Source organism: Streptomyces cinerochromogenes (genome assembly GCF_014648635.1).
Classification (GTDB): domain Bacteria; phylum Actinomycetota; class Actinomycetes; order Streptomycetales; family Streptomycetaceae; genus Streptomyces; species Streptomyces cinerochromogenes.
In genome coordinates this window covers 56,146-111,739 of sequence record NZ_BMRM01000010.1, presented here as the reverse complement: position 1 = coordinate 111,739, position 55,594 = coordinate 56,146, and the positions used below count along the sequence as shown (strand labels likewise).

Below are 55,594 nucleotides of genomic sequence, written 5' to 3'. Positions count from 1 at the left end.
CCGCCTACGCCGCGGCCGTCCGCCACCTGCTCACCGACCCCGTCCTGCCCCCCGAACTGCTGCCCGCCGACTGGCCGGGGGAGGCGCTGCGGGCGGCGTACGCCGGTTATCGGCGGGAACTGGGCGCGGCTCTGGACACGCGGGGAACGGAGTGATCCCGCCACGGACTGCCCACGGACTGCCGCCTTCGCAGGGTGCCGCCGGCGGGCGCGGTGGCCGTGCCGCGACTCCCCTTGACGGCACGTGAGTCGACAGGAGCGTGCTTGCCATGGACGTCGTGTCACGCCAGAACGGATTCATCGCGCCGAGCGACTGGCCGGCACCTCCCCACCCAGCCGAACAGGCCACCGGCTCACGGGACTTCGTGACCGCAACGCTCGGCTCCTGGGACGCCTGGTCGCCCGCCTCCGCACCAGGCCCCCGCCGGTGAGAAGTCTCATCGGACACCGCTGTACCTTCGAGGGGCCGGACAGCACGGCACCGAAGGACATGGTCCGGCTGTCCATCGGCCCGGAGAGCCGGGCCGATCTCGTCGCCGACCTGGAACAGGCCCTGGAACGGGCTGCGAAGGAAGACCGTTGAGCCCCGAGCCCTCCGAGACGGACACCACCCCAGGCGCGGCGCACACCGCCGCGCCGCCCCCCTCCGCCGGTCCCTCGGCACCCGAGCGGTCCGGGGGAGCGGAACCGGCCGCCGGGCCGGCCTCGGCGGACCGGCCCCGGCTGCTGCGCGACGCGTCGCCGTCCGCCGTGCTGGCGGGCCTGGTGGCCGTCGTGGTGTCCTACTCGGGGACGCTGGTCATCGTGCTCGCGGCGGCCTCCGCCGGACACCTCGACGCCGCGCAGACCAGCTCCTGGGTGGGGGCCATCTCCATCGGCAGCGGCCTGACCTGCATCGGGCTGAGCCTGCGCACCCGGATGCCGGTCATCACCGCCTGGTCGACACCGGGAGCGGCGCTCCTGGTCACCAGCCTCGGCGCGTACCCGTACGCGGAGGCCGTCGGCGCGTTCCTCGTCACCGGTGCCGTCCTCACCCTGGTCGGACTGACCGGGGTGTTCGGCCGGCTGATGCGGCAGGTGCCGGCGGCGGTGGTCTCGGCCATGCTCGCGGGCATCCTGTTCAGCTTCGGCGCCCACGTCTTCACCTCGCTGAAGACGGCACCGGTCATCGCCGGATCCGTACTGCTGGCCTACCTCCTGGGCAAGCGTCTGCTGCCCCGGTACGCGGTGCTGATCGCCCTCGCCGCGGGGGTCGTCGGCAGTGCGGCCACCTCCCGGCTGCACGTCCACGTCGACAGGATCGAGCTGGCCCGGCCGGTGCTCACCACCCCGGAGTTCTCCGTCGCCTCGCTCATCGGCATCGCCGTGCCGCTGATCCTGGCCACGCTCGCCTCGCAGAACGCCCCCGGCATGGCGGTGCTCACGGCCTCCGGCTACCAGCCCCGGGACCGGCTGCTCATCGGCAGCACCGGGCTGGTCTCCACCGCGCTCGCTCCCTTCGGCGCGCACGCGATCAACCTGGCGGCGATCACCGCCGCGATCTGCACCGGCCCGGAGTCGCACCCCGATCCGCGGCGGCGCTACGTGGCCGGTGTCTCGTGCGGCGCCTTCTACCTGGTGGTCGGCGCCTTCGGATCGACCCTGGTGGCGTTCTTCGCCGGGCTGCCGAAGGAACTGGTCGCGGCCGTCGCGGGCGTCGCCCTGTTCGGCGCGCTCGCCGGGGGCCTCACCGGCGCGGTGAAGGAGGAGAAGGACCGCGAGGCCGCGCTGGTCACCTTCCTGGCCACCGCGTCCGGCGTCACCCTGTTCGGCATCGGATCCGCCTTCTGGGGGCTGGTGTTCGGCGTCGCCGCGCATCTCGTGCTGTCCGGACAGTGGCGCAGGAGGACCGCCGGGGCGTGACCGTGGGCGGGCCGCCGCCGCGGCCCGCCCACGGTCACCCCCCGCCCGGGCTCACTTGTACGTGATGTCCGAGCTGGAGTACTTGCAGTACGTGCCGTCCGGGCCCGAGCCGTTCGTGCTCGGCTCGGCGCCCGTGTTGTTGCCGATGTACTTCTGGCAGGGAACGATCTTCTTGCTGGTGTCCCCGGCGACGGTGATGTTCCTCAGGGTCGCGCTGTCGCCGTAGTTGGTGTTGATGCCGACGAGCTTGTTGCCCTTGTAGGTCGCCTCGATACCGCTGAGGTTGATCGTCCGCTTGTACTGCGTCTTGCAGTTGCCGCAGGAGCGGGCGAAGGTGCCGAAGTTCTTCACCGCGAAGCCGGAGACGTTCAGCGTGCCGGCGCCGTTGAACTGGAACACCTTGTCGCCGGCCTCCTTCGCCCCGCCGCCGCTGACGGTGTAGACGTTGGACGAGGACGAGCCGAGGAAGGTGGCCGCGTCCTCGCCGACGTCCTCCCACCACACGTTCTGCAGCGTGCAGCTGCCCAGGCAGTGGATGCCGTCCGCGGCGGGGGAGCCGATGACGACGTTCTTCAGGACCGTGCCGGGGGCGAGTTCCAGGATGGGGCCCTGGTCCTCGTCCTGGCTGTCGCTGCCGAGGTCGCCGGTGCCGTACAGCCGCTTCATCCCGTAGTCCTTGGTGCCGGACAGGGAGATGGTGGCGGAGACCGCCTGGCTGCCGCTGGGGGTCGGCCAGGTGGCCGCGCCCGCCGGCGCCCCGGAGGTCATGATCATGCCAAGCGTGAGCCCGAGGGTGGCCAGGCCACCCAGCAGACCACGCGCGGTTGCCGATGAGGTCATGTCCCGAATGCCTTCTTCCGAGTGGGGGTCAGAGAGGGGTCGGAGTCCGTCGACGTCACTGTCCCGGCTTGTGCCGCCGCCGGTCGCCCCCGCGCCGAAGCCGACAGGCGTCGCGTCGGCCGCGCCTGGCATTCCTCTCATGTGCATGCGGGTGCGCCCCTTCTCTGGGGGAGGGGTTTGTGTACGTGAACGCCGTACGCACATATGGAACGCGAGCGGAGGTCGCGTGACCGAAGCGGCCCGCTGTCGCGTCCATCGGTCACGCTGATGAACGGACCGTAGAATGTAAGCGCTTTCTAGTCAACACGTCACGCACGGCTGTTTCCGGCCATGGAGAAGTGGCGTGGGAGCGCTTCCATGGACTGCGTGTCCATGCCACGATGCCGGTGCCCCGCACGAGCCGCGACCCAGAAGGGACAGTGACGTGCCCCCCACACCGCACCGCTCGCCCACCGGCCTCCGCAAGACACTTGCCACCCTCCTCGGTGCCCTGCTGCCGCTCCTCGCGGCACTCACCCTCGCCGCGCCCCCCGCCTCCGCCCGGGCCCAGGCCGTCCCCACGGCCACCCTCACCGAGGTCACCGGCTTCGGCACCAACCCCAGCAACCTGCGGATGTACGTCTACGTACCGGACAACCTCCCCGCACACCCGGCGGTCGTGGTGGCCGTGCACTGGTGCGGCGGCTCCGGCTCCGCGATGTACTCCGGCACCGAATGGGCCCAGCTCGCCGACCAGCACGGGTTCGTCGTCGTGTACCCGTCGGTGACCCGCGCCAGCAAGTGCTTCGACGTCTCCTCCCCCCAGGCACTGCGCCGCGACGGCGGCAGCGATCCGGTCGGCATCCGCTCCATGGTCGACTGGGCGACCCGCACCTACGCCGCCGACACCGGCCGGATCTTCGTCACCGGCCTCTCCTCCGGCGCGATGATGACCAACGTCCTGCTCGGCGACTACCCCGACGTGTTCGCCGCGGGCGCCGCCTTCGCCGGGGTCCCCTTCGGCTGCTTCGCCACCACCGACGGCTCCGAGTGGAACAGCGCGTGCTCCGGCGGCACCGTGACCCACACCCCGCAGCAGTGGGGCGACCTGGTGCGTGCCGCCTACCCCGGCTACACCGGTCCGCGCCCGCGGATGCAGCTGTGGCACGGCACCGAGGACCAAACCCTGCGCTATCCCAACTTCGGGGAGGAGATCAAGCAGTGGACGAACGTGCTGGGTGTGAGCCAGACCCCCGCCGCCACCGACACCCCGGCCTCCGGCTGGACCCGCACGCGCTACGGCGCCACCGGTGACCGGGCGCCCGTCGAGGCGATCAGCCTCCAGGGCGTCGGCCACGACTTCTACAGCCGGGTCATGGACTCCCGGGCGCTCACGTTCTTCGGCCTCGACGCCGGCGGCAGCACACCCCAGCCGCCCGCCGGTGCCTGCAAGGTGACGGCCGGCGCCAGCACCTGGAGCACCGGTCTGACCGCCTCCCTGACCCTCACCAACACCGGTACGACCACGCTGAACGGCTGGCAGCTCGGCTTCACCCTGCCGGCCGGCCAGACCATCACCAACGGCTGGAACGCCACCTACAGCCCCCGCTCCGGCGCGGTGACGGCGACCAACGCCGCGTACAACGCCACCCTCGCCCCCGGCGCGAGCGTGACCCTCGGCTACCAGGCCACGCACACCGGCAACAGCGCGACACCGAGCGCGTACAGCCTCAACGGCACGGCCTGCACGGCCGGCTGACGAGAACCGCGCGCCGGACCGGTCGGGTGGTGCGGGGGCGTCCGGGCGGGCCGCCTCGGTCGCTCCGGCGCGGGCTCGGCCGGCCCGCCCGACCGGGCAGGCGCACCCGGCCGGGCCGGTCCTCCGGGCACGCCCGCACGCCCCCGCAGCCCTCGCCTCTCCTCCTCGGCCCCCTACACCGGTCGCCCTACACCGTTCGCCTCCCCCCGGCCCCCCGCGCCCCTGGTCCCCGGCCCCCGCACCACCGCCCCTGGTCCCCCCGCACCCCCGAGAGGTCTCCGTGAAGCCGCCCCGCAGAACGCCGTTCGCCACCCTGCTCGGCACCGTCGTCCTCGTCCTCGCCCTCGCCGTGTCGGCCTCCGCGCTCACCGCGCTGGTCACCAGGCCGGCTCCGGCAGGGCCGGCTCCAGCCGGGCCGGCTTCGGGTGGTGCCGCGGACGGGGCCGGACGGCACTGGGTGAACACCTGGACCGGTATGCCCCAGCTGACCGAGCCCGCCAACCTGCCGCCCGCGCCGTACACCGGGGAGAAGTCGGTGCTCGTGGACACCACCCTGCGGCAGACGGTGCGCGTCACCGCCGCCGGTACCCGGATCCGGCTGCGCTTCTCCAACGCGTACGGCGACACCCCGCTGCCGCTCACCGCCGTCACCGTGGCCCTGCCCCGCGGCGGGAGGGCCGGTGTCAGCGCGGTCGAGCCGGGGAGCCTGCGCCGGGTCACCTTCGCGGGCCGGGACTCCGTCACCGTCCCGGTCGGCGCGCAGATGGTCTCCGACCCGCTGGACTTCGAGCTGCGCGCGGGATCCGAGCTGACCGTGACGGCGTACACCGCACGCGGCCAGGCCTCGCTCGCGCTCACCTCCCACCCCGGCTCGCGCACCACGTCGTACCTCGTCCACGGCGACCACACGCGCGACGCGGACCTGGCGGGCGCGACCGCCGTCGACCACTGGTACCTGCTCAGCGACGTCGAGGTGCTGGCACCCGGCCGCACCCGGGCGGTGGCCCTCGTCGGCGACTCCCTCACCGACGGACGCGGCTCCACCACCAACGGCAACGACCGCTGGCCCGACCAGTTCTACGACCGCCTCCACAGCAACCCGGCCACGGCGGACCTCGCCGTCCTCAACCAGGCGGCCGGCGGCAACCGCGTCCTCAACGACGGACTCGGCCCCAACGTGCTCGCCCGCCTCGACCGGGACGTCCTCTCCCGCAGCGGAGTGGCCTGGCTGATCCTCTTCGAGGGCGTCAACGACATCGGTACCGCGGACGCCACCCCCGAGGCGCAGCGGGCGGCGGCCGACGACCTGATCGCCGGGTACCGGCAGATCGTCGTCCGCGCCCACGCCCAGGGCATCCGGGTCTACGGCGCGACCATCACCCCGTTCGGCGGCAACACCCCGTACGACGACCCGGCGGGTGAACGGGAGGCCGCCCGGCAGCGCGTCAACGCCTGGATCCGCACCCCCGGCCACTTCGACGCGGTGATCGACTTCGACCGGGCGGTACGGGACCCCGAGGCCCCCGACCGGCTGCTGCCCGCCCTGCACGTCGGGGACTGGCTGCACCTCAATCCCGCGGGGTACCGGGTCCTCGCCGCGGCCGTGCCCGAGGGGTTGTTCCGGCACGCGTCGTGATCCGTCCGGTCACACGTCCGGCAGGGGCGGGTGGCGTCGGAGGGATCCGTGGCGTTCCCTGGGAAGAGGTGGCCTTCCCCGGGGAAAAAGGGGATGACCAGCACGGTCGCGGGCACTCGGTGGGGCACGCAAGACGGATCTCATCCGAGGAGAGTCATGGCTGAGCAGAAGTCGTCGTCGGCCCTCACGGCGCCCCTGCGCGGCGCGGCCTCGGTACTGCGCAGGGTGCCCGGCGCCGGAACGGTGAGCAGGGCCGCGGAGGGAACACTGGACAAGGTCGGCGCGGTCTCGCCGCGCGGGCGGCGCATGGCGGTGTACGCGGGGGCCGGTCTGCTCGGTGCCGCGGGCGTGGTGGAGTGGCCCGTCGCCGTCACCGGCGCCGCGGTGGCCTGGCTCACCCAGCCCCGCCCCGGCCGGCCCGCGGTCGCGGCGGACGCGGGCGCGGCACAGCCCGAACCCGCGCACGACCTCGGCACCGCGGCCCTCAGGTCCGGCGCCGGCGGTTCCGCCGGGACTCCGGCGGAAGGCCGGGCCCCGGGCCGTACCGCGACTCCCGGACCGGCCGAGGAGTCCGGCCGGCCCGGTCACACGGAGGCGGCAGGTCCCCCCGAGGCGTCCCCCGGCGCCCGGGCGTCGGCCGGCAGGACGTCCTCCGGTCCCCTCGGGCCGACCGCGCGGCCCGACCGCACCACGCTCTGAGGAGGTCATGGTGCTCGGTGTGCTGACGGCTCCGCGTGCCGCCGCCCGGCTGCTGCCCGCGGCACCCCGCCTGCTCGCGCGGGCGGCGGCACCGGCGGTCGGACTGGCCGCCGGTGCCGCCGCCGGAACGGCGCGGGCCGGTGTGCGCGGCGCGGACACCGTCGCCCGGGTGGCGCGGGTGGCCCGCAACGCGCTGCCCGGCGCTGGAGACCACTGGCGGTCCGGTGCCCGCGCCCACCTGGCGGTGCGGCCCCTGGACCAGGAGCAGGCGCTGCACGCCGGTGGCACGGCTCATCTGGCGCGTCGGCTGGCCGAGTCCCTGGCGGAGCACCCCGACGTGCTCGTCGCCTACTGGGACCAGGGCCTCGCCCGCCTGGTGGTGACCGCGACCGGTGAGGAGGCCGCCGACCGGGTCGTGGAGCACGCGTCCGCCCTCGCCGAGCGGCACGGCCTCGTCCTGGCGGCCGGAGACGTGGAGGAGACCACGCATCCGGCCGACCCGGCCGGGGTGCGGGCCGCGGCGGCCACGCTCGCCGCCGACGGCGTCGGCATCGCCGTGGCCCTCTCCGCGTACGCGCTGCGGCTGCCGCCCTCGCCGCGGATGGTGACCGCGGTCGTGACCCTGCTGCGGGAGAACCCGCGCTTCCGTGCCTGGCTGCGCGCCCGGATCGGCGACGCCCCGATGGACCTGGTGCTGGCCTGCGCCAACGCGGCCGTGCACGGCGCCGGCCAGACCCCCACCTCCCTGGTGCTCGACGGCGCCCTGCGGACCTGTCAGGTGGTCGAGACGGTGGCCCGCTCGGCCGCCTTCGACACGGTGCACGACCGGCTGATCGGCCCCGACCGGGTCAGCCTCGGCGCGAGCGCGGACGACCCGCCGCGCCCGCCGCTGCGCGTCTCCCCGGCCCAGGAGTACGCGGCCCACGCCTCCGCCGGGAGCCTGCTGGGCGCGGCGGCCACCCTGCTGGTCAAGCACGACGCCGCCGAGGCCGCGGAGGCGGTGCTGGCCGGCTCCCCGAAGGCCGCCCGCTACGGCCCCGCCGCCTTCCACGCCCTGCTCAGTGCCGCCCTGGCCCGCACCGGCGTCCTGGTCCGCGACCCGGAGCGGCTGCGTCAGCTGGAGATGGCCGGCACGGTCGTGCTGCACCCGAGCGCCCTGCGCACCGAGGACGGCGAGCCCGACCCGTGGGCCGAGCCGGTGCTGGACGCGGCCCGCCGGGCCGGACTCCGGGTCGTGCTCGTGGACGATCCGGCGCTGGAGGACTTCACCGGCCTCGCCGACCAGGTCGTCGACGCCCGACGGCCGCTGGACGACGTGGTGTACGAGGCGCGCGGCGACGAGGGAGCCGTGCTCGCGGTCGCCCGGGTCGGGTCGGCCGACGAACACGACGTGCTGGGCGCGCTGCGTGCCGCCGACATCGCCCTCGCCCTGACCGACCGGGGCGGGGCGGTGGTGTGGGGCGCGGACATCCTCGCCCTGCACGGACTGCCCGACGTGTGGCGGGTGCTGACCGCGGTGCCGGCCGCCCGCCGGGTCGGCCACCGGGCCCAGACCCTGGCCCGCTCCGGAGCCGCGCTGTCCGGGCTGCTCGTCGCCATCGGCGAGTCCGGCGGCGGAGGCGGCCGCCGGTCCGTGCTGCCGGGGCTGCGACACGCGCCCGTCGACGCGGGCGCCGCGGCGGCGCTGCTGTCCGGGGCGCGGGCGGCGCTCGGGGTGGCGACGGCCCGTGCCCCGCACCCGCGCCCCCGGGTGCACTGGCACGAGCTGGACCCGGAGCAGGCCCAGGACCGGCTGGCACACCAACCGGTCGCCGAGCCCGGCGCGTTCGACACGCTGACCACGCGGCTGCGCAAGACGGCCGAGGGGGTCACCGGGCATCCGGCCGCCGCGCCGGTCCGCTGGTCCTACCGGCTCGGCCGGGCCGTCCGCGGGGAACTCCAGGACCCGCTCACCCCGGTCCTGGCCGTGGGTTCCGCCGCGTCGGCGATCCTCGGCTCCGTCGTGGACGCGCTGCTCGTCGTCGGCGCCCTCGACCTGAACGCCCTGGTCGGCGGTGTCCAGCGGCTGCGGGCCGAGCGGGCGCTGTCCGGTCTGGTCGCCGAGCAGAAGCAGAAGGCGCGCGTGGTACCGCCGGAGACCGAGGCCCCCGCCGGAGGCACCCGCACGGTGGAGGCGGGCCGGCTCCGGCCGGGCGACGTGATCCAGCTCAAGGGGGACGACGTGGTGCCCGCCGACGCCCGGCTGCTGTGGCAGGAGGGGCTGGAGGTGGACGAGTCCGCCCTGACCGGTGAGTCGCTGCCGGTGGAGAAGCAGACGGATCCCACCCCGCACGCCGCCGTCGCCGACCGGCGCTGCATGGTCTTCGAGGGGACGACCGTGGTGGCGGGGGAGGCGCGGGCCGTCGTCGTCGACATCGGGGAGAGCACCGAGGCCGCCCGCGCGGTGCACCTCGCCGCCCGCACGCCCCCGGCCGCCGGTGTCCAGGCCAGGCTCCAGGAACTCACCCGCAAGGCACTGCCGCTGACCCTCGCGGGCGGTGCCGCCGTCACCGGTCTCGCGCTGCTGCGCGGCACCCCGATCCGCGAGGCGGTCAGCGGCGGGGTCGCGGTGGCCGTGGCGGCCGTACCGGAAGGGCTGCCGCTGGTGGCGACGGTGGCGCAGCTGGCGGCCGCCCGGCGGCTGAGCCGGGGCGGTGTCCTGGTCCGCACCCCGCGCACGCTGGAGGCGCTGGGCCGCATGGACACCATCTGCTTCGACAAGACCGGCACGCTCACCGAGAACCGGCTGCGGCTGGTGCGCACCTCCGACGTCGAGGGCACGGTCCGCCCGGTGGACGACGCCGGTTCCGTGGAGACCGTCCGCGCCGCCGCGCGGGCCTGCCCGCGGCTGAACGGCGGCTCCGACCGGCCGGTGCACGCCACCGACGAGGCCGTCCTGGCCGCGGCGCCGCCCGACCCGGACTGGACCCAGCTCGCCGACCTGCCGTTCGAGGCCGCGCGCGGGTACGCCGCCGCCGTCGGCCGGGTCGGGGACGGCCCGCCCGTGCTGGTGGTCAAGGGCGCTCCGGAAACCGTCCTTCCGGGCTGCTCCGGTCTGCCGGAGCATGCCTCCGAGTCCGCGCACGCGCTGGCCGGGGCCGGGCTGCGGGTGCTGGCGGTCGCCGAACGCCGGCTCGGCCCGGGCGAGCAGGAGGAGGACGTCCTCGAACAGCCGCTCAGGGACCTGGAGTTCACCGGTCTGCTGGCGCTGTCCGACGTACCGCGGGAGACCTCCACGGCCCTGGTGCACGGGTTGAACGGGGCGGGCGTACGCCCCGTCATGCTCACCGGCGACCATCCGCAGACCGCGCGGGCCATCGCCGCCGACCTGGGCTGGCCCGAGGACACCGTGGTGGTCACCGGCGACGAGCTGGCCGCGGCCGACCGCGCGACGCGGGCCCGGATGCTGCGCGACGCGGGAGTGGTGGCCCGCGTGGCGCCCGAGCAGAAGCTCCAGGTCGTGGAGGCGCTGCGGGACGCGGGCCGGGTGGTCGGCATGGTCGGCGACGGTGCCAACGACGCCGCGGCCATCCGTGCCGCCGACATCGGCGTCGGGATCAACGCGCGGGGTTCGGCCGCCGCGCGCAACGCCGCGGACATCGTGCTGACCGACGACGACCTGACGGTGCTGATCGACGCGGTCGGCGAGGGCCGCGCGCTGTGGCACAGCGTGGCGGACGCGATCGCCATCCTGATCGGCGGCAACGCGGGCGAGGTCGGGTTCGGCATCCTCGGCACCCTGCTGTCCGGGCGGGCGCCGCTGTCCACCCGGCAGATGCTCATGGTGAACCTCTTCACCGACCTGTTCCCGTCGATGGCGGTGGCGGTGACGGAGAAGGAGGACGAGGCGGACCTGGAGCACGTGGAGGAGGCGGCCGGGGTGCTGGGCGACCCGCTGCTGCGGCAGATCCGGCACCGGGCCCTGACCACCTGCCTGGGCGCGGTCACGGCCTGGCTGATCGGCCGCTTCACCCCGGGTACCGCCCGCCGCTCCAGCACCATGGCGCTGTGCGGGGTGGTCGGCACCCAGCTGGTGCAGACCCTGCTGGACCGGCGCGACAGCCGTCTGGTGCAGGTCACCTCGCTGGGCTCCGCGCTGGCCCTGGTGGCCGTGGTCCAGACCCCGGGCGTCAGCCACGCGGTCGGCTGCACCCCGCTCGGCCCGGTCGCCTGGGCCGGGGTGGTGGCCGCGATCGCCCTGGCCCTGGCGGGGCAGCGCACCCTGCCCCGCCTGGAGCGCACGGTCGTACGGCTGCTGCCGGACTGACCACCCGCCGCCCGCCGCCCGTCCCTCGCCCGGAGCGGGCCGGCAGCGGCGGGTGCGGGCTCAGACCGAGCGGTGGTACTGGTCCGGCACCCGGATCTCCGCGCCCAGTTCACGGGCGGCGTGCCGGGCCCAGGAGGGGTTGCGCAGCAGCTCGCGGCCGAGGAGGACCACGTCGGCCTCGCCGTTCGCCAGGACCTTCTCGGCCTGTCCGGTCTCGGTGATCAGGCCCACGGCGCCGACGGGCATCGGGGTGGAGGTCTTCACCCGGGTGGCGAAGGGGACCTGGTAACCCGGCCCGGTCGGGATGGTGACGCCGGAGGCGTTGCCGCCGGTGGAGACGTCGAGCAGGTCGATGCCGTGGGCGTGCAGGTCACCGGCGAAACGGACCGTGTCCTCGGTGGTCCAGCCGTCGTCCTGGAGCCAGTCGGTCGCGGAGATGCGGAAGAACACCGGCTTGTCCGCGGGCCACACCTCCCGTACGGCGTCCACGACCTCCAGGGCGAACCGGGTGCGGTTCTCGTACGAGCCGCCGTAGGCGTCGGTGCGGTGGTTGGAGTGCGGGGAGAGGAACTCGTTGATCAGGTAGCCGTGGGCGCCGTGGATCTCGACGGCCTCGAAGCCCGCGGCGAGCGCCCGGCGCGCGGCGGCGGCGAACCGCTCGACGATCCCGCCGATCTCCTCGACGGTCAGCTCGGTCGGCACCGGGTGGCGCTCGTCGAACGGCACCGCGCTCGGGGCGAGCGGCTGCCAGCCGCGCGCCTGCGGGCCGAGCGGCGCGCCACCCTTCCACGGCTGGTCGGTGGAGGCCTTGCGTCCGGCGTGGGCGAGCTGGACCGCCGGCACGGTGCCGTGCGCGGCGAGGAAGCGGGTGATCCGGCGGAACGCCTCCACCTGGGTGTCGTTCCACAGCCCGAGGTCGTACGGCGAGATCCGGCCCTCGGGCGAGACCGCGGTGGCCTCCACCACGATCAGGCCGGTGCCGCCGGTGGCCCGCGCCGCGTAGTGCGCGAAGTGCCAGTCGTGCGGGGCGCCGGCGAGCGGGCCCTCCGGTTCGGCCGAGTACTGGCACATCGGGGCCATCCACACCCGGTTCGGGATGGTCACTTCGCGCAGGGTGATGGGCTCGAAGAGGGCACTCACGACGGACTCCATTCGTCACGGACCGCTGACAGGCTCGTACGATACCCCTCGTACTACGAGGAGTGTCAAACTACGACGCTCCTCGTACAATGAGGGGACCGAGAGATCCCGTGACGAGGGGGCACCCGCCGTGACCGACACCGCCACCACCGGCCGCGCGCTGCCGCACCCGGAGCGGGAGCAGATCCGGCTGGAGTCCGTGCTGCACGCGCTCTCCGACCCGATGCGACTGCAGATCGTCTGCGAACTCGCCGCCAAGGAAGTGGAGTTGTCCTGTTCGCAGTTCGACCTGCCGGTGACCAAGTCCACCTCCACGCACCACTTCCGGGTGCTGCGGGAGAGCGGGGTCATCCGGCAGGTCTACCGGGGCACGGCCAAGATGAACGGCCTGCGCCGGGACGACCTAGAGGGCCTCTTCCCGGGGCTGCTCGACAGCCTTCTCGCCGCCGCCGACCGGCAGGCCGCCCGCATCGGCGACGGCCGCTGAACCCCGCCTCGCCCGCAGGTGGTTGAAGAGCAGGTTCAGCGCGATCGCGGAGAGGCAGCCCGCGCTGATACCGCTGTTCATCACCGTCTGGAACCAGTCCGGGAACTTCTCGTACACCGTCGGCACACCCACCGGCAGCATGCCGACCGCCACCGAGACGGCCACCACGGTCAGGTTGTCGTTCCCCCGGAAGTCGACCCGGGCCAGCGTCCGCAGCCCGCTCGCCGCGACCGTCCCGAACATCACCAGGCCGGCCCCGCCGAGCACCGGCGCCGGGACCGCCGCGACCACCGCGCCCAGCTTGGGCAGCAGGCCGAGCAGCACCAGGATCCCGCCGGCCGCGGCCACCACCCAGCGGCTGCGCACCCGGGTCATCCCGACCAGACCCACGTTCTGCGCGTACGCCGTGTACGGGAAGGTGTTGAACACCCCGCCCAGCACGGTCGACAGGCCGTCGGCGCGCAGCCCGTCGGAGAGGGAGCGCGGCTCGACCTTCCGCCCGGTCAGCTCGCCGACGGCGATCAGGTCACCGGTCGTCTCGGTCATGGTCACCAGGGCCACCACCAGCATCGACACGATCGCCGAGCCCCGGAACTCGGGCGCCCCGAAGTGGAACGGCGTGCTGACGCCCACCCAGTCGGCGTCCCCGACCCCGCTGAAGTCGGTGAACCCGAACGGCACGGCGACCGCCAGCCCGACCGCGATCCCGATGAGCACGGAGACCCGGGAGAGGGAGGCGGGCGCGAACCGCTGCACGCCGAGCACCACCGCCAGCACGAACCCCGCCAGCGCCAGGTTCCCCGGCGCGCCGAAGTCCTCCGCCCCGGCTCCGCCCGCCGCCCAGTTGCCCGCGACCGGCAGCAGTGAGACACCGATGACCAGGATCACCGTGCCGGTCACCAGTGGCGGGAAGAAGCGCAGCAGCCTGCCGAAGACCGGCGCGAGCAGCATGATCGCCAGTCCCGCGACGATCACCGAGCCGTAGATCGCGGGCAGTCCGCCCTCCGTCGTCCCGATGAGCACCATCGGCGACACGGCCGCGAACGTGCACCCCTGCATGATCGGCAGCCGCACCCCGAACCGCCAGAAGCCCACACACTGGATCAGCGTGGCGATGCCGCACACCAGCAGGTCCGCGGTGATCAGGTACGCCAGGTCGGCGGGCGGCAGCTTCATCGCACCGCCCACCACGAGCGGCACCGCGACGGCACCCGCGTACATCGCGAGCACGTGCTGGAGCCCGAAGGCGGCCAGCCGGCGTACCGGGGGTATCTCGTCGACGGGGTGCACGTCTGCGGTCGTGGCCATGGGAACTCCATCAGCGGCTGGTGGGGAGTGGCATCCGAACAGGACGAGACCGTAAGCCGCTTGAACAGTTTGTTGATTTCCAGCCTGTTGCCGCCGTGTGTCCTGCCCGCCCGCCGGCCGCGGGACGTTACGACACCCGTGCCACCCCGAGCAGCGTGTCCCAGTCGGCCAGCTTCACCACGCCGCGCCCCAGCCGCGCTCCCAACTCCGCCTCGGCCCGCTCGATCGCCAGCCAGCCGTCCCAGGGCACGGGCTCGACGCCCGCCGCCCGGAGGGCCGCGACCGGGTCCACCGGCACGTCCGTGCGGGCGAGCGCGGGGGCGTCCGCGAGCAGGGAGGTCACCGTCTCCTTGGCGCAGGGCCGGTTGGTGCCGATGACCCCCGTCGGACCGCGCTTGATCCAGCCGGCGACGTACTCGCCCGGGGCGGGCGCACCGTCGCGCAGGACCCGGCCCTCCCGGTGCGGGATCGTGCCGCTCGCCGGATCGAACGGCAGCCCCTCCAGCGGCACTCCGCGATAGCCCACCGAGCGCAGCACCAACTGCGCGGGCACGTCTTCGTACCGCCCCGTGCCGGTCACGCCGCCCGCACCGTCCGGTGCCGTCCGCTCGAAGCGCACCGCGCCCACCCGGCCGCCCTCCGCCAGCAGCTCCACCGGACGCAGGAAGAAGCGCAGCCGGACCCGCCGGGCCGCGGCAGCCGTCACGGGCCGCGCCGCCCAGGCGCGCAGCACCTCCAGATTGCGGCGCGGCCCGGCCGGCAGCGCGCCCGGATCGGCCGGATCGAGCGCCAGCTCGGCCTCGTCCACGGTCACGTCGGTGCCGGGCAGGGCGCCCAGCTCGCGCAGTTCCTTGGTGGTGAACCGGGCCTGGGCGGGCCCGCGCCGGCCCACCATCTGCACCTCGGTCAGCCCGCTCGCCGTCAGCGTGTCCAGCGCGGCCTGCGGGATGTCCGTGGGCCGCAGCTCCGCCGCGCCCCGGACCAGCATCCGGGTGACGTCCACGGCGACATTGCCCACCCCGATGACCACCGCCGACCGCACCCCGCGCAGGAAGCCCGCGTCGGCCGCGTCCGGATGGGCGCTGTACCAGGACACGAACTCGGTCGCGGACCAGCTGCCCGGCAGCTCCTCGCCGGGGATGCCGAGCCGGCGGTCGGTGGCGGCGCCCACGCAGTAGACGACCGCGTGGTAGAGCCCGCGCAGGACCTCGACCGGCAGCCCGCCCGGGCCGCCCACCCGGACCCCGCCCAGGAACCGCACCCGCTCGTGCTCCAGCACCGTACGCAGGCTGCCCTGCAGGGACTTGATCTTCTCGTGGTCGGGCGCGACGCCGTAGCGGACCAGGCCGTACGGGCACGGCAGCCGGTCCAGGACGTCCACCAGGACTCCGGGATCACTCTGGACCAGGCTCTGGGCGGTGTAACACCCACTCGGCCCGGAACCGACGACGGCGACACGCAGCACAGCGGTACTCCTCGCCCCAAGGAGGGTGTGCGGACGGCTCCAGGATGGCACTCCGGGGCGCACGGCGGCAGGGGCCGGTGGGGTGACCCGAGACGTGTCCGCCGATGTCCGTCGGTTCAAGGTGTGATCAATTGGTTACGTTGCGTGCGTGCTGGAAGCATCCTTTCTTAATCTTTCTGATCGGAACGCGGGGGACGGCGTGGTCTCCGTGCGGCCCGCGTGGGAGGTGCGGGAGTACGGCGGCGCGACGTCCTGGTTCCACGTCCGGCTGGCCTTCCCCGACGGTGCCGGGGTCGACGCCCTCGCCGTGGTGCACGCCGGGCGCGTCTCCGTGGAGGACGTCAAGGCCCAACCGCCCCTGTCCCTGGCCGATCTGACGCTGCTCGCCGACTGGCTCGGGGGACCGCTGTCCGAGGCGTGCGGCGTGTATGCGGTGGGTGCGGCGGACGCGGGCGGCGTGGTGGAGACGGGGGGCGCTGCGGGGACGAACGGCGCGGCGAAAGCGAACGGCGCGGCGGACGCGGGCGGCGCACTGGAGATGGGCGGCGCACTGGAGATGGGCGGCGCGGTGGGGACGGACGGCGCGGTGGGGACGGGCGGCGCGCTGGGGACGGACGGCGCGGTGGGGGCGGGGGGCGTGGCGAAGGCGAATGGTCTGGTGGAGACGGAGGATGCGGCGGACGGGGGGCACGCGGGCGGCGCCGGGCCGGGTCGGCGGGGCGAGCGCGACCCCCTCGACACGGGCGCCCGGCGCGCGGCGCCGGCCGGCGGGCCCGGAGCGGAGGCCGGCCGACGCCCGGGTGCGCGCCGCGCCCGGCAGGCCTGGCCGCGCGGCATCGAGGGACGCCGGCTCGTCGCGCGGCGGTACCGGACCGCGCAGGACGAGGGCACCGACCCGGTGCTCGCCGTGATGAACGCGACCGGACGCGGCCGCCGACGCGCCCTCCGGCTGATCGCCCAGGCCCGGGACGCGGGCTTCCTGACCCCTCGTCACGCCCGCCGCTGAACCGTCAGGAACTCTCCGGCCGTCGCTCCGTGGCGAAGAACCGGGACAGGTCCTCGTCCCCCGCCCCGGGCCCCGGCTCGCTCTCCGGGGGCACCCCCATCTCCCAGTCCAGTCCGTACCGCTGGAACAGTTCGGCCCGCAGTGCCGGCACGGGCATCGGCACGCCCGGCACCAGCGCCGCGTACACCGCGCCCATCAACAGGGCCCGCAGCATCGGGTAGTCGGCCGAGACGTTCTGCGCGCCGTACCGGGCGACGGTGTCGCTCAGCAGCTCCGCGAGTCGGCGCTGTTCGGGGCACTGCACGAAACCCTCGGCCTGGAGCAGACCCGCCATGTGCTGGCGCATCAGCACGGGCCGGTCCCGGGCCAGGCCCAGGACCGCGTCGATGGCCCGGGCCAGCCGCTCCCGCCCGTCCTCGGTGCGCGGCTCCCGCTCCAGCGCCTCCTCCAGCGTGCGGTGCATGAGCCGGTGGACGGCGGACTGCACCAACTGGCGCTTGCCGGGGAAGTAGTACGACACCAGTCCGCGCGCCGAACCGGCCCGGTCCGCGATGTCGCCGAGCGTCGTGGCCTCGAACCCGTGCTCACCGACCAGCTCGACGGCGGCCTGCAGCAGCCGTTCCCGGGAACGCCGCCGCAATTCTTCATTGACCGAGGCGCTGCGCGGGGACATTCTGTAACTCCTGCGTTGACTGGCTGCCAGCCAACTATACTCAACGCATCGGGGCACCCCCATGCTCGGTGCCCGCCCGGAACTGCCGTCCGTCTGGGGCGACGCGGGGGAGCGTCCCAGACGGACGGTGCCGAAGTACAGGGCCAGGCCTGCCGGTTACGCCGCGGCCGCCTCCCGATTCCGCAACACTGCCGGGACTCTCCGGTCAGGGGCAACTCCTTTGTCGCACCTCGGCCCGGCACGGCAGCCACGCGCGGGGCCCTACCCGCGCCGGCGCGGCGGCAGTCGGCGCCGGCCGTCGCGCGGCCGCTCGTACACCAGCACCGCCACCGCCACCAGCAGTGCCCCGGACAGCCAGCCGCCCAGCACGTCCGAGGGCCAGTGGACGCCCAGCCACACCCGGGTCACACCGACGCCCACCACCGAGACGAGCGCCGCCGCCACCGCCGTACGCCACAGGGCGCGGCCCGGTCCGGAGCGGTGCAGCAGCCACAGCAGCAGGCCGCAGACGACGGTGGCGGTCATCGCGTGACCGGACGGGAAGGCCGCGTAGTGGGCAACGTCGACGGGATCCCGCCAGACCGGCCGGGGGCGGCCCACGGCGGCCTTCACCCCCTGCTGCAGGCCCGCGGCCACCGCGCAGGTGACCGCCAGCCACAGCGCCGTCCACCAGGCCGACCGCCGCCACACCAGCCACACCGCCGCCGCCGCGCACAGCAGACGCATGGTCAGCGGGTCCCACACCCAGTCGGTCAGCACCCGGAAGACCCGCGTCACCTCCCGGTCGCGGACCGCCCAGCGGTGGGCGGCGTCGGAGATGTCACCGTCCACGGCGATCAGGGGGTGCCAGCGCAGGGCCACGAGGACCAGCAGCACCAGGAAGCCGGCGCCGAGGGCGGCGGCCAGCCGGGCGGCGGTGCGGGGTGCCGTCGACGGTCGGGGAGAGGGGGGCGGCGGGGGAGCGGCGGGGTTCCGGTGCATGCGGCGATCTTTGTGGAAAGGGCGGCCGGGGCCAAGCGACCACCGGCGGGCCAGGCCGGTCCGGCGCCCGCGGCCAGGGCCGGCCACCGGCGGGCGGGTCCGGCCCGGCGACCCGCGGCCCGGGCTCCGGCGCTCACATCGTCAGCAGCATCGCCACCATGCCGATCCCCATCGACAGCCGGCAGGCCCGGGCCAGCTCCGGACGGTCGCCCCAGCGGGCCGGCCCGGTCCCGCCCGCCGGGCTGCCGGCGGGCACCAGACGGGCGCCGGAGAGCAGGACGTACCCCGTGAAGTACAGCAGCAGCGCGCCGGTCAGCAGCGGTACGCCGGTGCCGCCGTGCGCGTGGTGGACGGCGGGCGGGGCCGCGGCCATCGCCACCGCCATGTAGACCATCGCGGCGCTGCCCACCAGGTGGTGCAGATGGTGCGGGCCGCCGCGCGCGGACCACAGCGCGCGCAGGGCCGCCGCACCGAACACGGCCGCGTACACCGGCCACGCCCACCGCGGCGGTGTGAAGACCGCCGCGGGGACGGCCATCGCGGCCATGCCGAACCCCATCAGCGCCTCCCCGCCCGCGGCCCGGCGCTGCTCCTCGACGGCGCTGCGCATGCGCAGCAGGCAGTAGGCCCCGGTCAGCGCGCACAGCGCCACCAGCAGCCAGGCTGTCGACACCGGTCCGTGCACGCGCACCTCCACGCTCGACGGTCGGTCGAGGGATGCGATGCCCACGGCCGGTGGAGCGCACGCGAGCGCAAGGGTGTACACGGGGAGCATGCGGGGGAGCACGGCGGGTGACAACCCCCTCGGCCCTCTCGCAAGCCAGGCCGGTGCTGTTGCCGCCCATACTGTTTTACGAGTAAAACACATGCTAAATTGATGGTATGAGCAGTGCGACCCCCCACCGTCTTCCCCTCGCCGGAGTGCTCCGCCTGGGGCGCCCCTCCGACATCTGGTTCAAGCCCGCGCTGAGCGTGGTCGTCGCGGTCGCCCCGCCCAACCTCACGCTCCTCGCGCTCGGCCGTCTCGACCTCGCGATGTACACCATGGCCGGATCGCTGTGCGCCCTCTACGGCCACAACCGGCCCTACGCCGCCCGGGCCCGCGCCCTGGCCTGGGTGGTCCTCGGCATGGTCGGCGGGCTCGCCGTCGCCCTGCTCGCCGCGGCGCTCACCACCAGCGCCGTCGTCCTCGTCACCGTCGGCGCCGTCCTCGCGGCGGTCCAGAAGACCGTCTGCGACGCCACCCGGATCGGACCGCCCGGCAACGTGGTCCTCACCTTCATCAGCTCCGCCTCGCTGTTCGCCCCGCAGACCCTCGACCGGCTGCCGGGACACCTCGGGCTGGCCCTCGCCGCCGGTGCCTGGGCCTGGCTGGTCGGCATGGCCCCCGGGCTGCTCCGCCCGTACGGTCCCGAGCGCCGTGCCACCGCCCAGGCCCTGAACGCCGCCGCCGCGTACGCCGACACGCGCGGCACCGCCGACGGCCACGCCCGGGCCCGGGCCGCGAGCGCCGCCGCGATCCACGCCGCCTGGCAGTCGCTGCTCGCCGCCGGTACCCGACCCGACCGCACCCGGCGCTCCCTCGAACGGCTCCTGGTCCGCGCCGAGGTCGCGCTCGCCGCACCCGCCGACGCCGACCCCGTACGACTGCGCGCCTGGGCCCGCGACCTGCGCGGCACGGGCCGGATCCCGCGCGTCGAGTCGTCGCGCGGGGACACCGACGAACTGCTCGGCGTGGCCGCCGCCCAGGCGCTCCCGGTCCGGCACCGCCTCGCCCCCCTCGCCCCGCTCGCCGTACGCACCGCGCTCGGCTGCGCCCTCGCCGGATACGCGGCCCTCGCGCTCGGCGTCGGCCGCCCCTACTGGGCGCTGGTCACCGCCGCCTCCCTGTACCAGGCCAACGTCACCCTCACCTGGAGCCGGGGCGTGCAGCGGGTCGTCGGCAACCTCGTCGGCGTCCTCCTCTTCGCCGCCCTCGCCCCGCTCGCCCACCTGCACCCCGCCGCCCTGGTGCTGTGCTCGCTCGCCCTCAACTTCGGCGCCGAGGCGCTCATCGGCCGCAACTACTGGCTGGGCAGCGTCTGCGTCACCCCGATGGCCCTGCTCATCACCGAGTTCACCCGCGCCCAGGACCCGGCCGAGCTGATCACCGACCGGGTCGTGGACACCCTCCTCGGCGCCCTGGTCGGCTTCGTCGCCGCCGTCGCCGTCACCAACCGGCGCGCCGGCGACCGCCTGGAGCACGCGCTGACCGCGGCCGAGCGCGCCCGGGAGAACGCCGCCCGCCTGCTCGCCGAGCCGCACCCGGCCCCCCAGGCCCTGGAATCCGCCCGCCGCGGCCTCGCCGCCGCCCTCGTCGACCTGCGCGCCACGGCCGACGCCGCTTCCGGCGAGTGGTGGCAGCGCGCCCTGCCCGAGGAGCGGGTCGTGCTCACCGAGCAGTCCGGACACCGTACGCTCGCGGCGACGGTACGACGCCAGGGACTCGTACCGCGGGACCGGGACACGGACCGGGGCCCGGCGCGCGACGGCGACCGGGGCCCGGGCAGGACGACGGAGGACATACGGCCATGACGGCGACGAACGGCGGACCGACGCCCGCAAGCGACACGGCCGGTGCCCGGCCGGGGGCCGGCACCGACCCCGCGCGCGGCGACACCGTCTCCGCCGTCGTCCGCCAGTGGCGGGCCGTCCACCCGGAGCTGGACACCGGGCCCATGGAGGTCATCGGCCGCATCAACCGCTGCGCGGCCCTGCTCCAGCAGGCCGAGGACGCCCCGCTGCGCCGGGCCGGCCTGAGCCGCGCCGAGTTCGACCTGCTCGGCGCGCTGCGCCGCACCGGCCACGAGCTGACCCCGGGCGAGCTCGCCCGGGAGACCTTCTCCTCCGGGGCCGCCGTCACCAAGCGGGTCAAGCAGCTGACCGAGCGCGGCCTGGTCGAACGGCGCGGCGACACCCGTGACCGCCGCGTCGCCCACCTCCGCCTCACCGACGCGGGCCGCGACCTGGTCGACGGGATCCTCCCCGAGCAACTCGCCTACGAGACGGCCGTGCTGTCCGTCCTCGACCGGGACGGACAGGGCGAACTGGCGGGCCTGCTCGCCGAGCTGCTCAGCCGCCTGGAGGGCCGGATCGGCGCGCTGCGGGCGTAGCACCCGGCGCTACAGCACGTCGTGCACCGTACGGCGGTACGTCGAACGGCGGTCCTCGATGTCCGCCCACCGGTCGCCGTACACGTTGCGGACGATGTGCGCCTCCCGCAGGAAGTCGTGCGGGAACCCCAGCGGTACCGCGCTGACCTCGTCCAGCCGCGCCACCGCGTCGGCGTCGAGCCGTACGCCGGTGGCGGCCAGGTTGTCCGCGAGCTGCTCCGGCTTCGTCGCCGAGATGATCGGTACGACGTTGCCGGGCCGGCCCAGCAGCCAGGCCAGGGCCACCTGCGCCGGGCTCCAGCCGCCCGACCCGGCGATGTCGAGGACGGCGCTGACGACGTCCTCCTCCCAGGCCTCGGGCCGGAGCCCGACCGCGTCCAGACGCCCCGGCTCCCCGCGCCGGTACTTCCCGGTGAGCCTGCCCGCGGCCAGCGGTGCCCAGGCGAACACGGCGAGGTCGAAGGCCCGGGCCTGCGGCAGGAGTTCGCGCTCCGGGGTGCGCTCCAGCAGGCTGTAGCGCAGCTGCGAGCCCGCGAAACACGTCCAGCCGCGCAGCTCTGCCAGGGTGTTGGCCTGCGCGATCTCCCACGCAGGCCAGTCCGACACGCCCACGTGGAGGACCTTGCCGGAGCGCACGACGTCGTCCAGGGCGCGCATCACCTCGTCCACCGGGGTGAAGTTGTCGCGGGCGTGCACCCACAGCACGTCGAGCCGGTCCGTACCGAGCCGCCGCAGGCTCTCCTCGACCGAGTGCACCAGGTTCCGGCGGTGGTTGCCCGCGGAGTTGGGGTCGCCGTCGCGGGTGCCGCAGGTGTACTTGCTCGCCAGCACGAACCGGTCGCGGCGCCCGGCGAGCAGCTCGCCGAGGATCCGCTCGGAGTTGCCGGAAGCGTAGTTGTTCGCGGTGTCGACGAAGTTGCCGCCCGCGTCGTCATAGGTGTCGAGGATCCGGGCTGCGGCGTCCTTGCCGGCGCCCCATCCCGAGTCCTCCCCGATGGTCATCGCGCCGAGCGCCAGCTCGCTGACGCGCAGACCGGTCCGTCCGAACAGCGTGTACCGCACGTGTGTTTCCCTTCGAGCAGATGGTGCGGACGACGCTAGGAGCTGGAGCGCCCTCGAAGGCAAACCGCCGCCCTGCCCTCAGCCCGCCGGCCCCCCCGGCACCCCTGGCCGACCGGCCCCGGCACCCCTCGCCGACCGACCCGTACGGCACCCTGGCCGTCCGGCCCGCCCGGTTCCCCGGCCCGCCCGGCCCGTACGGCCCCCTGGGAGCCGGGGCCGGACCGAAGGACCCACGGTCGGTTCCCTAGATCCCCGGCCGGTACCGCAGCGGATGGTCCGCCGGGACCTCCACCAGCACCACGGGGGTGCCGTCCGGGTCGGCGAGCCACATCTCGACCAGACCCCAGGGCTCCCGCACCGGCGGCCGTACGATCTCCACGCCCCGTGCCCGCAGTTCCTCGTGCGCGGCCGACACGTCCGCCACCTGCAGCCACAACCGCGCCGTCGGGGAGGGAGGGCCCTCGGAGCGGCCGGACAGCTCCAGGAAACCGCCGCCGAGGAAGTAGACCGTGCCGCGCTCGGGGCCGGTACCGAACTCCCGGTACACGGAGAGACCGAGCTGCTCGCCGTAGAAGGCGCGGGAGCGTTCCGGGTCGGTGGGCCGGAGCAGGATCCGGCTGCTGAGTACATGCACCATGCGGGCGCAGCCTAGACGAACGAGTCCGGTGTGTTCGGTGATCGAAACGCGATCAGCTGCCGCACCGGCGTGCTCCGCCACTCGAACCGTCCGCTCTGCCGAACTCCCGAGCGGACAGGCCGAGGACGAGACCGCCGGCCAGGGGCCCCGCCGAGACGCTCAGGCCCCGGTCGCCGCCCGCCGCCCAGGAGAAACGAGGCGTGGCGAAGGCGACTGCCCAGGCGCACGCGATACGCCCCACACGCCCGCCGTCGTCCTGCTCCGCGGGTCTTCACGCAGGGCGAGGAGGCGTGCCGCTGCCCTGGCACGCCACCGTGAGAGCAGGCCCGCCCTCCGGCTGCGGCCGCGGTCCCCCACCTCGGATCTGATCGTCCAGCGGCGGGGTTACCCTCGTCCGTGGCTCAGCCGCGCCCGAGATCGGAGACCCCGCCATGGACACCCCCGCCACCGGACTGACCTTCCGCGACGCCACCGACGCGGACGTCGACGCCCTCGTCGCGCTGGTCGAGTCGGCGTACCGGGGGGACAGCAGCCGGACCGGTTGGACCACCGAGGCGGACATCCTGGAGGGGCAGCGGACCGATCCGCAGGGCGTCCTGGAGGTGATCAAGGGCTCCGAGAGCCGGGTGCTCACCGTCGAGCGGGACGGCCGTATCGTCGCCTGCTGCCAGCTGGAACACCGCGGCGACCACGCCTACTTCGGCATGTTCGCGGTCAGCCCCGCGCTCCAGGGCAGCGGCCTCGGCAAGATCGTCATGGCGGAGGCGGAGCGCCTGGTCCGGGAGACCTGGGGGGCCACCGAGATGCGGATGACGGTGATCTCCGCACGGGAGGACCTGATCGCCTGGTACGAGCGCCGCGGCTACCGCCGTACGGGAAAGACGCAGCCCTTCCCGTACGGCGACGAGCGCTTCGGCATCCCGCTCCGCCCCGACCTGCGGTTCGAGCTGCTGGTCAAGCCGCTGGTGTGACGTCCACGCGGGCGTCCATGGGGGCGTCCGGGCGCGCACGGGGCGCCGTGTCACGCGGTGAAGCGGCCTGTGCGCTTGATCTCCGGGTAGTCGGTCGTCGCCCCGTCCAGCTCCAGGGCGCGCACCAGCCGCAGGTGGTCCTGCGTGTTGACCACCCAGCCGATGATCCGCAGCCCGGACGCGCGCGCGTGCTCGACGATCTCCAGGGTGAGCCGGCGGATGTTGAGGCACACGGTCGCGGCACCGACGGTGACGGCGCGGTCCACCACGTCGGTGCCGTACCGGCTCGCGACCAGCGCGGTGCGCACCCCCGGCACCAGCCGCCGGATCTCCGCGACCGCCTCGTCGTGGAACGAGGACACCTCCACCCGCGCGGTCAGGTCGCGCGCGTGCATCACCTCGGCCAGCGCCCGGGCCGCCGCCACGTCCTTGATCTCGGCCTGCAGGGGCGTCTGCACCGCGTCCAGCACCTCCTCGAACACCGGCACCCTCTCCCCGCGGCCCGCGTCCAGCGCGCGCAGTTCGGCGAGGGTCTTGTCGGCGATCGGTCCGGAGCCGTCGGTCGTGCGGTCCACCTCTGCGTCGTGCATGACGACCAGGGCGCCGTCCTTGCTCAGGTGTAGGTCGAGTTCGATCAGGTCGAGGCCGGCCCGCTGCGCGGCGACGAAGGAACGGAGGGTGTTCTCGGGCTCGACGCCCATGACACCGCGGTGACCGATGGTAAGGAAGTTCAAGGTTCGACTCGCTTCCGTCGACGGCGGCTCGGCGACGCGCGGACCGACGCCCCCGTACCGGACCTCGTCGTCCACGCGGCAAGGCCGCAGCCTAATGGCCGGGCCGTCCGTTGGACCCGCGGCTGCGCGGGGCATTCGGGGTGCACCGCGGGCGCCCGTTGGCCGGTACCCGCCTGCGCCGTCACTCTCCCGTGGGCGAGTCCCCCCGCCCTTGACCGCCCCGGCGACTCCCCGTCAAGGCTCGGCACCGACGAGCGGAAGTGAGCGTCGTCACGATGGGCGACAGGAAAAACATCGGTGACCAAGGCAGTGGACAGAAAAATTTCCGGACCATGCTCTTGCTGAGAGAAACCGGGTATGCATACGGTGTCCATACGCGAGGTTCTCCCGTGGAGGATGGGACATGACGGAAATTCTTGTGCAGGCGGGTGCGGAGGGACAGGTTTCTTCGCTGACCAGGGTGGTTGAGCACCCGGCTTGGCCTGTGCTCAAGAATGCCGTGGAGCAGATCCGGCCATGGCAGTCGAAGGACGGATCGATCGACTTCGACGCCGAGGGCGCCCCCGAGCGGGCCGAGGCCGAGGCGGCCGTCGGGCGTGTCGCCGACGCGGTCGAGCAGCTCTCCCCGCTCCTCCCGCACGACGGCGCCTACCACGAGGCGCTCGTGAAGGACCTGCGCCGCTGGGTCGAGGACGGCTTCCAGGTGCCGGACTTCCTGGACTCCCTGCTGGCCTTCCAGCCCGCCGCGAACCGCGCGGACGGCCTGCAGCACCTGGTCGTCTTCCCGATGTACACGCAGAACGGCAACCCGGACCGCAACCTGGAGGCGGTCGTGCTGCGCATGGTCTGGCCCGACTGGCTGGCCGAGCTGGAGCGCACCCGCTACGACAACCCGCTGTTCTGCGGCATCACCTTCGAGGACTTCACCTCCGGCTACGACACCAACTCCGCGGTGCTCTTCCCGGAGACCATCGCCGTCCGCCAGGCGCCGGAACGTTTCTCCTGGGGTGGCATCTTCTGCGACCGCGAAGCCGCCCGCTTCCGCCGGGTGACCGAGGCCGCGGTGGAGATCCTGGGCCTGGAGCTGCCCGAGGACATCGCCGCGATGGTCCACGACCAGAAGCGCTGCGAGGAGGCCTTCGTCCTGTGGGACATGGTCCACGACCGCACCCACAGCCACGGCGACCTGCCGTTCGACCCGTTCATGATCAAGCAGCGCCAGCCGTTCTGGATGTACGGCCTGGAGGAGCTGCGCTGTGACCTCACCGCCTTCAAGGAGGCCGTGAAGCTCCAGGCGGACGGCGTCCCGCAGGCCCGTGACGTGCAGTACGCGGTGCTCTTCGACCGGATGTTCCGCTTCCCGGTCACCGGCGACCGCAACCGCAACTACGACGGCCTCGGCGGCCAGCTGCTCTTCGCCTACCTGCACAAGCACGACGTCCTCCGCTGGACCGACAACAGGCTCTCCATCGACTGGGAGCGCGCCCCGCAGGTCACCAACCAGCTCTGCGCCGAGATCGAGAAGCTCTACAAGGACGGCATCGACCGCCCGAAGCTGGTGCACTGGTTCGCCGGCTACGAGCTGGTCCGCACCTACCTCGCCCCGCACCCCGGCTCCCGGTGGGCCAAGGGCCCCGACGCCCTGGACCTGAGCCAGCCCCCGCGCAAGCTCGTGGACGACGTGCTTCCGGACGAGTTTCCGCTGAGCATGTTCTATGAGGCGCTGTCCAAGAAGCTGAAGAACGTGATCGCCTCCACGAAGGGCATCACGGCGGACGCCGCCGAGCGGATCGCCGCGTGAGCGACCGCGTCCACAACACTGGTCAAGAGGGGAAGAACGTGGCGAACAACGGGTCTCTCAGTGGTGCGGTGATCGCGGTGGCCGGCGCGGGCGGACCCGCCGGGCACGCGACCCTGGTCCGGCTCGCCGAGGCGGGCGCGGTCGTGGTCGGCGCCGACAACAACCCGGAGCGCCTCGCGGAGTCCGTCGACGCCGCCCGCTACGCCCGCGGCGGCGCCGTCGTCACCGGCGAGACGGTCGACCTGCTCGACCTGCGCTCGACCCGCGACTGGGCCGCGCGCATCGAGAAGGAGCACGGCCGGATCGACGGCCTGGTCCACCTGGTGGGCGGCTGGCGCGGCAGCGCGACCTTCGCCGAGACCGACCTGGCCGACTGGGACCTGCTGGAGAAGCTGCTCGTCCGCACCGTCCAGCACACCTCGCTCGCCTTCTTCGACGCCCTGCAGCGCAGCGACCGGGGTCGGTACCTGCTCACCAGCGCCGCCGGCGCGTCGAAGCCGACGGCGGGCAACGCGGCGTACTCCGCGGCCAAGGCCGCCGCCGAGGCCTGGACGCTCGCCATGGCGGACGGCTTCCGCAAGGCGGGGGGCGAGCAGGGCCCGCGCTCGGCGGCTGCCATCCTGGTGGTGAAGGCGCTGGTGCACGACGCGATGCGCGCCGAACGCCCCAACGCGAAGTTCGCGGGCTTCACGGACGTCAAGGACCTGGCCGAGGCCATCGAGGGCGTCTGGAGCAAGCCCGCCGCAGAAGTGAACGGAAACCGTCTGTGGCTGACCGAGAAGCCGTGAACCCTCCCAAGACCGACGCGCGTCGCCATCACGACCCGCAGGTCCGCGGTTTCGCCAGTGACAACTACGCCGGAGTCCACCCGGAGGTGCTGGCCGCCGTGGCCCTGGCCAACGGCGGCCACCAGGTGGCCTACGGCGAGGACGACTACACCGAGAACCTCCAGGGGATCATCCGCAGCCACTTCGGTGCCACGGCGGAGGCCTTCCCGGTCTTCAACGGCACCGGTGCGAACGTCGTCGCGCTCCAGGCGGTCACCGACCGCTGGGGCGCGGTGATCTGCGCCGAGAGCGCGCACATCAACGTGGACGAGGGCGGCGCCCCCGAGCGGATGGGCGGGCTGAAGCTGCTCACCGTGCCGACGCCGGACGGCAAGCTCACGCCCGAGCTGATCGACCGGCAGGCCTGGGGCTGGGAGGACGAGCACCGGGCGATGCCCCAGGTCGTGTCGATCACCCAGAGCACCGAGCTGGGCACCCTCTACACGCCCGAGGAGATCCGCGCGATCTGCGAGCACGCCCACGCGCACGGCATGAAGGTGCACCTGGACGGCTCCCGGATAGCGAACGCCGCGGCCTCCCTGGACGTGCCCATGCGGACGTTCACCAACGCGGTCGGCGTCGACATCCTCTCCCTGGGCGGGACGAAGAACGGCGCGCTGTTCGGCGAGGCCGTCGTCGTCATCAACCAGGACGCGGTGCGGAAGATGAAGCACCTGCGGAAGATGTCGATGCAGCTGGCCTCCAAGATGCGCTTCGTCTCCGTGCAGCTGGAGGCCCTCCTCGCCAAGGACCTGTGGCTGCGCAACGCCCGCCACGCCAACGGGATGGCCCAGCGGCTCGCCGAGGGCGTCCGCGCGGTCCACGGCGTGGAGATCCTCTACCCGGTGCAGGCCAACGGCGTCTTCGCCAGGCTGCCGCACGACGTGAGCGAGCGGCTGCAGAAGCGGTTCCGGTTCTACTTCTGGGACGAGGCCGCCGGCGTGGTGCGCTGGATGTGCTCCTTCGACACCACGGAGGAGGACGTCGACCTGTTCGTGGCGGCGCTCAAGGAGGAGATGGCCCGCTGATCCGCGGCCCCGCCCGACAGCGTGCAGAGATGTAAGGCGTGCATAGATATGCGGCCATCCGAAAAGTCATTGACGCTCGGGTGGTCGCATTCCTATGCTCTGCCGGCATGCAGCTGATCCAGCAAACCGCCGACCTCTCCGCCTACTTGGCCGCGGACGAGGTCATCGACCACCATCACCCGATGGTACGGGAGGCCGCGGCCCGCCTGGCCGCAGAGGCCGCCGACTCGTATGAATATGCGCGGGCCGCCTTCGAGTTCGTCCGGGACGCCATCCCGCACTCCCAGGACTCCGGCGACCTCCGCGTCACCTGGCGTGCCTCCGACGTCCTGGCCCGGCGCACCGGCATCTGCCACGCCAAGTCCCACGCCCTCGCCGCGCTGCTGCGGGCCGAGGACATCCCGGCCGCCCTGTGCTACCAGCGCCTGACCGACGACAGGGGCGGCCACGCCGTCCACGGCCTGGTCGCCGTCCGCTTCCGCGGCGCCTGGCACCGGCAGGACCCGCGCGGCAACAAGCCGGGCGTCGACGCGCGCTTCTCCCTGGACGGCGAGCGGCTCGCCTGGATCCCCGACCCCGCAGCCGGCGAACGGGACTACCCGCTCCTGTACGCCGCACCCCACCCGCTCGTCCTCGCCGCCCTGCGAGCCGCCGACGACCGGCCGCACCTGTCGAGGACGCTCCCCGACCGCCTCTGAGCAGTGGCTGATGGAAGCATCATCCTCAAGTAGGAGGATCCTTCTCCTACTTGAGGCGGATGCCGGGGCCGTGCACCCCCTGTGAGGCTAGGTCCCGATCACAGGCGGCATCACGGTGCAGCCGGTCAACGGGGGATTCACAAGGGGGAAATCAGCTTTTTCCGGGGCGCGTAGACCTTCCGCGTCCCCTTCCTTTCGCGTCCTTTTCGCGACCTGACACCCAGGACACGGGTGTATCGCGCTGCGCCGCCGTGGAGAGATCCGGGTTCGTACCCGGCCGTGCCGCCTGCTCAATTCACGGGGAGAACAGTTGAATCGAAGAATCGCACGAGTCTCACTCGGCATCGGCACGTCCGCCGCGCTGGCCGTCGCGGGCACGCTGGCCGTCTCGGCGCCCGCCCAGGCGACGTACTACAGCGGGGGCATGCCCACGCGGTCGTTCAGCGTCAAGACCGTCGGCGTCAACGGCGAGTGGGTGAAGTACTTCGACACCGCTCGCGGCAACTGGAACAACGCCGGTGTCGGGGCGAGCATCAAGCGCAAGTCCAGCGCCAAGCCCAGCTTCACCGCCGGCAACTACAGCCAGAGCTGGTACGGCCTGTACGCGCCGTCCGGAACGCGGGCTCACCGCTCCTTCCAGATCAAGGTCAACGCCAGCACCCTGTGGCGGGACACCGGGAACATCCCCAAGTACGACAAGTGGGTCCGCAGCACCAGCACCCACGAGCTGGGGCACGCCCTCAGCCTCGCCGACAACCCCAACACGAGCAAGGTCTCGCTGATGAAGCACAGCCGCGACCGCTCGAAGGTGCAGACGCCGCAGCCGTACGACAAGTCCGAGGTGAAGAGGATCTACCGATGAACGTGAGACGGAACATTCTCGTCACCGGTACGGCGGTGCTCGCCGCGTTCGCCGCCGTCGGCTGCTCCGCGGAGGGCACCTCCACCCACGGGGCGAAGTCCGGGGCCGCCCCGGACGCCGTCACCTACCACGCGGACTACCCGGCGTACTCCTCGCTGGACGACGTCATCAAGCAGTCCGACGCCGTCGTCGAGGGCACCGTGGTCAGCAGCCGGGTGCAGCGGGTGCTGCCCGACGCGCCCGCCGGTGACAACCCCGCCACCAACCCGCAGGCCGGCCTCTCGCCCGCCGAGGCCAAGGAGGCCAAGAAGGAGGCGGAGGCCAACCCGGTCATCGTCACCGTCTCCACGGTGAAGGTCACCCGGACACTCTCCGGGAAGGTCTCCGCCGGCGACACCATCGAGGTCAGCCAGCTCGGCGGCACCTACAAGGGCGTGGCGTACCAGGAGACGGACACCACCCTGCTCGCCAAGGGTGCCAAGAAGTACGTGCTGATGCTCGCCGCCCACGGCAAGAACCCGTACGACCTGCTCAACCCCGAGCAGGCGCTCTACACGGTGAAGCCGGACGGCACGGTAAAGGCCGTGTCGGTCGGCGGCTTCACCGGCGCGGGCAAGGTCGACCAGCTGGCCGCCAAGGCCGGCCGGATCGCCAGGAACGCCCGGTAGGCACACCGCACGCAGCACACCGGCCGGTGCGCCACGGAACCGTCCGTGGCGCACCGCGCCGTCTCAGCGGCCCCGCGCCGTGAGCCGGAGCGCCTCACGCACCCCCGGACTCAGGGCCACCCGGTTGCCCTCTGCGGGCACCGCCGCTCCGCCCTCGACCTCGTACCAGCCCTGCGTGGTGTTCACCAGGACGTAGCGCCCGCCCTCGCCCTTGTCGAGCAGGAGCACGTACTCCTTACCGGCGGTGAGGGCGGCGGTCTCCGGACCCGTGCCGGGGGTCGTGTACGACACCTCGACGGAATCACCCGGCGTCCTGCCCTTGGCGGTCGCCAGCACCTGTGCCGTGGCCACCGTCGTGCGGACGTCGTCGACGGTCTCCTCGTGCCCGGCGCCGAGCCGCGCCCGCACGATCACGTCCGCCGCCCTCTCCAGCTCGGCCGTGGACCCGAAGGAGGGTTCGTCGGCGAGGGCGCCGCCGCCCGCGGCCTCACCCTGACCGGCCGGTCCGCTCCGCGCACCGGCCCGGTGGCCGCCCGGCCCGGCCGGGTCGCCGTGAAGACTGAGGAAGGCGACACCGGCGAGGGCGGCGGCGGCTCCGCAGGCGACCACGGCCACCAGCGCGCCCCGGCGGGGCGACCGGCGGGGCGACCGGCGGACGGCGGCGGGAGGCGGGGCGCCGTGGGGGCCGACCAGCGCGGAGAGTTCCTCGGCGGCGCGTGCCGACAGGGTCCCCTCCGTCGTGCCCGGTACCGGGTCGGCGTTCGCGATCAGAGACTTGACACGCATCACACTGGCTCCTGAGGCAGATCGTAGACGGCACGGAACGCCTTGCGTGCTCGGTGCAGCCGGACCCATACCGCGGACGCGCCGCAGCCGAGGACCGCGCCGGTTTCCGCCGCGCTCAGCCCGTCCCAGTAGCTCAGCAGCAGCACCTCGCGGTGCGCGGCGGGAAGCCGGTCGAGGGCGTCGAGCACGGCGTTGTCCCGGTCCGACGCCGGAGCGCGGCCCATCGTCTCGGCGATGGCGCGGTGGATCTCCGACAGGCGTGCCAGCGAGCGGTGGTGGTTGCTCAGCAGGTTGCGCGCGGTGACGAACAGCCACCCGGTTCCCACGTCCTGGCCGTCCGTCATGCGCTCCCACGCGGTGCGGAAGACCTCGGCGGTCAGTTCCTCCGCCGCTCCTCGGTCGCCCGACCGCCGGTGCACGTACGCGCACACCCGCGGATGCTCACGGGTGTACAACGCCGTGAACCGCGCGGCCAGCTCACCGTCGCTCCGGGTCTTCAGGGTCTGCACACCTCTTACATGTCTGCGACCCGGTGCATCCTTACCGATCCGTTCGGGAAATTTCCGGCTGACGCGGCGTCACCCGGCCCGCCGGGTGTCACGTCAGGCGCCGGCCGGTGGCTCAGCGGGCCTCCGCCGTGCGCAGTTCCTCCGACGTCGGCGCCGTGCCGCCCAGGTGGGCGGGGAGCCACCAGGAGTCCTCGGGGCCCTTGGGGCGGCCCGGGTAGGCGCGCTGGGCGGCGTCCAGGAGTTCCTGGACGCGCTCGCGCAGCCGGCGCGTGATGGCACCGGCGTACTGGTCGCGGGGCGCCTCCACCGGCTCGCCCACACGGATGGTGACGGGGAGGTGGTCGCGCCGGAAGTTGCGCGGGTGGCCCTTCGTCCACAGCCGCTGGGTGCCCCACACCGCCATCGGGACCAGCGGGACGCCGGCCTCCTGGGCGAGGCGGGCCGCGCCCGACTTGAAGCCCTTCAGCGTGAACGACTGCGAGATGGTCGCCTCCGGGAACACCCCGATGACCTCGCCGGAGCGCAGCGAGTCCAGCGCGTGCGCGTACGCCGCCTCGCCCTGCCCGCGGTCCACCGGGATGTGCTTCATCCCGCGCATCAGCGGTCCGGACACCTTGTGCCGGAAGACCGACTCCTTCGCCATGAACCGCACCAGGCGCTTCTGCGGCAGGGCGGCCAGGCCGTTGAAGATGAAGTCCAGATAGCTGATGTGATTGCTGACCAGCACGGCGCCGCCCGAGCGCGGGATGTTCTGCGATCCCTGGCAGTCGATCTTCAGATCCCAGACCTTGAACAGCGTCTTGGCGAAACCGATGACGGGACGGTAGACCAGCTCTGCCATGGGCGGGGTGGACCCTTTCTGCTCTGCTCGGGAAAGGGGATCCCGGCGGGAAAGTTACGCAGCCGTAGGTTTACGGCGTCTCGCAGATCGTGCCCGAAGAACGGACGGGTAGCCAGTCCTGGTGCCCCGCGTCGGCGAGATCCTCGTCACGTCGGCCTACAGCCCGTGTCGTATCTTTAAGTCCCCTTTACGCCCGGAGGTATGCCGGGCGGCCGGCGGGAATCTTTGCCGTCCTGCGCGTGCTGGTGCTGAGGACGGCCGGACACGGGCATGGACGGCGGAACGGGAGGACGCGGTGCGCGGGCGTGACGACGGCAGGCGGCTCGGGGCGGCCGAACTCGGCGGCGAACTGGGGGAGCGCGCCACGCTGGTGCAGTTCTCCAGCGCCTTCTGCGCACCCTGCCGCGCCACCCGGCGCGTCCTCGGCGAGGTCGCCGGACTGGTCCCGGGGGTGGCCCACGTCGAGATCGACGCCGAGGCCCACCTGGAGCTCGTGCGCGACCTGGAGATCCTGAAGACGCCCACCGTCCTGGTGCTGGACGCCGGCGGCCGGGTGGTGCGGCGTGCCACCGGCCAGCCCCGCAAGGCCGATGTCATCGCCGCCCTGGGGGAGGCCGTGTGAGCGGGTTTCAGGGAATCGTGAGACATCTTCCAGATCCCGGAACGCGCTTGACTGCACACACCACCTATCGTCAGCCTGACCGTATGCCGATCGAACTCCTTCTCTACGGACGGGTCCACGTCGACCTCGCCCGCACCGCGAGTGCGCGCTGTCCGGGCTGCTGAGCAGCTACGGACCCGTTTCTCCTCCCTCGCAGAAGGACAACTCCATGACGGCCACACCCGACCTCGGCACTCCCCGGCTCGCCTCGCCCGAACTGCTGCGCTCCACCTTCCGCCGGCACGCCGCCGGTGTGGCGGTGATCACCGCGCGCGGGGCCCGGGGCCCGGTCGGCTTCACCGCCACCTCCCTGACCTCCGTCTCCGCCGAGCCGCCGATGATCTCCTTCGGCATCGGCACCGGCGCCTCCAGCTGGCCCGCGATAGCCGAGGCCGACCACGTCGGCGTGCACATCCTCGGCGAGCACCAGAGCGAGCTGGCCGCCACCTTCGCCCGCAGCGGCGCCGACCGCTTCGGCGCGCCGACCGCCTGGCAGGACGGTCCGGAAGGCGTGCCGGTGCTGGACGATGTGCTCGCGTGGCTGGTCTGCCGGATCGTCGGGCGGGTCCCCGCCGGTGATCACCGCATCGTGCTCGCCGAGGTCGTCCTCGGCGATCCCTCCGGCGCCGGCCGCCCGCTCCTCTACCACCAGGGCCGCTTCAACGGCCTGCGGGATTGATCACGCTCCGGCCTCCTGCGGAGCCGTCGGGTTCCGGTTACGCTGCGTTGCGAAGGTCACAGTTCAAAGCGCTTGCTTAGCGGGCATGAACTGGGTGTACTGACGAGTAATATTTCGTTCGGAGCGCGCGGACGCCCCGACCGGGATCGGCCGCTTGAGGCGCCTATGCTGCCTCCAAGAGGCAGCCCGAAATGACGATGCAGTAGGAGAGCCGGCGTGAGCTTGAGGATCGTTGTCACTGTGAAGTACGTGCCCGACGCCACTGGCGACCGGCACTTCGCCGATGACCTGACCGTCGACCGCGACGACGTGGACGGTCTGCTCTCCGAACTGGACGAGTACGCGGTCGAGCAGGCCCTCCAGATCGCGGAGAACGCGGACGACGCCGAGGTCACCGTCCTGACGATCGGCCCGGAGGACGCCAAGGACGCCCTCCGCAAGGCCCTCTCGATGGGTGCCGACAAGGCCATCCACGTCGAGGACGACGACCTGCACGGCACCGACGCCATCGGCACCTCCCTGGTGCTGGCCAAGGCCATCGAGAAGGCCGGCTACGACCTGGTGATCTCCGGTATGGCCTCCACCGACGGCACCATGGGGGTCGTCCCGGCCCTGGTCGCCGAGCGCCTGGGCGTCCCGCAGGTCACGCTCCTGTCCGAGGTCTCGGTCGAGGACGGCACGGTCAAGGGCCGCCGCGACGGCGACGCCGCCTCGGAGCAGCTCGAGGCGCAGCTCCCTGCGGTCGTCTCGGTGACCGACCAGTCCGGCGAGGCCCGCTACCCGTCCTTCAAGGGCATCATGGCGGCCAAGAAGAAGCCGGTGCAGTCCTGGGACCTGTCCGACCTGGACATCGAGGCCGAGGAGGTCGGCCTGGACGGCGCGTTCACCAAGGTCGAGGCCGCGACCGAGCGTCCGGCCCGCACGGCCGGCACCATCGTCAAGGACGAGGGCGAGGGCGGCAAGCAGCTCGCTGAGTTCCTCGCGGGCCAGAAGTTCATCTGAGGCCCGCCCCCGCTGACCGCCCCTCAACTTCGTTTCGCAGGAGAGCAATCCCATGGCTGAAGTCCTCGTCTACGTCGACCACGTGGACGGTGCCGTCCGCAAGCCCACCCTGGAGCTGCTGACCCTGGCCCGCCGCATCGGCGAGCCCGTCGCCGTCGCCCTGGGCAACGGCGCCGCCGACACCGCCGCCACGCTCGCCGAGCACGGTGCGGTGAAGGTCCTCACCCACGACGCGTCCGAGTACGCCGAGTACCTGGTCGTGCCGAAGGTGGACGCCCTGCAGGCCGCCTACGAGGCCGTCTCCCCGGCCGCCGTGCTGGTCCCGTCCTCCGCCGAGGGCAAGGAGATCGCCGCCCGTCTGGCGCTGCGCATCGGCTCCGGCATCATCACCGACGCCGTCGACCTGGAGGCCGGCGACGAGGGCCCGGTGGCCACCCAGTCGGTGTTCGCCGCGTCCTTCACCACCAAGTCCCGTGTCGTCAAGGGCACGCCGGTCATCACGGTCAAGCCGAACTCGGCCGCCGTCGAGGCCGCCCCGGCCGCGGGCGCGGTCGAGGCCCTGTCCGTGACCTTCTCGGACAAGGCGACCGGCACGAAGATCACCGGCCGTACGCCGCGTGAGTCGACGGGCCGCCCCGAGCTGACCGAGGCCGCGATCGTGGTCTCCGGCGGCCGCGGTGTGAACGGCGCCGAGAACTTCTCGATCATCGAGGCCCTCGCCGACCAGCTCGGCGCGGCCGTCGGTGCCTCGCGTGCCGCCGTCGACGCCGGCTGGTACCCGCACACCAACCAGGTCGGCCAGACCGGTAAGTCGGTCTCGCCGCAGCTGTACATCGCCAACGGCATCTCCGGTGCGATCCAGCACCGCGCCGGCATGCAGACCTCGAAGACGATCGTGGCCGTCAACAAGGACGCCGAGGCCCCGATCTTCGAGCTGGTCGACTTCGGCGTGGTCGGCGACCTCTTCGACGTCGTCCCGCAGCTGACCGAGGAGATCAAGACCCGCAAGGGCTGATTCCCCCGGCGCTGTCAGGCGTACGAGGCCCCCGTGACCGCGGCGACGGTCACGGGGGCCTCTGCTCATCCCAGCGTCAGCGTGGCCTGCACCGGCAGGTGGTCGCTGGGGAGCCGCCCGTCCACCGAGAAGGTGTTCACCGAGGCCCGGTGTGCCGTGGCGCCCGCCGAGGCGAGGATCCAGTCGATGCGGTCGCCGTCCGGCGTCAGCGGCTGGTAGCCGTGGAAGGTCCCGTACGGCGCGCCGCGCTCGGCCGCCGTGTCCCAGGTGTCGGCCAGGCCGGCGCCCAGCATCGTGTCGTAGACCGGGTTCCGGTGGGCGGCGGCGTTGAAGTCACCGGTGACGACGAGCGGCAGTGACCGGTCGAGCCCCGCGATGCGCTGCGTGATCAGCGCGGCGGCACGCGCGCGTGCGTTCTGGCTGCGGTTGTCGAGGTGGGTGTTGAGGACGTAGAACTCGCGGTCGCCGTCGAGCCGGTCCCGGAAGCGGACCCAGGTCACCATCCGGACGGAGCCGCCGCCCCAGGTGTTGGACCCGATCACGTCCGGCGTGTCGGAGAGCCAGAAGTGGTCGTACTCCTGCGGGGCGAGCCGGCGGGTGTCGTAGAGGACCGCGGCGAACTCGTCGCGGCTGCCGCCCGCGCGTCCGGTGCCGATCCAGTCGTAGGGCCCTCCCAAGTCGGCCTCGATGTCGCGCAGCTGCTGGTAGAGGCCCTCCTGGGTGCCGAGGACGTGGGGGCGCTCGCGGTGCAGCAGGGCGCGCGTCACAGGCCTGCGGGTGGCCCAGCTGTGGGGCTCGGCGGTGCTCGCGTAGCGGAGGTTGAACGACATCACGCGCAGCGGACGGCCGGGCCGTCCGCCCGCCGACGCGGGGCCGGCGGAGAGTGCTGTACTGGACAGGGGGACGGAGATCGTGGCCGCCAACGCGGTCCTCAGGCCCATGCGGCGCGTGACGCGGCGGGGGATCGGCACGGGTGCTCCTTCTGCGACGGCTTCCGGGTGACGCGTAGCTGATGCGCTGTGCGAGAGCAGGGTGCGGCCTGGAGGCTGCCAGACGGAGGTGAACGTGCCGAGGTGCGCCGGTGGAGCGGACGGAAGGCGGTGTTGACCAGCGGGAAGGTTGCCGGATAACTTCGCTATACGGATTGTTGATTCCGTACAGCGGAAAGCTTGGAGGGTGTGGGATGGGTCAGCAGGAGAAGGTGGCGACAAGCCTCGCGGGCGCCGTCAGCGAGGAGATCAGCGCCTCCCTCGCACCGGTCGACGCTCAGCTGGAGCGCCGCTACCCCGGGGACCCCGGCACCCGGCAGCCCGTCCACACCGTGTACGTCCCCGGTGACGCCTTCACCGCCGGCACCATCCGCTCCTGGGGCGACCAGGCGCTGGCCCTGCTCGACGAACACGCCCCGGACGCCTCCTCCTTCGCGGCGGTCCTCGGCCTCCCCGACGAGCTGGCCGAGGCGGTCCACTCCCGCGTCCGCGCCAAGCTGGAGCGCGAGCCGATCGAAGACCTGCGCGTCGACTTCGAGGACGGGTACGGCCCCCGTCCCGACGCCGAGGAGGACGAGACGGCGGCCCGCGCGGCCCGCCTGATCGCGCAGGCGTACCGGGACGGCACGGCGGCGCCGTACATGGGCATCCGCATGAAGTGCATGGAGGCCCCCGTACGCGACCGGGGCATCCGCACCCTCGACGTGTTCCTCACCGGCCTGATGGAGGCCGGCGGCCTGCCCGAGGGCCTGGTCCTCACTCTGCCCAAGGTGACCTACCCCGAGCAGGTCGGCGCCTTCGTACGGCTGCTGGAGGCCTTCGAGAAGGCGCACGGCCTGGACGCCGGGCGCCTGGGCTTCGAGATCCAGATCGAGACCAGCCAGGCCATCCTCGCCACCGACGGCACCGCCACCGTCGCCCGCATGATCCAGGCCGCCGAGGGCCGCGCCACCGGGCTGCACTACGGCACCTTCGACTACAGCGCCTGCCTCGGGGTCTCCGCCGCCTACCAGGCCAGCGACCACCCGGCCGCCGACCACGCCAAGGCGGTCATGCAGGTCGCGGCGGCGGGCACCGGCGTGCGCGTCTCCGACGGCTCCACCAACGTCCTCCCCGTCGGCCCGACCGCCAAGGTCCACGACGCCTGGCGGCTCCACTACGGCCTCACCCGCCGCGCCCTCGCCCGCGCCTACTACCAGGGCTGGGACATGCACCCCGGCCACATCCCCACCCGCTACGCGGCCGTCTTCGCCTTCTACCGCGAGGGCTTCGAACAGGCGGCGGCCCGGCTCACCCGGTACGCCAACCGGGCCGGCGGCGACGTCATGGACGAACCCGCCACCGCCAAGGCCCTCAGCGGCTACCTGCTGCGCGGCCTGGACTGCGGCGCCCTGGACATCGCCGAGGTCGCCCGCCTCACCGGCCTCACCCGCGCCGACCTGGAGTCCTTCGCGTCCCCGCGCCGCGGCGGCCTGACGGCCTCCGCCCAGTAGCGGCCCGGACCGCGCCCCGCCGGACCGGTGTCCGGGAGGCGGGGCGCGGTGCCTTTGGGCGGATCCGCGGGGCCCGCTCCGCCGGAGCGGGCCTGTTCAGTCGGCGGGCGGCAGTTCGCCCGAGCCGCGGGTGATCAGGCGGGTCGGCAGTTCGATGCGCTCGGGTGCGACGAGGGAGCCGTCCAGCTGGCGGAAGAGACGCTCGGCGGCGGTACGGCCCAGGGCCGCGGCGTCCTGGGCGACGACCGTGACGCCCGGCTGGAGGAGATCGGCCAGCTCGATGTCGTCGAAGCCGACGAGCGCGACCCGGCGCGACTGCTCGGCCAGCACCCGGATCACGGTGACCGTCACCCGGTTGTTGCCGGCGAAGACCGCCGTGACCGGGTCCGGAGCGGACAGCATCTCCTCCGCGGCCCGGCGCACCCGCTCCGGGTTCGTCGCCCCCAGGGACATCCACCGCTCCTCGACGGCTATGCCGGCGTCCTCCATCGCCGCCCGGTAGCCGCGCAGCCGCTCGGCCGCGGTGTGGATGCGGGGCATGTCGCCGATGAACCCGATCCGGCGGTGGCCGTGCGCGATGAGGTGGGCGACGCCGTCGCGGGCGCCGCCGTAGTTGTCGGACAGGACCGCGTCGGCCTCGATCCGGCCGGCCGGCCGGTCCACGAACACGGTCGCCACGCCGGCCCTGATCTCCGGCTCCAGGTAGCGGTGGTCGTCCCCGGCGGGGATCACCACGAGACCGTCCACCCGGCGCGCGCACAGCGCCAGCGCCAGCTCCTGCTCACGCTCGGGGTCCTCGGCGCTGGAGCCGTTGATCAGCAGGGCGCCGTGGGCGCGGGCCACCTCCTCTACGGCCCGGCTGAGCGGGCCGTAGAACGGGTCCGCGAGATCCTCCAGGACCAGGCCGATGCTCGCCGTCCGGCCCTTGCGCAGCACCCGGGCGCTGTCGTTGCGGCGGAAGCCGAGCGCCTCGATCGCCTCCTGCACCCGGCGCTCGGTGTCCGGGGTGACCCCGGGCTCGCCGTTGACCACCCGGGAGACCGTCTTGAGCCCGACCCCGGCGCGGGCCGCCACGTCCTTCATGGTCGGGCGGTTGCCGTACCGGTTCCCGGGAAGGCGGTCTGCGCGGCGGGTGGTCTCGGGCACGATGCGTCTGTCCTGTCTCTCGTCCGTCTCGCCGACGGTCCCTCGTCCCTCGCGGCCCACGGACCTCTCGTCCGTCCCGTCGACCGGTCCTCGCCCCGTCGTCCGGGCTCGTCCGGCTCGGCCGTGGGCTCGTCCGGGTCGCGTCCGGGGCTCGTCCGTCGGCTCGACCGGGTTCTGTCCGGGAGGGGGTGCGGGATCCGTGGGCTTGTATGAGGATGTGGCGTCGAGCATAGAGCCTGGACAACGTTGTCAGATGCGCGAGAGACTGTCCACCGCTTTCTCCGGCCTGCGCCCCCACCGCTTGACCGGCCTGCCTTTCCTTGGTTCTCAAGCTTCAACGGGGAGATCTGACTCTGATGCACACCGACCTTGTGGCGGCCCTGGACATCGGCGGCACCAAGATCGCCGGCGCGCTGGTGGACCGCGCCGGACGGATCCTGGCCAGAGCCCAGCGCGCGACGCCCGCCCAGCAGGACGGCGAAACGGTCATGCAGGCCGTGGCGGAGGTGCTCGGCGACCTCGCCGGGTCGCCCCTGTGGGGACGCGCGGGCTCCGTGGGCATCGGCAGCGCGGGCCCGGTGGACGCCTCGGCCGGCACGGTCAGCCCGGTGAACGTGCCGGGCTGGCGCGGCTTCCCCCTGGTCGACCGGGTCCGCGAGATCACCGGGGGCCTGCCGGTGGAGCTGATCGGCGACGGGGTCGCGATCACGGCGGCCGAGCACTGGCAGGGCGCCGCGCGCGGCCACGACAACGCGCTGTGCATGGTGGTCTCGACGGGGGTCGGTGGCGGCCTGGTGCTGGGCGGCCGGCTGCATCCCGGACCGACCGGCAACGCCGGGCACATCGGTCACATCAGCGTCGACCTCGACGGCGACCCCTGCCCGTGCGGTTCGCGCGGTTGTGTGGAGCGCATCGCCAGCGGGCCCAACATCGCCCGCCGGGCCCTGGAGCAGGGCTGGCTCCCGGGCCCCGACGGTGACACCTCGGCCGCCGCGGTGGCCGCCGCCGCCCGCGCGGGCGACCCGGTCGCCGTGGCCTCCTTCGAGCGCGCGGCGCGGGCGCTGGCCGCCGGGATCGCGGCCACCGCGACCCTGGTCGAGATCGACATAGCGGTGATCGGCGGGGGAGTCGGCAAGGCGGGCGACGTCCTGTTCACGCCGCTGCGCAAGGCCCTCACCGACTACGCGACCCTCTCCTTCGTGCGGCGGCTCACCGTCGTACCCGCGCAGACCGGCACCGACGCCGGCCTGGTCGGCGCCGCCGCGGCAGCGCTGACCCGCGGCCGGGAGGTGCCGGCGGCCGCCGGCTAGCGGGTTTCGTCCGAACCTTCCCCGCTCGCAGGCCGGACCTTCCCCGCTCGCAGGCCGGACCTTCCCCGCTCGCAGGGGGGAGCGCGAACCAGTTCCGGGGGCCGGGCGGTTCGCACGTGCGCCGCACGAGCCCGTCGAGCCCCTTCACCACCTCTGGCTTCCGGGTCACCGGCAGGACCTCCGGGTACGTCACGTGACGATCAGTCGCGCTGAGTGACCCGCTCGCGCCCCGTCCGGAAGGAACCCTGATGCTCAAGCGTCTCGCCGCAACCGTCGGGGGCCTCGCCCTTGCCCTCGGCGGTGCCGTGGCCACCGCACCGGCCGCCCACGCGACGCCGCAGGCCTGCTTCTACGAGGTCCTGCAGTCGCATCCCGGAGCCGATCCCGCCGTGGTCGAGGAGGCGTGCCTCACCGCGGCCGACGGCAGCCCGGAGAGCGTACGGGCCTGCTACTTCCAGCTGCGCCGGGAGTACGTCCCCGCGCAGCTCGCCCTGGACGCCTGCCGGCGCGCCTCCCAGGAGTAGAGGGGCCGGGGGCGGCACGCCGGCGGGCCGTGCGGCCGCCGCCGAGTCGGTCCGCGACCGGCTGCGCGGTGTGCCGCCCCTGCCCCTGGGGTTCAGCAGACGAGCCGCGCGTTCGCCCAGTCCGCGTGGTCCGAGTCGATGCCGTCCCCGCCGTCGGTGACGACGAGCCGGACCACCTGGGCGCCGCTGATGTCGGCACTGAGCGGCTGGGCGGACAGCGCGTTGGTCAGGACACCCGTGGCGGCGGCCTTGGTGCCGTCCGCCCAGATCTCGAAGGCGACGGTGCCCTTCGTGCCCTTCTCGTCGTCCACGCCGACGTCCGCCGTGACCTTCTCGCAGGCCTTGCCGGTGTAGAAGGAGAGGTCGCTGAGCGCGTGGACGCCGAGCCCCTTGGCGTACACGGTCCCGCCGATGGTGAGCGGGGCGCCGTCGCCCGCGGCGCTCTCCCCGTTGCTGGTGTCACGCTCCACGGGCCCCCAGCCGTTGCTCGCCGACAGCCAGGGCAGGTCGCCGAGGTACGACGTACCCTCGGGCGGCGCCGTGACGACGGACGCGGTCAGCGGGACGCTGCCGGTGACCGCCGTGCCGGACGGTGAGCGGTACCTCGTGCGCAGCGTGAGGGCGTAGGAGCCGGCCGGGGTGCCGGCCGGGGCGGTCACCTGCCAGCCGGTGCGCAGGGTCGCGCCGGTGGCGAGGGCGGGTGCCGAGGTCGCCGAGGTGGCCCGTACGGTCCAGCCGGCGGGGCCGGTCAGCGCCACGGACACCTGCCGCGCGGCCGTGCGGCCCAGGTCGGTGACGGTGCTGGTCAGCGCGGCCGGGGTGGCCGCCTCCAGCAACGGGCTGCCGTCCAGGCCGAGTTCGACGGCGGGCGGATGGGCGGCCCAGCGCGGGTCGGCCGAGACGCGCAGCAGGACGGTGCCGTGCGCCGGGACGGTGGCGGCGATGGTGCCGGCGGTGTTGTACGAGCGGTGCTGCCACAGGTCGCGCAGGGTGTAGCCGTCGGCGCCGGGCAGGCCGACGGCGCTCGCGGTGGTGGCGATCCGCTGGGCGGTGCCGGACTCGTTGAACAGGGCCACGGCGCGACTGCCGTCCTTCATCTCCTTGGCGACGACCCAGCGCCCGCCCGCGGAGGAGACGACCACGCCCTGTCTGCCGAGCGGGTCCTGGTCGACGGCGATGACCTCCTTGTCGCCCAGGATGTCGTAGGTCGCCTGGGAGGCCTTGCGCAGGTCGGTGCCGATGAGCAGCGGCGCGGCCATCACCGACCAGAGCGAGAAGTGCGAGCGGTACTCGGTGTCCGTCATGCCGCCGTTGCCGACCTCCAGCATGTCGGGGTCGTTCCAGTGGCCCGGTCCGGCGTACGGCGCGAGGGGCAGGTTCTGCTTGAGGATCGACAGCATCGAACTCCAGCTGTCGCTGATGTCCCCGGTGGTCCGCCACAGGTGGCCGACGTCCGAGGCCCACTGCCAGGGCTTGTTCTCGCCCCATTCGCAGATGCTGTAGACGATCGGCCGGCCGGTCGCCTTCAGCGCGTCCCGCATGGTGCGGTAGCGCTGACGGGCGTCCACGCCCTGGTTGTTGCAGTTGTCGTACTTCAGGTAGTCGACGCCCCAGTCGGCGAACTGGCGCGCGTCGCTGTACTCGTGGCCGAGCGCGCCGGGGAAGCCCGCGCTGTTGCAGGTCTTGCTGCCGGCGCTGGTGTAGATGCCGAGCTTGAGGCCCTTGGCGTGGACGTAGTCCGCGACCGCCTTGATCCCGTGGGGGAAGCGGGCGGGGTCGGGCACCAGCTTGCCGTTCGCGTCGCGGTCCGGCAGGGCCCAGCAGTCGTCCAGGTTGACGTACTGGTAGCCCGCGTCCTTCAGCCCCTTCTGCACGAAGAGGTCCGCGACGCCCTTGACCATGGACTCGTCGAACTCGGCGCGGCAGTGCGTGGAGTTCCAGTTGTTGAAGCCCATCGGCGGGGTGAGCGCGAGGCCGTCGGCGAGGGCGGGGGCGGCCGGTGCCGCGGGGGTCCGGGCGGGGGCGGCGAGGCCGGGGGCGGCCAGGGCGGGGGCGGCCAGGCCCGCCGCGCACAGCAGCCCCGCGGTCAGGGCTCCGGCCACTCTTCGGCGGGTGGTGCGGGTGGTGCGGGTGGTGCTGGTGGTGTGGGTGGTGTCGGTTGTGTGGGTGGTGCGGGTGTGAGGGTGACGCATCGTTACGTTCCTCCGACTCGCGAAACCGGATGACGGCACGTACGGCATGTACGCGTCATCGATGCGCGTTTACGGTAGGACGTGTCGGACTGTGTTGGAAGAGGGGCGTCAGGGAGGGCGGAAAGGATGTTCGGATCTGTTCGCTTCGGGTGCTACGACGCGTCAGTGACCCTGCCCCAGCCCGGCAGCGGCGGCTGGGGCCAGGCGGGCGGCCGGGGCAGCGGCTCGGCCGGGCCGTCGACGACCAGTCCCTCGGCGGGCAGCCGGCCGGTGAGCCAGCCGAGCAGCCGGTGTCCCTCCCCGGAGACCGACGGGCCCTCCGTCGCGAGGGACCAGCGCCGGCCGAGGTCGCCGGCCGCCACGGAGGCGAGCGGGAACCCCTGCTCCCGCAGCGTCCCGAGGGTGTCGTCCAGCGCCCAGCGGACGTACCGCTCCGGCCAGTTCCCGGTGCCGTACCCGAGAGCCAGGTCCAGGTGATGCGTCTCCAGCTCGCGCAGACAGCGCAGCAGCAGGTACCAGGCGGGGTGGCGCCAGCCGGCCGGTGCCGGGACGAGCCGGTCCCAGGCGGAGGCGGGCGCCGTACGGGCCTCGGCCGTGAACCGGTCGAGAGCGTCCCGCAGCAGGGCGGCGAGCCGGCCGGCGGGCAGTACGGCGTCCCGCTCGACCGCCGCGGCCAGTGCCGCCGCGTCCGCGCGCGGACCCGGCTCACGGCCGGTGCGCGCGAGCCGCAGCAGCCGGACGTAGGCGTCCACGCTGTGGCGGACATGCGCGAGCACATGACCGCGGGTCCACGCCGCCAGTCCCGAGGGGGCCCGCAGCTCCTCCCCGGACAGTCCGGCCGCGCTCCGCACGAGCCGCTCGCCCGACCGTACGACGTCCTCGACGTACCCCCCGGCCGCGGCGCCGGAGGCGGGGGCGCCGTTCACGCGTGCTCCTCGGCCGGGCGGAACGTGCGCACGACCTCGATGCGGCCGACGATGTGCGCGTTGAACTCGTCCAGTTCCTCGGCCGGCACCCACAGCTCCAGGATGGTCTCGCCGCCGGCCTGCCGGACCGGGTACCGGGCGAGGAAGGCGCTGTCGACCTCGAAGCGGGTGACGAAACCGGCGCCGTCGTGCCGGACGTTCCAGTCCCGGGCGATGCGGACCGCGTAGTCCTCGTTGAGCACCGGATAGAAGATCGGCTGCTCCGGAAGCCGCGGCGGCCACGCCCGCCACCCCAGCTCGCGGACCAGTTCCAGCTCCACGGGCCCTGTCGGACGCCAGAGCGTGGTGGTGGGGCGGGGGCTGGTCATGGCTGTGGCCCTTCTGCGGTCGCCTCGGACGGTCCCGGCGCCACCGGGCCTCCCGGAGACTATCCGCTGGGTGATCACCGGGCCACGAGGTTTCCCGCGCTCACCGTGGAGCGGAAGGCTACGGCCGCCGCGCCTCACGGACGCGTGACGAAACCGCCGCACCTGACGGACGCGTGGACGAAACCGCCGCGCTCCGCGTGACTCCTGGCGGCCCGTGCAGTTGATCAGGGCATGAAGAAGCGCAGCATGCTCGCCATCGCCACCCTCGCCGCCGGATTCGTCGTGGCCGCCGTCACCCCTTCCCACGCGGCGGACCACGGGCCGCTCGGCGACCTCAACGTCTCGGACACCCTCGACGGGGCCGGCCACCTCGTGGCCCAGGACAGCCTCGACGTCGACCACCACGCCCTCGGGGACGACTGAGCCGACGGCGTACGGCGTGCGTGCCGGTGCTCCCCGCCGCCCGGGGGCACCGGCACTCCCGTGCGCGCGCGGACAGGCGCCCTCAACGGGAGGGGGTTTCCGTGGCAGGGTGGAGCGGGCAAGCCTCAGGGGGCCAACAGAAGAGGGGGAGTCCGTGACCGTCGTCTGGATCAACGGCGCGTTCGGTGCGGGGAAGACCACCACGGCACGCGAACTGATCGAACTGATCCCGAACAGCGCGCTCTTCGACCCCGAGGTCATCGGCGGGGCGCTCACGCACCTGCTGCCGCCCAAGCACCTCGCCGAGGCAGGCGACTTCCAGGACCTGCCGATCTGGCGCCGGCTGGTGGTCGACACCGCCGCCGCGATGCTCGCCGAACTGGGCGGCACCCTCGTGGTGCCCATGACCCTGCTCCGCCAGGAGTACCGCGACGAGATCTTCGGCGGTCTCGCCGCCCGCCGGATCGCCGTGCACCATCTGCTCCTCGCCCCGGCCGAAACGATCCTGCGCGAGCGGATAGCCGGGCGGGAGGCCCCGCCCGACGAACCCGACGGCGATCTGCGCACACGGCAGTGGTCGTACGACCGGATCGAGCCCTACCGCGCCGCCCTCGCCTCCTGGCTCACCGCCGACGCCCACCCGGTCGACACCAGCGACCTCACCCCGTACGAGACCGCCGTCCGCATCGCCGAGGCCGTCGGCAGCGGTGCCGTACCCGCGTGCGACATCGTGCAGACCCCCGAGCCGACCGCCGAGACGCTCGCCGCCGGGGTGCTGCTCTTCGACGAGCAGGACCGGGTGCTGCTCGTCGACCCCACCTACAAGCCCGGCTGGGAGTTCCCCGGCGGTGTGGTGGAGCGGGGCGAGGCGCCGGCCCGCGCCGGGATGCGCGAGGTCGCCGAGGAGACCGGGATACGGCTCCAGGAGGTGCCCCGGCTGCTCGTCGTGGACTGGGAGCGGCCCGCCCCGCCCGGATTCGGCGGGCTGCGGCTGCTGTTCGACGGCGGCCGGCTGGAGCCCGGCGAGGCCTCCCGGGTGCTGCTGCCCGGCCCCGAGCTGCGCGCCTGGCGGTTCGCCACGGAGGAGGAGGCCGCCGGGATGCTGCCGCCGGTCCGCTACGAGCGGCTGCGCTGGGCCCTGCGCGCCCGGGAGCGGGGCAGCGCGCTCTACCTGGAGGCGGGGGTGCCGGTCGGCTGATCCGGCGCGGCACCGAGCGAGCGGAGCACGGCGGAGGCGCCGGACAGCACCGGGTCGCCGTGGCCGAAGCAGGCGACCTCCGCTCCGAGTTCCGCCAGCCGCCGTATGGAGGCGAGGAGCAGGGCGCGGTCCAGGTTCAGCACCCCCGGGACGGGCGTGCCGTCGGCCGGGGCCGCCGCCACCGTGTCGCCGGTGAAGAGCACGCCGTGCGCGGGCAGGAACACCGCGATGCTGCCGTCGGTGTGCCCGGGGATGTGCAGCACGCGGGCGCCGCCGCCGAAGCCGAGCACGTCGCCGTCGGACAGTTCGGTGAGCGAGGGCGGCGGCAGCGGGGGACCCGGGGGCAACTGCCGCAGGGCCGCCGCGTGCAGGGGCCGCTCCCACTCCTCCGTCCGCGGCTCCGGGCCCGGACGCTCCCCGCGGACGAACGGGGCGTCCAGGCGGTGCGCCAGCACCTCGGCCCCGCTCAGCGCGGCGAACTCGCCCGCCCCGCCCACGTGGTCCTCGTGGAAGTGGGTGAGCACCACCCGTCGTACGTCCCGGGGCGTGTGCCCCAGCGCGGTGACCGCGTCGGCGATCGGCCGGCCCGCGCCGATCGGGCCCGCGTCGATCAGGGTCAACTCCCCGTCGTCGCGCCAGAGATAGGCCTGGCCGACGGGGAAGCGGAGCAGGTGCAGCCGGGGCAGCAGTTCGATGACGTCCATGTGCCGACCGTAGGGAGGACCCCCGCCCGCGGGCGAGGGCCCTCTGCCGCGGGCAGAAGAAATCAGCCCGCCGCGTAGTTGCGCAGGAACAGCGCCTCGGCGACCGAGAGGCGCTCCAGCTCCTCGGGGGAGACGCTCTCGTTGACCGCGTGGATCTGCGCCTCCGGCTCGCTCAGGCCGATGAGCAGGATCTCCGCCTGCGGGTACAGGCCGGCGAGGGTGTTGCACAGCGGGATGGAGCCGCCCTGCCCGGCGTACTGCATGGTCTCGCCCGGATAGGCCACCGCCATCGCGTCGGCCATCGCCTGGTAGGCGGGGCTGGAGGTGTCGGCGCGGAACGCCTGGCCCTGGCCGATCTGCTCGATGCCGACCCGGGCGCCCCACGGGGTGTGCGCCTCGATGTGCGCCTGGAGCAGCTTGGTGGCCTCGGCGGCGTCCACGCCCGGCGGCACCCGCAGACTGACCAGGGCGCGGGCGCTCGACTGCACGGACGGGGTGGCGCCGACGACCGGCGGGCAGTCGATGCCGAGGACCGTGACCGCCGGACGGGCCCAGATGCGGTCGGCGACCGAGCCGCCACCGATCAGACCGACGCCGTCCAGTACCCGGGCGTCCGCGCGGAACTGCTCCTCGGTGTACTCCAGGCCGTCCCACTCGGCCGTGGCGTCCAGGCCGTCGACCGTGGTCGAGCCGTCCTCGGCCCGCAGCGAGTCCAGCACCCGGATCAGCGCGGCCAGCGCGTCCGGGGCGGCACCGCCGAACTGGCCCGAGTGCAGGTTGCCGGCCAGGGTGTCGATCCGCACCCGGACCAGGGTCATGCCGCGCAGGGTGGTGGTCACCGTCGGCAGGCCCACCCGGAAGTTGCCCGCGTCGCCGATGACGATCGTGTCCGCCGCGAGCAGCTCGGGGTGCTGCTCGGCGTACCGCTCCAGGCCGCCCGTGCCCTGCTCCTCCGAGCCCTCCACGATCACCTTCACGCTGACCGGGACGCCGCCGTTCGCCTTCAGGGCGCGCAGCGCGAGCAGGTGCATGATGAAGCCGCCCTTGCAGTCGGCGGTCCCGCGGCCGTACCAGCGGCCGTCGCGCTCGGTCAGCTCGAACGGCGGGGTGGCCCAGCCGGCCTCGTCGAGCGGGGGCTGCACGTCGTAGTGGGCGTAGAGAAGAACCGTTTTCGCACCCTCCGGGCCCGGCAGGAAGCCGTACACGGACTGCGTGCCGTCCGGGGTGTCCAGCAGTGCCACGTCCGTGAAGCCCTCGGCGCGCAGCGCGTCGGCGATCCAGGCCGCGGCGGCGTCGCTCTCGCTCTTCGGGAACTGCGTGAAGTCCGCCACCGACTTGAAGGCGACCAGTTCGGTCAGCTCCGCCTTCGCCCGGGGCAGCAGCGAGGCGACGGTCTCGGCGACCGGATTCGACGGCATGGGCACGCTCCTCGTGGGTGCGACGTTGTACGGGGTGAGTACACCGGTGGTGTTCGGGGTGAGTACACCGATCCTCCCACAGTGGCCTGCGCGGACGGCCGCCGTAGGATGCGACAGGACACTTGGCAGCGGCTTTGATCGGAGCGGTAGACCATCGTGAGCGGCGAGAACTCTTCGGCGGACGACGTGCAGCGGGTGTGGGACGTCGTCGTGGTGGGCGCGGGCCCCGCGGGCGCCTCGGCCGCCTACGCGGCGGCGGTCGCGGGACGGCGCGTGCTGTTGCTGGAGAAAGCCGAGCTGCCGCGCTACAAGACGTGCGGCGGCGGCATCATCGGCCCCTCGCGCGACGCCCTGCCGCCCGGCTTCGAGCTGCCCTTCCGGGACCGGGTGCACGCGGTCACCTTCTCGAACAACGGCCGCTTCACCCGCACGCGCCGCTCCAAGCAGATGCTCTTCGGGCTGATCAACCGGCCCGAGTTCGACCAGCAGCTGGTCGAGCACGCCCAGAAGGCGGGTGCCGAGCTGCGGACGGGCGTCACGGTGCAGCGGGTCGAGCAGCACGGCTCGGCGGTGCCGGACCGCCGCACGGTCGCCGTCGTCCTGCAGGGCGGGGAGACGGTGCTGGCCCGCGCGGTCGTCGGGGCCGACGGCAGCGCCAGCCGCATAGGGGCCCACGTCGGTGTGAAGCTCGACCAGGTGGACCTGGGCCTGGAGGCGGAGATCCCGGTGCCGGAGACGGTCGCCGAGGACTGGAAGGGGCGGGTCCTGATCGACTGGGGTCCGATGCCGGGCAGTTACGGCTGGGTCTTCCCCAAGGGCGACACGCTGACCGTCGGCGTGATCTCCGCGCGCGGCGAAGGCGCCGCGACCAAGCGGTACTTGGAGGACTTCATCGCCCGCCTCGGCCTCGCCGGCTTCGAGCCGGCCCTCTCCTCCGGGCACCTGACCCGCTGCCGCGCCGAGGACTCCCCGCTGTCCCGGGGCCGGGTGCTGGTCTGCGGGGACGCGGCCGGTCTGCTGGAGCCGTGGACCCGTGAGGGCATCTCCTTCGCGCTCCGCTCGGGCCGGCTGGCGGGGGAGTGGGCGGTGCGGATCGCGGAGGCGCACGACGCCGTGGACACCCGGCGCCAGGCCCTGAACTACGCGTTCGCGATCAAGGCCGGGCTCGGCGTCGAGATGGCCGTCGGCAAGCGGCTGCTGACCGTGTTCGAGAAGCGCCCCGGCCTCTTCCACGCGGCCCTCACCGGCTTCCGCCCGGCCTGGCGGGCGTTCCGGGACATCACGCAGGGATCGACCTCGCTGGGCGAGCTCGTCCGCTCCCACCCGCTCGCCCAGCGCGCCCTCACCGCGCTGGACCGGGGGCAGGCCGGACAGGCCGCCGCGGCGGAGGAACCCGTCAGCCCGTGACGGTGATGCGGAAGACCGGGTGGTCGCCGGCGCAGGCGATGATCTCCTCGTCCGAGGACGTGGAGGTCACCCCGGCGAAGTACTGGTTGACCTCCCAGCCCCACTTCTCCAGGTAGGTCCGCAGGATCGGGAGCTTCTCGGCGTCGGGAAGCTCCACCGCGGTGAAGGTGCGCACCCTGCGGCCCACGCGCAGTTCCCCGCCGCCGGAGACCCGCATGTTGCGCACCCACTGCGAATGGCCGCGCGCCGAGACCAGGTACTGCCCGCCGTCGTAGCGGTGCGGATTGACCGGGATGCGCTGCATCCTGCCGCTCTTGCGGCCGGGCACGGACATCTCCGCGCTGCCCGCCAGGCTGATCCCGTGCCGGGCGAGCCAGCCGATCACGCTGTTCAGGCGGACGTTGAGCGGACTGCCCTTGAGGTAGTACGGCGAAGACGACATGGAGACCCCCACGGTGTGAGAGAGCGGTGCTCTCGCTTGCCTCCAGTCTGGGGCAGACAGGCGCTCCAAAGCAAGAGCGGTGCTCTCTTTTCGGTGCGATGCTCATGTCGGTGTGCGCTGCTCTCTTTCGTGGCACACTGCTGGCATGAGCACCGCACAGGGCGCCCGCGCACGGGCCAGGCAGGAAGTCACCGCGGCCATCAAGGAGGCGGCGCGCGGACAACTGGCGGCGGAGGGGGCGGCGAAGCTGTCGCTGCGGGCGGTGGCGCGCGAGCTGGGCATGGTCTCGTCGGCCCTGTACCGCTACTTCCCCAGCCGGGACGACCTGCTGACCGCCCTGATCATCGACGCCTACGACTCCCTCGGCGAGGCGGCGGAGCGGGCCCGGGACGCCGCGGCCGACGCGGCACCGGAGGCCCGCTGGGTCGCGGTGTGCGAGGCGGTGCGCGGCTGGGCGCTCGACCGACCGCACGAGTACGCGCTCATCTACGGCTCTCCCGTGCCCGGCTACTCCGCCCCGCAGACCACCGTGCCGCCCGCGGCCCGGGTCGGCATGGTCCTCATCGGTATCGTCCGCGACGCCCACCAGGGCCCGGGCCTCACCGCCCTCCCCCTCCCGGCCGGCCTGCGCCCCGAGGCCGCCCGCCTGGCCGCCGACCTCGCCCCCGACCTGCCGGCGGAGGCCGCGGTGGCCCTGGTGGCGGCCTGGGCCCAGCTCTTCGGACTGGTCGGCTTCGAACTGTTCGGCCAGTTCAACCGGGTGGTGGAGGACCGCGAGACGTTCTTCCGGCACGCGGCGGGCCGCCTGGCCGAGGGGGTCGGGCTGGGGCGGGGCTGAGCGGGACGGCGCACGCCTCCGCCGGGCCCCGCCACCGCTCACCGGCTTCGTCGTGTTGCCCCTCTTGAGGGTGGTTTGACGGCACATCTCCCCTGGAGCGCCGCCGCGGTGGCTTAACTCGGCATGCACGTGTTCTCCGAGCCGGTCAGTCACGGGAGGTCCCATGCGTTCTCTGCTCGTCGCCGCGGCGGCATTCGCTCTGATCACGGCAGGCGCGAGTGCCGGCACCGCCGAGACGGCCCACGCGGCCGCCGGCAGGGCACACACGAGCGCGGCCTGGAGGTGCGCGCGGGACGTCTGCCTCAGGGTGAGCGAGGTCCCCGAGCGCAGGGACGCGCACGGGTGCAACCACAAGGTCTGCATCAACGTGGTCGGGAACGCGTCCGGCTACACGACGAGCGGCTACTACAGCGGCTCCAACCGGTTCTACGGCCACATCAACGTGTGGGGCCCCGGCATGCGGGTGGAGGGCAAGGACAGCGCCTATCCCGGTGTGGCGGGCAAGGGCCGGGGGACCGGCCAGACCTGTGCCGAGGGCTGGGAGCTGGACAACGGCAGGTACACCTCGGTCGGACTGCCCTGCGAGGACGTCAGCTGAGCGCCCCCGGGGACCCGCCGCCGCGCCGCGTACTCCCCCGGGAGTACGGGTGATCACCTCGCCCGGCTGACGTCGTCGTGTGGCGGCGGCGTCTAGCGTGGCCCGTATGGAGGAGCAGCACGGCGGCGGGACCGCCCACGGGTGGCGGTACGGACCCCCGGGGTGGAGGCGCCCGGACGACACCGAGGCGCACCCCGCCCGGCCGCCGTGGCGCTCCACCCTGCTGATCACCGCGTTCGTGCTGGTCGGTACCACCTTCGCCGCGCACGGCCAGCCGGACCGGGTGCCGCTCGACGGGTACGCGCGCGTGCTGCTCCTCGCCGCCTCGGCGCCGCTGCTGTGGCGGCACCGCCACCCCGTGGCCGTGGCGTACGGCACGGCAGCGGCGGCGCTGGCCTATCTCGCCCTGGGCTACCCCTACGGGCCGGTCTTCCTGCCCGTGGCGGTCGGCTGCCTCGGCGCGGTCGTCGCCGGGCACCGGCGGGCCGCCTGGACGGCCGTGGGGCTGCTGTGGGCCGGGCACCTCCTGGTCGCGCTCTGGCTGTACCGGTGGCTCCCGCCCGCCGGGGACCGCCGTGCGGGCCTCGGCCAGGAGGCCGTCGTCGCCACCTGGGTGCTGGCCGTCGCCGCCCTCGCGGAACTGGCCCGGCTACGGCGCGAACAGTGGGCGCGGGAGCGCGCGGACCGTGCCGAGGCGGCGCGCCGGCGCGCCGACGAGGAGCGGCTGCGCATCGCCCGCGAGCTGCACGACGTCCTGGCGCACAGCATCTCCGTCATCAACGTCCAGGCGAGCATGGGCCTCGCGCTGCTCGACAGCGACCCGGAGCAGGCCCGGGCCGCGCTCACCACCATCAAGTCCGCCAGCAAAGAGGCGCTCGGCGAGGTGCGCCAGGTTCTCGGCGCCCTGCGCGCACCGGGCGCCGCGCCCCGCGCCCCCGCACCCGGCCTCGCCCGGCTGCCGGAGCTGGTGCAGCAGGCCGCGGCGGCCGGCCTCACCGTCGAGACCGAGGGCGAGCCGCCCCGGCTGCCGCCCGGCGCCGACCTGGCCGCCTTCCGCATCCTCCAGGAGGCCCTCACCAACGTCGTACGGCACTCCGGTTCGCGGCACGCGCGCGTGCGCTTCGGGTACGGCGACGGCGTGCTGCGGCTGCGGATCGACGACGACGGGCCGGCGACCGGAGCGGACGCGGGCGGCAGCGGGAACGGGCTGGCCGGCATGCGGGAGCGGGCCGCCGCGCTGGGGGGCACCATCGAGGCGGGCCCGCGCCCCGACGGCGGCTTCCGGGTGCTCGCCGTCCTGCCGTCGGACCTCAGGGAGGACCAGTGATCCGGGTACTGCTCGCCGACGACCAGTCGCTGGTGCGCGCCGGTTTCGGTGCGCTGCTCGACGCGCAGCCGGACATCGAGGTGGCCGGCGAGGCCGCCGACGGCGAGGAGGCGCTGCGCCGGGTGCGGGAACTGCGGCCGGACGTCGTCCTCATGGACATCCGCATGCCGCGGCTGGACGGCCTGGCCGCGACCCGGCGCATCACCTCGGCGGCGGACCTCGCGGAGGTGAAGGTGGTCATGCTCACCACCTTCGAACTCGACGAGTACGTCTTCGAGGCGATCCGCGCGGGTGCCTCCGGTTTCCTGGTGAAGGACACCGAGCCGGACGAACTCCTGCGCGCCGTACGGGCGGTGGTCGCCGGGGACGCACTGCTGTCGCCGGGCGTCACCCGCCGGCTGATCGCCGAGTTCGCGGCCCGCTCCAAGGAGCCCGCCGCCGCGGACGCGCTGTCCCGGCTCACCGAACGGGAGCGGGAGGTGATGACGCTGGTCGGCATCGGACTGTCCAACGAGGAGATCGCCCGCCGGCTGGTGGTCAGCCCGCTCACCGCCAAGACCCACGTGAGCCGGACCATGGTGAAACTGGGCGCCCGGGACCGCGCCCAACTGGTCGTGCTCGCCTACGAGTCCGGGTTGGTACGGCCCGGCTGGCTGGGCTGAGCCGTCTGCCGGAAGCGCACCAGCACGCTGATCACCCGGGCCATGAACACCACCGGCGCGACCGCCGTGCCCAGCCGCAGCAGGACCTCGGACAGGACGCCGGGCAGATCGAAGAGGAACGCGGGCCCGGCCACGGCCCCGAACAGCACCGCCGCCGCGAACGCCGCGCTGACCAGCGCGTAGCCGATCTCGACCGTCGCCGCGTCCTGCTCCGCCTTGGTCCGGCGGCCCCCGTATGCGTGCATTCCGTCACTTTCCCAGACGTGCGCCCGGCGGGGCAAGCAACTCCCGCCGGGCGCACGTGTGGAGGCGTCCCCCACTTTCCTAGTCGCGGACCGGTACGCGGTCCGCGACCGCCTCCTTCACAGTGGACCTGGCGACCACGACGGACCGGCCCGGCCGGGTCCGGCGCAGGCCGGTGAGCGACAGCAGCAGTCCGGCGACGGCGATGACCGTGACCACGACCAGGCCGGGCCGGTAGCTGTCCAGGACGGCCTGCGGGGTGGCCTTCTCGGGGGCGTGCGCGGTCACCACCGCCGTCACGACGGCCAGGAAGATCGCGCCGCCCAGCTGCACCGAGGTGTTCAGCAGACCGGAGACCATGCCCTGCTCGTGCTCGTCGACACCGTTGGTGGCCTGGACGTTGAGGGAGGGGAAGGTCAGGGCGAAGCCGGAGCCGACCAGCAGCATGGTCGGCAGGATCACGGCCGCGTAGACCGGGTGCAGGTCGATGCGCAGGAACAGCACGTATCCGACCGCCAGCAGGACGAAGCCGAGCACGATCAGCCGCGCGGTGCCGAACCGGTCGATGACGTCACCGACCTTGGTCGCGGAGAGCGCCACCAGCGCGCCCGCCGGGAGGAACGCCAGCGCCGTGTGCAGGGCCGACCAGCCCAGCACCTGCTGCATGGAGAGCGTGACCAGGAACTGGAACCCCGTGTAGCTGCCGACGAACGTCAACGCGCCCAGCTGGGCCCGGACCTGCGGCCCCGAGCGGAGCACCCCGAGCCGGACGAGCGGGCTCGGGCTGCGCAGCTCGACGAGGACGAAGGCGACCAGCATGACGGCCACGGCGGCGAAGGACAGCAGGGTCCGGGCCGAGGTCCAGCCGGCCTCGGGCGCCTGGACGACGGTGAACACCAGCAGCAGCATCGAGGCGGTGCCGAGGACGGCGCCCGGGACGTCGTAACCGCCGTGGTCGCGTTCGCGCTCGCTGCGCGGCAGCAGCTTCGTGCCCACGAGCAGGGCGAGCAGGGCGACGGGGGCGGGCAGCAGCATGGTGAACCGCCAGCTGGCCTCGGTGAGCAGGCCGGAGAAGACCAGGCCCATGGAGTAGCCGGCGGCGGCGCAGGTGGTGTAGATCGACAGGGCCCGGTTGCGCAGCGGGCCCTCCGGGAACGTCGTCGTGATGATCGACAGGCCCGCCGGTGCGGTGAAGGCGGCGCTGAGGCCCTTGACGAAGCGGCTGGCGATCAGCAGCGGACCGGAGTCCACGAGCCCGCCGAGCAGTGAGGCC

Annotated in this window: 53 protein-coding genes and 3 pseudogenes (2 of these 56 running past the window's edge); 33 read left to right on the top strand and 23 right to left on the bottom strand. The window is 73.6% G+C overall.

The window, feature by feature from the left end; translation table 11 throughout:
• The 3 genes from IEZ20_RS20560 to IEZ20_RS20550 form a co-directional block, all read left to right on the top strand.
• Positions 1-155, top strand: partial view of a PaaX family transcriptional regulator C-terminal domain-containing protein gene (locus IEZ20_RS20560; RefSeq protein WP_189300799.1) — the 3' portion only. It extends 613 nt beyond the left edge of the window; 155 of the gene's 768 nt are visible here — the last part of the coding sequence; its start codon lies off the left edge, out of view; it ends in the stop codon at positions 153-155.
• Positions 156-426: 271 nt separating this feature from the next.
• A complete protein-coding gene (locus tag IEZ20_RS20555; RefSeq protein WP_229896159.1) occupies positions 427-582 on the top strand; it encodes a PLP-dependent transferase in 156 nt (51 codons plus the stop codon).
• Positions 579-1,901 carry a benzoate/H(+) symporter BenE family transporter gene (locus tag IEZ20_RS20550; RefSeq protein WP_189300797.1) on the top strand — a complete coding sequence of 441 codons (1,323 nt, stop codon included), beginning with the start codon at positions 579-581 and terminating at the stop codon, positions 1,899-1,901. Before IEZ20_RS20555 ends, IEZ20_RS20550 begins: the two co-directional genes overlap by 4 nt.
• Before the next feature lie 51 nt (positions 1,902-1,952).
• Here IEZ20_RS20550 and IEZ20_RS20545 read toward each other — a convergent pair whose 3' ends face one another.
• Entirely contained in the window at positions 1,953-2,741 is a 789-nt protein-coding gene (locus tag IEZ20_RS20545; protein WP_189300794.1) for a pectate lyase, read from the bottom strand.
• Between the two features lie 424 nt (positions 2,742-3,165).
• Between IEZ20_RS20545 and IEZ20_RS20540 the strand changes: the two genes are divergently transcribed.
• From IEZ20_RS20540 to IEZ20_RS20525, 4 genes are all read left to right on the top strand, one after another.
• A complete protein-coding gene (locus IEZ20_RS20540; protein ID WP_189300792.1) occupies positions 3,166-4,479 on the top strand; it encodes an extracellular catalytic domain type 1 short-chain-length polyhydroxyalkanoate depolymerase in 1,314 nt (437 codons plus the stop codon).
• A 280-nt stretch (positions 4,480-4,759) separates the two neighbouring features.
• Positions 4,760-6,115, top strand: coding sequence for an SGNH/GDSL hydrolase family protein (locus tag IEZ20_RS20535; RefSeq protein WP_229896158.1), 1,356 nt, complete (start codon positions 4,760-4,762; stop codon positions 6,113-6,115).
• Between the two features lie 156 nt (positions 6,116-6,271).
• Positions 6,272-6,814, top strand: a complete 543-nt coding sequence (locus IEZ20_RS20530; RefSeq protein ID WP_189300790.1) for a hypothetical protein — start codon at positions 6,272-6,274, stop codon at positions 6,812-6,814.
• A gap of 7 nt (positions 6,815-6,821) precedes the next feature.
• Positions 6,822-11,120: a cation-translocating P-type ATPase gene (locus tag IEZ20_RS20525; RefSeq protein WP_189300788.1), complete on the top strand. Its 4,299-nt coding sequence runs from the start codon at positions 6,822-6,824 to the stop codon at positions 11,118-11,120.
• 60 nt (positions 11,121-11,180) lie between these two features.
• Here the strand turns inward: IEZ20_RS20525 and IEZ20_RS20520 are convergent, their stop codons facing one another.
• Positions 11,181-12,260, bottom strand: a complete 1,080-nt coding sequence (locus tag IEZ20_RS20520) for an NADH:flavin oxidoreductase/NADH oxidase (RefSeq protein WP_229896157.1) — start codon at positions 12,258-12,260, stop codon at positions 11,181-11,183.
• Positions 12,261-12,390: 130 nt separating this feature from the next.
• Here IEZ20_RS20520 and IEZ20_RS20515 point away from each other — a divergent pair, with 130 nt between their 5' ends.
• Positions 12,391-12,747 carry an ArsR/SmtB family transcription factor gene (locus IEZ20_RS20515; RefSeq protein ID WP_229896156.1) on the top strand — a complete coding sequence of 119 codons (357 nt, stop codon included), beginning with the start codon at positions 12,391-12,393 and terminating at the stop codon, positions 12,745-12,747.
• Here the strand turns inward: IEZ20_RS20515 and IEZ20_RS20510 are convergent.
• Both IEZ20_RS20510 and IEZ20_RS20505 read right to left on the bottom strand, forming a co-directional pair.
• Complete coding sequence (locus tag IEZ20_RS20510) at positions 12,664-14,055, bottom strand: nucleobase:cation symporter-2 family protein (RefSeq protein WP_189300782.1); 1,392 nt, start codon at positions 14,053-14,055, stop codon at positions 12,664-12,666. The genes IEZ20_RS20515 and IEZ20_RS20510 overlap by 84 nt on opposite strands.
• 127 nt (positions 14,056-14,182) lie before the next feature.
• On the bottom strand, positions 14,183-15,520 hold the full coding sequence (locus tag IEZ20_RS20505) for an FAD-dependent oxidoreductase (protein ID WP_189300780.1): 1,338 nt from the start codon (positions 15,518-15,520) through the stop codon (positions 14,183-14,185).
• Between the two features lie 148 nt (positions 15,521-15,668).
• Here IEZ20_RS20505 and IEZ20_RS40730 point away from each other — a divergent pair.
• Both IEZ20_RS40730 and IEZ20_RS40725 read left to right on the top strand, forming a co-directional pair.
• Positions 15,669-16,019 (top strand): annotated as a pseudogene (locus IEZ20_RS40730) (DUF6214 family protein); the annotation flags it as partial.
• Between the two features lie 273 nt (positions 16,020-16,292).
• Positions 16,293-16,526 (top strand): annotated as a pseudogene (locus IEZ20_RS40725) (DUF6214 family protein); the annotation flags it as partial.
• A gap of 4 nt (positions 16,527-16,530) precedes the next feature.
• Here the strand turns inward: IEZ20_RS40725 and IEZ20_RS20490 are convergent.
• From IEZ20_RS20490 to IEZ20_RS20480, 3 genes are all read right to left on the bottom strand, one after another.
• Positions 16,531-17,199 carry a TetR/AcrR family transcriptional regulator gene (locus tag IEZ20_RS20490; RefSeq protein WP_189300778.1) on the bottom strand — a complete coding sequence of 223 codons (669 nt, stop codon included), beginning with the start codon at positions 17,197-17,199 and terminating at the stop codon, positions 16,531-16,533.
• Between the two features lie 261 nt (positions 17,200-17,460).
• Positions 17,461-18,180, bottom strand: coding sequence for a phosphatase PAP2 family protein (locus IEZ20_RS20485; RefSeq protein WP_189300776.1), 720 nt, complete (start codon positions 18,178-18,180; stop codon positions 17,461-17,463).
• A gap of 133 nt (positions 18,181-18,313) precedes the next feature.
• Positions 18,314-18,865 (bottom strand): DUF5134 domain-containing protein, encoded by a 552-nt coding sequence (locus IEZ20_RS20480; protein ID WP_189301177.1) that lies wholly within the window; start codon positions 18,863-18,865, stop codon positions 18,314-18,316.
• A gap of 197 nt (positions 18,866-19,062) precedes the next feature.
• Between IEZ20_RS20480 and IEZ20_RS20475 the strand changes: the two genes are divergently transcribed.
• Both IEZ20_RS20475 and IEZ20_RS20470 read left to right on the top strand, forming a co-directional pair.
• Positions 19,063-20,754, top strand: a complete 1,692-nt coding sequence (locus tag IEZ20_RS20475) for an FUSC family protein (protein WP_189300773.1) — start codon at positions 19,063-19,065, stop codon at positions 20,752-20,754.
• Positions 20,751-21,332, top strand: a complete 582-nt coding sequence (locus IEZ20_RS20470) for a MarR family winged helix-turn-helix transcriptional regulator (protein ID WP_189300771.1) — start codon at positions 20,751-20,753, stop codon at positions 21,330-21,332. Before IEZ20_RS20475 ends, IEZ20_RS20470 begins: the two co-directional genes overlap by 4 nt.
• Positions 21,333-21,341: 9 nt before the next feature.
• Here the strand turns inward: IEZ20_RS20470 and IEZ20_RS20465 are convergent, their stop codons facing one another.
• Positions 21,342-22,394, bottom strand: a complete 1,053-nt coding sequence (locus tag IEZ20_RS20465) for an aldo/keto reductase (RefSeq protein ID WP_189300769.1) — start codon at positions 22,392-22,394, stop codon at positions 21,342-21,344.
• 244 nt (positions 22,395-22,638) lie between these two features.
• Entirely contained in the window at positions 22,639-23,031 is a 393-nt protein-coding gene (locus IEZ20_RS20460) for a VOC family protein (RefSeq protein ID WP_189300767.1), read from the bottom strand.
• A gap of 431 nt (positions 23,032-23,462) precedes the next feature.
• On the opposite strand from IEZ20_RS20460, the gene IEZ20_RS20455 reads away from it, so the two are divergent.
• The gene (locus IEZ20_RS20455) at positions 23,463-24,002 is read left to right on the top strand and encodes a GNAT family N-acetyltransferase (protein ID WP_189300765.1); all 540 of its coding nucleotides are present in this window, start codon (positions 23,463-23,465) and stop codon (positions 24,000-24,002) included.
• A 50-nt stretch (positions 24,003-24,052) separates the two neighbouring features.
• Here IEZ20_RS20455 and IEZ20_RS20450 read toward each other — a convergent pair whose 3' ends face one another.
• Entirely contained in the window at positions 24,053-24,736 is a 684-nt protein-coding gene (locus IEZ20_RS20450; protein ID WP_189300763.1) for a glycerophosphodiester phosphodiesterase, read from the bottom strand.
• Positions 24,737-25,139: 403 nt separating this feature from the next.
• On the opposite strand from IEZ20_RS20450, the gene IEZ20_RS20445 reads away from it, so the two are divergent.
• The 6 genes from IEZ20_RS20445 to IEZ20_RS20420 all read left to right on the top strand — a co-directional run bounded on the left by IEZ20_RS20445 (position 25,140) and on the right by IEZ20_RS20420 (position 30,620).
• A complete protein-coding gene (locus IEZ20_RS20445) occupies positions 25,140-26,537 on the top strand; it encodes a DUF6421 family protein (RefSeq protein ID WP_189300761.1) in 1,398 nt (465 codons plus the stop codon).
• Positions 26,534-27,325 carry an SDR family NAD(P)-dependent oxidoreductase gene (locus tag IEZ20_RS20440; RefSeq protein WP_189300759.1) on the top strand — a complete coding sequence of 264 codons (792 nt, stop codon included), beginning with the start codon at positions 26,534-26,536 and terminating at the stop codon, positions 27,323-27,325. The genes IEZ20_RS20445 and IEZ20_RS20440 overlap by 4 nt, the downstream gene beginning before the upstream one ends.
• The gene (locus IEZ20_RS20435) at positions 27,322-28,392 is read left to right on the top strand and encodes a threonine aldolase family protein (RefSeq protein ID WP_189300756.1); all 1,071 of its coding nucleotides are present in this window, start codon (positions 27,322-27,324) and stop codon (positions 28,390-28,392) included. Before IEZ20_RS20440 ends, IEZ20_RS20435 begins: the two co-directional genes overlap by 4 nt.
• A 107-nt stretch (positions 28,393-28,499) precedes the next feature.
• A complete protein-coding gene (locus IEZ20_RS20430; protein ID WP_189300754.1) occupies positions 28,500-29,090 on the top strand; it encodes a transglutaminase-like domain-containing protein in 591 nt (196 codons plus the stop codon).
• Positions 29,091-29,400: 310 nt separating this feature from the next.
• Complete coding sequence (locus tag IEZ20_RS20425; protein ID WP_229896154.1) at positions 29,401-29,952, top strand: zinc metalloprotease; 552 nt, start codon at positions 29,401-29,403, stop codon at positions 29,950-29,952.
• Complete coding sequence (locus IEZ20_RS20420; RefSeq protein ID WP_189300752.1) at positions 29,949-30,620, top strand: hypothetical protein; 672 nt, start codon at positions 29,949-29,951, stop codon at positions 30,618-30,620. Before IEZ20_RS20425 ends, IEZ20_RS20420 begins: the two co-directional genes overlap by 4 nt.
• A 63-nt stretch (positions 30,621-30,683) precedes the next feature.
• On the opposite strand, the gene IEZ20_RS20415 is transcribed toward IEZ20_RS20420, so the two are convergent.
• The 3 genes from IEZ20_RS20415 to IEZ20_RS20405 all read right to left on the bottom strand — a co-directional run bounded on the left by IEZ20_RS20415 (position 30,684) and on the right by IEZ20_RS20405 (position 32,756).
• Entirely contained in the window at positions 30,684-31,406 is a 723-nt protein-coding gene (locus IEZ20_RS20415; RefSeq protein WP_229896153.1) for a hypothetical protein, read from the bottom strand.
• Entirely contained in the window at positions 31,406-31,915 is a 510-nt protein-coding gene (locus tag IEZ20_RS20410; RefSeq protein ID WP_189300750.1) for an RNA polymerase sigma factor, read from the bottom strand. Before IEZ20_RS20410 ends, IEZ20_RS20415 begins: the two co-directional genes overlap by 1 nt.
• Positions 31,916-32,027: 112 nt before the next feature.
• Positions 32,028-32,756, bottom strand: a complete 729-nt coding sequence (locus IEZ20_RS20405; RefSeq protein WP_189300748.1) for a lysophospholipid acyltransferase family protein — start codon at positions 32,754-32,756, stop codon at positions 32,028-32,030.
• A 221-nt stretch (positions 32,757-32,977) separates the two neighbouring features.
• On the opposite strand from IEZ20_RS20405, the pseudogene IEZ20_RS20400 reads away from it, so the two are divergent.
• From IEZ20_RS20400 to IEZ20_RS20385, 4 genes and pseudogenes are all read left to right on the top strand, one after another.
• Positions 32,978-33,378 (top strand): annotated as a pseudogene (locus IEZ20_RS20400) (thioredoxin family protein).
• A 208-nt stretch (positions 33,379-33,586) separates the two neighbouring features.
• Positions 33,587-34,096 (top strand): flavin reductase family protein, encoded by a 510-nt coding sequence (locus IEZ20_RS20395; RefSeq protein WP_189300744.1) that lies wholly within the window; start codon positions 33,587-33,589, stop codon positions 34,094-34,096.
• 216 nt (positions 34,097-34,312) lie between these two features.
• Positions 34,313-35,098, top strand: a complete 786-nt coding sequence (locus IEZ20_RS20390; protein ID WP_189300742.1) for an electron transfer flavoprotein subunit beta/FixA family protein — start codon at positions 34,313-34,315, stop codon at positions 35,096-35,098.
• A 52-nt stretch (positions 35,099-35,150) separates the two neighbouring features.
• Positions 35,151-36,113 (top strand): electron transfer flavoprotein subunit alpha/FixB family protein, encoded by a 963-nt coding sequence (locus IEZ20_RS20385; protein ID WP_189300740.1) that lies wholly within the window; start codon positions 35,151-35,153, stop codon positions 36,111-36,113.
• 65 nt (positions 36,114-36,178) lie between these two features.
• Here the strand turns inward: IEZ20_RS20385 and IEZ20_RS20380 are convergent, their stop codons facing one another.
• Positions 36,179-37,084, bottom strand: a complete 906-nt coding sequence (locus IEZ20_RS20380; RefSeq protein ID WP_229896152.1) for an endonuclease/exonuclease/phosphatase family protein — start codon at positions 37,082-37,084, stop codon at positions 36,179-36,181.
• A gap of 212 nt (positions 37,085-37,296) precedes the next feature.
• On the opposite strand from IEZ20_RS20380, the gene IEZ20_RS20375 reads away from it, so the two are divergent.
• Positions 37,297-38,595, top strand: coding sequence for a DUF6986 family protein (locus tag IEZ20_RS20375; protein ID WP_189300737.1), 1,299 nt, complete (start codon positions 37,297-37,299; stop codon positions 38,593-38,595).
• A 96-nt stretch (positions 38,596-38,691) separates the two neighbouring features.
• Here the strand turns inward: IEZ20_RS20375 and IEZ20_RS20370 are convergent, their stop codons facing one another.
• Positions 38,692-39,741 (bottom strand): LacI family DNA-binding transcriptional regulator, encoded by a 1,050-nt coding sequence (locus tag IEZ20_RS20370; RefSeq protein WP_189300735.1) that lies wholly within the window; start codon positions 39,739-39,741, stop codon positions 38,692-38,694.
• A gap of 356 nt (positions 39,742-40,097) precedes the next feature.
• On the opposite strand from IEZ20_RS20370, the gene IEZ20_RS20365 reads away from it, so the two are divergent.
• A complete protein-coding gene (locus IEZ20_RS20365; RefSeq protein ID WP_189300734.1) occupies positions 40,098-41,051 on the top strand; it encodes an ROK family protein in 954 nt (317 codons plus the stop codon).
• A 248-nt stretch (positions 41,052-41,299) separates the two neighbouring features.
• Positions 41,300-41,575, top strand: coding sequence for a hypothetical protein (locus IEZ20_RS20360; protein WP_189300731.1), 276 nt, complete (start codon positions 41,300-41,302; stop codon positions 41,573-41,575).
• A 92-nt stretch (positions 41,576-41,667) separates the two neighbouring features.
• On the opposite strand, the gene IEZ20_RS20355 is transcribed toward IEZ20_RS20360, so the two are convergent.
• From IEZ20_RS20355 to IEZ20_RS20345, 3 genes are all read right to left on the bottom strand, one after another.
• Entirely contained in the window at positions 41,668-43,767 is a 2,100-nt protein-coding gene (locus tag IEZ20_RS20355; protein ID WP_189300729.1) for an NPCBM/NEW2 domain-containing protein, read from the bottom strand.
• A gap of 152 nt (positions 43,768-43,919) precedes the next feature.
• On the bottom strand, positions 43,920-44,693 hold the full coding sequence (locus IEZ20_RS20350; protein WP_189300727.1) for a maleylpyruvate isomerase family mycothiol-dependent enzyme: 774 nt from the start codon (positions 44,691-44,693) through the stop codon (positions 43,920-43,922).
• On the bottom strand, positions 44,690-45,061 hold the full coding sequence (locus IEZ20_RS20345) for a hypothetical protein (protein WP_189300724.1): 372 nt from the start codon (positions 45,059-45,061) through the stop codon (positions 44,690-44,692). The genes IEZ20_RS20350 and IEZ20_RS20345 overlap by 4 nt, the downstream gene beginning before the upstream one ends.
• A gap of 231 nt (positions 45,062-45,292) precedes the next feature.
• Here IEZ20_RS20345 and IEZ20_RS20340 point away from each other — a divergent pair, with 231 nt between their 5' ends.
• Entirely contained in the window at positions 45,293-45,484 is a 192-nt protein-coding gene (locus IEZ20_RS20340) for a hypothetical protein (protein WP_189300722.1), read from the top strand.
• 154 nt (positions 45,485-45,638) lie between these two features.
• Positions 45,639-46,682: an NUDIX hydrolase gene (locus tag IEZ20_RS20335; RefSeq protein WP_189300720.1), complete on the top strand. Its 1,044-nt coding sequence runs from the start codon at positions 45,639-45,641 to the stop codon at positions 46,680-46,682.
• Here the strand turns inward: IEZ20_RS20335 and IEZ20_RS20330 are convergent.
• Together IEZ20_RS20330 and IEZ20_RS20325 are read right to left on the bottom strand one after the other, a co-directional pair.
• Positions 46,652-47,386, bottom strand: a complete 735-nt coding sequence (locus IEZ20_RS20330; RefSeq protein WP_189300718.1) for an MBL fold metallo-hydrolase — start codon at positions 47,384-47,386, stop codon at positions 46,652-46,654. The genes IEZ20_RS20335 and IEZ20_RS20330 overlap by 31 nt on opposite strands.
• 62 nt (positions 47,387-47,448) lie before the next feature.
• Positions 47,449-48,804, bottom strand: a complete 1,356-nt coding sequence (locus IEZ20_RS20325) for a dipeptidase (protein ID WP_189300716.1) — start codon at positions 48,802-48,804, stop codon at positions 47,449-47,451.
• Between the two features lie 156 nt (positions 48,805-48,960).
• Here IEZ20_RS20325 and IEZ20_RS20320 point away from each other — a divergent pair, with 156 nt between their 5' ends.
• On the top strand, positions 48,961-50,211 hold the full coding sequence (locus tag IEZ20_RS20320; RefSeq protein WP_189300714.1) for a geranylgeranyl reductase family protein: 1,251 nt from the start codon (positions 48,961-48,963) through the stop codon (positions 50,209-50,211).
• Here the strand turns inward: IEZ20_RS20320 and IEZ20_RS20315 are convergent.
• Positions 50,201-50,653, bottom strand: coding sequence for a nitroreductase/quinone reductase family protein (locus tag IEZ20_RS20315; RefSeq protein WP_189300712.1), 453 nt, complete (start codon positions 50,651-50,653; stop codon positions 50,201-50,203). The genes IEZ20_RS20320 and IEZ20_RS20315 overlap by 11 nt on opposite strands.
• Positions 50,654-50,798: 145 nt before the next feature.
• Between IEZ20_RS20315 and IEZ20_RS20310 the strand changes: the two genes are divergently transcribed.
• The 4 genes from IEZ20_RS20310 (at position 50,799) to IEZ20_RS20295 (ending at position 54,078) form a co-directional block, all read left to right on the top strand.
• Positions 50,799-51,491 (top strand): TetR/AcrR family transcriptional regulator, encoded by a 693-nt coding sequence (locus IEZ20_RS20310; protein WP_189300710.1) that lies wholly within the window; start codon positions 50,799-50,801, stop codon positions 51,489-51,491.
• A 163-nt stretch (positions 51,492-51,654) separates the two neighbouring features.
• Entirely contained in the window at positions 51,655-52,089 is a 435-nt protein-coding gene (locus tag IEZ20_RS20305) for a hypothetical protein (protein ID WP_189300708.1), read from the top strand.
• Between the two features lie 106 nt (positions 52,090-52,195).
• On the top strand, positions 52,196-53,416 hold the full coding sequence (locus IEZ20_RS20300; protein WP_189300706.1) for a sensor histidine kinase: 1,221 nt from the start codon (positions 52,196-52,198) through the stop codon (positions 53,414-53,416).
• Entirely contained in the window at positions 53,413-54,078 is a 666-nt protein-coding gene (locus tag IEZ20_RS20295) for a response regulator transcription factor (protein ID WP_189300704.1), read from the top strand. The genes IEZ20_RS20300 and IEZ20_RS20295 overlap by 4 nt, the downstream gene beginning before the upstream one ends.
• Here the strand turns inward: IEZ20_RS20295 and IEZ20_RS20290 are convergent.
• Positions 54,039-54,323 (bottom strand): DUF6332 family protein, encoded by a 285-nt coding sequence (locus IEZ20_RS20290; RefSeq protein ID WP_189300702.1) that lies wholly within the window; start codon positions 54,321-54,323, stop codon positions 54,039-54,041. The genes IEZ20_RS20295 and IEZ20_RS20290 overlap by 40 nt on opposite strands.
• A 79-nt stretch (positions 54,324-54,402) precedes the next feature.
• Positions 54,403-55,594: the 3' portion of an MFS transporter gene (locus tag IEZ20_RS20285; protein WP_189300700.1), read on the bottom strand. The gene runs 299 nt beyond the window's last position; only the last 1,192 of its 1,491 coding nucleotides appear in the window; the start codon falls outside the window, past its right edge — the gene reads right to left on this strand; the stop codon is at positions 54,403-54,405.

Bases quoted from the DNA above. Each gene is read 5' to 3' on its own strand.
- IEZ20_RS20545 (WP_189300794.1), bottom strand. From the start codon at position 2,741: ATGACCTCATCGGCAACCGCGCGTGGTCTGCTGGGTGGCCTGGCCACC.
- IEZ20_RS20530 (WP_189300790.1), top strand. From the start codon at position 6,272: ATGGCTGAGCAGAAGTCGTCGTCGGCCCTCACGGCGCCCCTGCGCGGC.
- IEZ20_RS20525 (WP_189300788.1), top strand. From the start codon at position 6,822: ATGGTGCTCGGTGTGCTGACGGCTCCGCGTGCCGCCGCCCGGCTGCTG.
- IEZ20_RS20510 (WP_189300782.1), bottom strand. From the start codon at position 14,055: ATGGCCACGACCGCAGACGTGCACCCCGTCGACGAGATACCCCCGGTA.
- IEZ20_RS20490 (WP_189300778.1), bottom strand. From the start codon at position 17,199: ATGTCCCCGCGCAGCGCCTCGGTCAATGAAGAATTGCGGCGGCGTTCC.
- IEZ20_RS20485 (WP_189300776.1), bottom strand. From the start codon at position 18,180: ATGCACCGGAACCCCGCCGCTCCCCCGCCGCCCCCCTCTCCCCGACCG.
- IEZ20_RS20475 (WP_189300773.1), top strand. From the start codon at position 19,063: ATGAGCAGTGCGACCCCCCACCGTCTTCCCCTCGCCGGAGTGCTCCGC.
- IEZ20_RS20470 (WP_189300771.1), top strand. From the start codon at position 20,751: ATGACGGCGACGAACGGCGGACCGACGCCCGCAAGCGACACGGCCGGT.
- IEZ20_RS20460 (WP_189300767.1), bottom strand. From the start codon at position 23,031: ATGGTGCATGTACTCAGCAGCCGGATCCTGCTCCGGCCCACCGACCCG.
- IEZ20_RS20455 (WP_189300765.1), top strand. From the start codon at position 23,463: ATGGACACCCCCGCCACCGGACTGACCTTCCGCGACGCCACCGACGCG.
- IEZ20_RS20445 (WP_189300761.1), top strand. From the start codon at position 25,140: ATGACGGAAATTCTTGTGCAGGCGGGTGCGGAGGGACAGGTTTCTTCG.
- IEZ20_RS20430 (WP_189300754.1), top strand. From the start codon at position 28,500: ATGCAGCTGATCCAGCAAACCGCCGACCTCTCCGCCTACTTGGCCGCG.
- IEZ20_RS20420 (WP_189300752.1), top strand. From the start codon at position 29,949: ATGAACGTGAGACGGAACATTCTCGTCACCGGTACGGCGGTGCTCGCC.
- IEZ20_RS20415 (WP_229896153.1), bottom strand. From the start codon at position 31,406: ATGCGTGTCAAGTCTCTGATCGCGAACGCCGACCCGGTACCGGGCACG.
- IEZ20_RS20405 (WP_189300748.1), bottom strand. From the start codon at position 32,756: ATGGCAGAGCTGGTCTACCGTCCCGTCATCGGTTTCGCCAAGACGCTG.
- IEZ20_RS20395 (WP_189300744.1), top strand. From the start codon at position 33,587: ATGACGGCCACACCCGACCTCGGCACTCCCCGGCTCGCCTCGCCCGAA.
- IEZ20_RS20385 (WP_189300740.1), top strand. From the start codon at position 35,151: ATGGCTGAAGTCCTCGTCTACGTCGACCACGTGGACGGTGCCGTCCGC.
- IEZ20_RS20375 (WP_189300737.1), top strand. From the start codon at position 37,297: ATGGGTCAGCAGGAGAAGGTGGCGACAAGCCTCGCGGGCGCCGTCAGC.
- IEZ20_RS20365 (WP_189300734.1), top strand. From the start codon at position 40,098: ATGCACACCGACCTTGTGGCGGCCCTGGACATCGGCGGCACCAAGATC.
- IEZ20_RS20360 (WP_189300731.1), top strand. From the start codon at position 41,300: ATGCTCAAGCGTCTCGCCGCAACCGTCGGGGGCCTCGCCCTTGCCCTC.
- IEZ20_RS20355 (WP_189300729.1), bottom strand. From the start codon at position 43,767: ATGCGTCACCCTCACACCCGCACCACCCACACAACCGACACCACCCAC.
- IEZ20_RS20345 (WP_189300724.1), bottom strand. From the start codon at position 45,061: ATGACCAGCCCCCGCCCCACCACCACGCTCTGGCGTCCGACAGGGCCC.
- IEZ20_RS20340 (WP_189300722.1), top strand. From the start codon at position 45,293: ATGAAGAAGCGCAGCATGCTCGCCATCGCCACCCTCGCCGCCGGATTC.
- IEZ20_RS20330 (WP_189300718.1), bottom strand. From the start codon at position 47,386: ATGGACGTCATCGAACTGCTGCCCCGGCTGCACCTGCTCCGCTTCCCC.
- IEZ20_RS20325 (WP_189300716.1), bottom strand. From the start codon at position 48,804: ATGCCGTCGAATCCGGTCGCCGAGACCGTCGCCTCGCTGCTGCCCCGG.
- IEZ20_RS20315 (WP_189300712.1), bottom strand. From the start codon at position 50,653: ATGTCGTCTTCGCCGTACTACCTCAAGGGCAGTCCGCTCAACGTCCGC.
- IEZ20_RS20310 (WP_189300710.1), top strand. From the start codon at position 50,799: ATGAGCACCGCACAGGGCGCCCGCGCACGGGCCAGGCAGGAAGTCACC.
- IEZ20_RS20305 (WP_189300708.1), top strand. From the start codon at position 51,655: ATGCGTTCTCTGCTCGTCGCCGCGGCGGCATTCGCTCTGATCACGGCA.
- IEZ20_RS20300 (WP_189300706.1), top strand. From the start codon at position 52,196: ATGGAGGAGCAGCACGGCGGCGGGACCGCCCACGGGTGGCGGTACGGA.
- IEZ20_RS20290 (WP_189300702.1), bottom strand. From the start codon at position 54,323: ATGCACGCATACGGGGGCCGCCGGACCAAGGCGGAGCAGGACGCGGCG.